The sequence below is a fragment of the Candidatus Delongbacteria bacterium genome (genome assembly GCA_041675285.1).
Taxonomy (GTDB): Bacteria; CAIWAD01; CAIWAD01; order CAIWAD01; family CAIWAD01; genus CAIWAD01.
This window is the reverse complement of sequence record JBAYTZ010000018.1, coordinates 1-57,671: the sequence shown is the minus strand read 5'-3', so window position 1 is coordinate 57,671 and position 57,671 is coordinate 1. Positions and strand designations below refer to the sequence as shown.

Here is a 57,671-nt window from a genome sequence, read left to right as displayed (position 1 = left end):
CGGGCACCCGCCAGCGCAGGGTGTCCGCGCCCAGCACGCGCTCGATCTCCAGCTGGCCGGCCAGCCACTCGCGCGGCTCCCAGTTCAGTTCCAGGCCGCCGGGCGCGGGGCGGACGTCCACGGCGGCGGGCGGTTCGGGCGTAAGGGAGATCTCCCGCCAAGCCGACCAGCGGCTCTGGCTGGGCGGACTGCCGGCCCGCCAGCGCAGGTGCAGGCGCTCCGTCGCCGGCAGGGCGAAGGCGTGCGCGGCGGCCGGGGGTCGGCGGGTGACGACGCCCGCGGCGCGCCACTCCAGCTCCCAGAGCCCGCTCCAGCCGCGCTCGTCCTCCAGCGTGGCCGTCAGCAGCGTGTCGCTGGCCGAGCTGAGGCGCAGGCCGCCCGGCGCGGGCCAGCTCAGATCCAGGCTCTGCTTCCAGAGCGGACCCTGCGGCCCGAGGGCCTGCAGGCGACAGACACCGGCCAGACCTTCCAGGGTGAGGCCGGCGGCGGGCAGCGGAGCGCGCCCCTGGCGGCCCTGGCCGTCCAGCCAGACCAGTTCGAGTTCCGGCGGCACGACGGCGTCGCGTGCGCTGATCTGCAGACTGCCGGGTCCCGTGCGGCGCACGTCCAGCCGCAGGGCCGCCGCGCCGCTCTCCCAGCGGAAGGGCAACGAGGTCCGTCCCTCATCGTCCCGGGCGGCCACCAGCAATTCATCCGTCCCGGTTGCCGTCACGCGCCAGCGTCCGGCGCCGGCATTCTCCAGCGTCGCCGTGCCCTGCAGCAGCACCAGCGGCCAGGGGCTGAGCAGTTCCAGCGCCTCGCCCGCGAAACCCGCCCACTCCGGCGCGGCCGGGGCCGCGTCCTCGACCGGACCGGCCAGGGCAGGGGCGGCGGGTTGGTCGGGACCGGCCAGGCGCAGGGGCTTGCCCAGGCCGCCCCAGTCCAGGGTCAGCGCGCTGAAGGCGCGGCCGGCGAGATCGAGTTCGAACGAGCTGCCGGCGGGCAGCCGCTGGAGATCGGTGAGCTGGCCGCCGTGCTCCAGGCGCAGGATCAGGTCGGGCAGGGGACACCCGTCCCGGCCGTCCTGCTGGACGCGCCCCACCAGCCGGCGGCCTTCTAGCCGGGCCTCCAACCGGGGCAGGGCGCGGTTCCAGATCCACTCGTCCCCGTAGTCCGGCAGACCCAGCGAGTCCAGCCGGGCCGGGCGCAGCACCAGCGACCCGCCGCGCGGCGGCGCGCCCAGCTGCAGGTCCACGGCCCCGTCCGCTCCCACCGCTCCCAGCTCCAGGAATCCGGCCGGCGTTTCCGCCTCCAGCCAGTCCCAGCCCGCGGCGCGCCCGCTCAGGCGCAGGCTGTCGCAGCCCAGCAGGGTGACGGACCACGACGGCTCCGCTCCCCGGGCGACGCAGACCCCCAGCAGCCAGGCCGCCAAGGTCGCGGGTAGGCCCGCACGCAGGTTCATGGACGGTCCGGCTTGCGCAGGTACAGCGTGTCCACCACCTGGCTCTCCAGGATCAACAGGTCGCGCAGCACCTTGTCCACCACGTAGGTCGTGTCCTCGCGCACGATCTGCACCACGTCCAGCACGCGCCGTCCGCCCGCGCCGCCCGGGCGCGCGAACAGGCTGTCGCCCGGATAGTCCCAGACCCGCATCAGCAGACCGTCCTCGCGCACGTCCAGGGCCAGCTCGAAGCGTGAGATGCCCAGATTGCGCCGGGTGGCCCCGAGCAGGTCGGCCAGCAGGACGGCGGTGGGCTGAGCCAGCTGGCGCAGCTCCTCCGGCTGCACGTCGGCCGGGGCGTGGATCTCGTGGTGCGCGGCGAAGGACCAGCCGGCCAGGGTCTCGCGCAGCTCGCGATCCAGGGGGCGCAGCAGATGGCCCTGTCCGCCGGGCAGCAGGCGCAGCAGGTCGCCCTCGCCGAAACCATCGCCGCCCAGGTCCACCAGTTCCACGGCCTCCGCGGCGCGCGCGTCCAGGCCCAGCAGCTGCTGGCTGAGCAGGCGCTCGATCAGCACGGGATCCTCCACCCGGGCACGCAGCACCATCTGCGCCTCCACCCGGGGTCCGCTGCCGGCCTGCCCGTCGCCGGGAGCGGAGCCGCCCGTGGCAGGCAGCAGGGCGCCCAGCGCCGCCAAAGTCCAGAGCGGGCGGCTCATGGCGTGCCTCCGCCGGCCTTCTTCAGCGCCGCGCGCGCCTCCTCGGCGCGGCCCAGCCGCCGATACACGTCGGCCTGCAACTGGTAGAGCTCGGCGCGATCCGCGCCGTCGCAGGGTCCGCGCGAGCAGGCGGCCTCGGCGCGCTGCAGCCAGGGCAGCGCGGCCTCGGGCCGGTTGAGCAGCAGGCCGGCCAGCCGCAGGCAGAGCGCCGTCTCCCAGCGTCCCGGCGCGGCCAGACTCTCCTCAAGCAGGGCCCAGGCGCGCTGGGGATCCTCCTCTTCCAGCTCGGCCGCCAAGGATAGGGTCATCCGACCCCGGGTGTCCAGGGCCTCCACGCGCAGGCTGTCGTCCCGCACGCCCTCGGTCAAGAGGCCGCGCACGCGCTCCAGCCCCGCCTCCTTCATGCCCAGCTGGTCGAATTCCAGCTCGCCCAGGGCCAGCAGGTTGCGGGTCTTCTCCTGCGGGTCGGCGCTCTCCGCCACCGCCTGCTGGAGCAGTTCGCGGGCCTCGATCTCGCGGCCCTGCTCGATGAGTTTCCAGGCCTTGTCGATGCGCAGAGCCTGGCCCAGCCGCCCGCCGCCGCGTTGCAGCCAGCGCTTGAGCTGGGTCAGCTCCTTCTGGTCGGACGCGTCCGCCAGGGGCTCCCACTCGCCCATGGCCTGGCGGAACTCGGCCTCGTTCTGCTGTTCCATGGCCAGCGAGACCCGCTCGCGCAGAAGGAGCACCAGGTCCTGGCGCCGCCGTCCCACCGGGCGCTCCTCGCTGCCGCCCTCGTCCTCAAAGGCAAAGGCCCGCAGCGCGCGGCAGGCCTTCTGGTAGCGCTCCAGCGCGGCCGGACCGCGGCCGGCGGCGCGCAGCAGGTCCGCCAGATCCCAGTGGGCGTAGTAGTTGGAGGCGTCCAGGGCCAGGCGCTTCTGGGTCAGCTCGATGGCCCGGTCGCGGAAGTTCAGGCTGGTGTAGAGACGCGCCAGATCCTCCAGCACGCCGCCAATGGCCGCCAGGACGGAGTCGTCCCAGGGGTTGGCCCGCAGCGCGTCCTCCAGCAGGCCCAGGGACTTGCGGTAGCCCTCCGCGGCTTGACGGCGCAGGCTCTCCTTGACGGCGCCCAGCTCGCGCGCCGACATGTCGCCCGGGTACTTGTTGTTGGTCAGGCTGAGCGTGCTCTGCATCTGGCGCAGCGCCTTGTCGTAGAGGTCGTACCAGGCCGTGGAGTCCGTCGCGCCCGCGCGGCGCAGCGAGTCCAGCCGCCAGACCACCCAGGCTTGGTCCTGGGTGCGCTTCCGCAGCTCGGCGGCCTCGTTCAGGCGGGCCCGGGCCTCCGCGCGCCGCTTGGCGCTCACGCGGGGCACCTGGCCCTTGCCCTCCTCCAGGATCTGATCCACGCGGCGTGTCACGGCCGCGCCCGACTCCTGCGCCCAGGTCGCTCCCGGCAGCGCCAGCAGCATGAGGAGCAGGGCGGAAGCCGGGAGACTCCAGCGGACCCCGCGACCGGCACCGTTCATTCCAGATCCTCCAATGCCTTGAGCAAATCCTCGCGCAGGCCCGCGGCCTCGCCCGCCCCGCTGCGCTGGGACTGCACCACCAGTCCGCCCCGGGCGCGGGAGACCTCGCCGCGCTGGAAGGACTGGGCCTGCAGGTCCGCGCCCGCCAGCACCAATAGCCGCAACTCGTCGCCGCGCCGCAGCAGCACGCGCAGCAGGCCGCCCTGCTCGGACACCCAGACCAGCCAGGGCTGACCGCCCAGATTGAGCGTGCCGCCGGGCAGGCTGGCGGCCGTCACGCCCATGAAGCGCGCCAGCACGGGGTCCAGCTCCTGGGGCGGCAGGGAGAGCAGCTCGCCCCGCGGACCGCGCGCCGAACCCGCCCCGGCGCCTCCGCCACGCCGGGCCAGCGGCTCCGTGCGCAGATTCATGTTTGCGGATCCGCGGTTCAGTCCCGAGCCGCCCACCTCATCGCCGCCGTCCAACAGTCGTCCACGGCCGGGCATGACCGGACGGGCGCCGCCGCGGGCGGGCAGGTCGGGCAGTCCGCGCCCCTGCCGCTCGGGCACCGCCGTCAGCGCGCCCGGATCCCGGGGTGCGCTTCGCAGGGCCGCGCGGTCCGGCACCGACAGTGGCCGGGGAGCGCTGCGGCCGATTTGGCGCACCGTCCGCTCGCGCACCCGCGCCTTGAGCAGCCGGTCGCGCACGGGCGTGGGCACGATGGTGCGCACCCAGTTCAGCATCACCTCGGTGGGCGCCGGACCCTGACGGGGCCGATCCACCGAGAGCTGGGCCAGCAGCAGCCAGAGCAGGGCCATCACCAGCAGGCTGGTGGACCAGCCGATCAGCCGGTACTGGCGCTCGCGCAGATCCAGGGTTGTCATGGCCGCGCCTCCGCCCCGGCGGCCGGCGCGCCCGTCTCCGGCAGGAAGCGCACGTCGCGCGGGATCTCGCACAGGTCGCAGGCGTCCACGGCGTCCACGGCGGTCTGCAGCGGCACGCGCGGCCAGGAGCGGACGTCCGCCCCGGCCAACTGGTGCTCGGACTTCAGTCGGGTCAGCACGGCGCGCAGGGTGTCGGCGCCGCTGACGCGCCCCAGGGGCAGATTCAGGCCCGTGGTGCTGGACAGCTCCAGCAGGAAGCTCCCGGCCTCCGTGGCCGTGATCTCCAGCCGGCGTTGCGCCTCGTCCCGGGCCAGCGTGTCCAGCACGGCGGCCAGCCCCGCGGGCAGCGGCAGCACGGCGCGGTCATCCAGGTCGGCCACCGAGAGGAAGCCGATCAGGATGATCAGGGTCACGTCGATCAGGCGTGTGATGTAGCCGCGCATCAGTGTCACGGACGAATCTCCTCGGCGCGGCGGATGATCTCCAGGCTCAGGCCCAGATCCAGCTCGCCGCACAATTCCTGCAGCAGGGCCACTTCCGAGGACGGCCGGCCGCGGTCGGCGCGCAGGCGCACCTGGGTGGCTCCGGCGGCCTGCTCGCCCGCCAGCCAGTCGCGCAGCTCGGTCGCGTCGGCCACCTGGTGCCGCTCGGGGCCGCAGACGAATGCCCCGGCCTCGTTCAGGCTGACCACGGCCAGGTTCTGGAACTCGGCCTGCAGCCGGGGCATGTGGCCGGCCTCGGGCAGTTGCACGGAGACCGAGCTGTCGAAGTGGCTGATCGAGATGAAGCCGAACAGCAGGATCAGCACGATGTCGATGAGTCGCAGCACGGGTTCAGGCTCCTACGACCGCTGGGAATCCAGGGCCCCCGCCTCCAGCATGGCCTGCCGGATCTCGGTGAGCTTCTGGTATTGCCGGTCCAGACTCTTGTCGAAATGGTTGCGTACCAGGGTCAGCACGAAGTTGAGGATCAGGCTGACCACCAGGCCCACCAGGGTGGTGATCAGCGCCAGGCCCATGCCGTGGAGCACCTTGTCCTTGTCCAGCGTGCCGCCGAAAAAGGTCTGGAACATGCCCAGCACGGTTCCCAACAGGCCCAGCGCGCCGGCGCTCTCGGACAGGAAGTTCAGCCAGTTCTGATAGGGCTTGAACCAGTCCTGGCGCACGGTGAGGTGGCGCTCGATCTGCGCGCTCATGGACTCCGGGTTGCGCGTGGCGCGGAACTGGGTGAGCATGTCCACGGCCGCCTGAGACAGGCTGCCCGTCTCCATGCCCTGGATGGCCTTCAGGGCGTCGTCGGCGCTGCGGCCGCGGGGTTTCCAGTCCTGCAAGGCGTTCTCGCGCGACTGGTCCAGGCGGATCATCAGGAAGCGCGAGATGCTGAGGGCTACGCCCGCGGCCAGCGTCAGGTAGATGGGCCACATGATCCAGCCGCCCATGGCCAGGATCTCCAGCACGGGCAGGGTGGCGGCGTCGCCGGCCCCGCCCTCCGCGGCAAGCGCCGGCAGGACGGAACACAGCGTCAGGATGATCGCCGCATGGGGCGCCCGGAAGGCGCGGATTCGCTGCTGCATGGTCAGGGACCTCGTCTGCGTTGGGACTGCGCTATTCATGTTCGTCCAGATGGATGTGGATGCGGTCCACGCCCGCCGGGAGCGCCGCTCCCGGTGCCTGCTCACTCAAGTGCACGTGTCTCACGCGGAGCTGGACGGGCAGCACGAGGGTGCGGTCCGCCAGCAGGCGTCCGCGACTGTCGGCCACCGTGACGTGCAGCCGGGCCTCGCCGGGCTCCAGCGTGCCGGGATCCAGCGCCAGCTGCAGCCGGCGGGGCGGAGCGTCCCGACCCTCGCGCACCACGCGCGCCTGGCCAGGGAGCTCGGCCTCCAGCCGCCACGAGCGCGCCAGCCGGGCCAGCTCTTCGGGCAGCTCCAGCCCCAGGGCCAGCGTGTCGGGCAGCGTGAGACGTCCATTCTCGGGCAGCCGGGGCAGCGGCTGCTCCTCCAGTTCGGCCCCCAGGAGATTGGCCAGGTCGTCCAGCCGCTCCACCCGGTCGCCCACGTGGATCACGGGCCGCACGCCCTCGTCCCAGGCCAGCGTCTCCAGCCAGCCCGAGAGCTGCCACCAGGCCGCTGACCAGGTGCCGTTCACCACGCCGGACTGGTCCGGAGTCAGGGCCTTGCCGGGGTTCAAGGTCAGGCCGGAGGCCGCCAGGGCCGCGGGATCCGCCCCCGCCTGGGCCAGGCGCTCCAGCAGCGCGGGCTCCACGTGCACGTGCAGTTCCACCACCTCCAGCTGCGGCACGGGGCTGCGCAGCAGCAGGGGCGCGCGCTCCGGCCGCCAGCGACGCCGCAGCGCCTCCAGCCAGGGGGCGCCCTCGCGGGGTTCGTCGCCGGGCAACAGGGCGGGCTGGCCGCGCCAGGGTCCGCCGGGAATCAGCGCGCCGCCCAGGCTGTAGGTCCACTCCAGCCGGTGGCTGCCGTCAGAGCGCTCCGCCAGGTCTCCCAGCGGCACGGTCCAGCGATAGGCCAGCTCGTGGTCCGGCAGCGGCTGGGTGGCGAACTCCAGCGCCAGCCCGTCCTGGCGCAGGTCGCCGTAGACGGAGAGGGTCTCCATTGCTCGCCATTCGGCCTGCAGACTGGGTCGTTGTTCGCTCCCCAGATCCTGCAGCGCGCCGCCGCCCACGGTCTGGTTGGCCAGGTTGTCCACGGTCAGGCCCAGGCTCAAGCTGGGACTCTGCCAGGCCAGGCCGAGGTAGCCCCGCACGGGGGCCTTGGGGGCCGACGAGACCAGGGAGAGGCTGGGCCGGTTGAGGCGCTTGAGACCCAAGCCCACGTAGAGGTCCGTGCGCGGCGCCCAGAACAGCCCGGCGCCCAGCAGGGGCTGCAGACGGTCCAGGCCGTCGCGGAAGACGGGATCCTGCAGCGCGTCGGCGCCCAGGCGCTCGCGGTTCCAGCCGAAGCGCCGCACGCCGGCCTCCAGGCCCAGCGAGAGGTTGCTGCGCAGCCGCACGGCCCAGTCCAGGCTGAGCTCGTTCTCGCTGAGCAGGTCTGTGTCACGCAGGTCGCCCAGTAGCACCAGGTTGACCCGCGGCACAGCCAGCTGGAAGCCGCCCTGGCCGATGGCCGCGGCGCCGCCCGCCAGTCCCGCGTTGAGCAGCTGCCAGTCCGCCGAGAAGGCCAGCGGACGCCAGGCCGCCAGGGCCGGATTGATCCGCATGGCGTCCGTCCGCCCCAGCAGGGCCGGGTTACCGGTGAAGGTCATTTCCGCGCGGGCCGCCAGACCGATGGTGAGAACCAGCGCCAGCCGGGTGAGTCGGGTTTTCATCGCACCACCCCCAGCTGGCCGCGGGCCAGCACGTGCTCGCCGTCCAGCATCACCCAGGCGTAGACGCCGGGCAGCAGATCGCGGCCCGCCAGGCGCCCGTCCCAGTTCCAGGCGTGTTCGGCGGCGCCCAGGCTGTGGGCCGCCACCCGCCGGCCGCCGGCGTCGAAGATCTCGACCCGGTAATGGCGCGCCGCGGGCCGCGCGCTGAACACGAAGCGCAGCTCGTCGTTGACGCCGTCGCCATTGGGCGAGAAGGCCCGCTGCTCCGGACCCAGGGGCTCGCGGGTCAGCTGGACGCAGTCCGACAGCTGATTGTCGGCCTCGTCCTCGGCGGGATTGCCGGGCAAGAGGCGCAGGGTCCAGCAGCTCTGCGTCCCGTCCAGGGGCATCACCAGGGTCAGGCTGGTGTCCAACGTGGCCGCGGCGCCCAGGTCCAGCCAGGGCCAGTCCAGTCGCGCGGCCTCTTGCAGGTCCTGCTCCAGCCGCAGCACCAGGCTGCCCACATAGCCGCTGGCGGAGAAGATCCGCACCGGCAGGGAGAGCGTGTCGCCCCAGTGGGCTTCGGCGGGCGGCGCGGCCCGCAGGTTGAGCTGAAGTTGCTGGGGCGACTGCAGGACGTCCAGCCCGCGCTGCACGTGCAGAGAGCCGCTGCCCGGCGGCAGGTCGGACACGTCCAGGCGCCAGTGCACTCGGCCACCCAGGCGAAGGGAGTCGCCCACCTCCGGCCGATAGGCCAGATCCAGGCGGCGGGTCGCGCCGGCCAACGGCAACAGGGCCAGGGTGTCGGCGAAGAGTGGATGGTGGCTGAGCAGGAGCTCGCCCGCCAGCCCATCGCCGTCCACTTCCGCCACTTCCCAGCTGAGCAGGGTCTCCACGCCCTCGGGCAGGTCCGTGCCCTCCGCGGGCGCCAGCAGCAGGCGCGGGTCGTCCTCCACGGGCTGGATGGCCACGCGCAATGTGTCACGGCGGGCGGCCTGGCCCTCCTCCTGCAGTTGGAAGAGCAGACTCAGGCCCGGCACTTGGCGCAGGTTGACGTCCGGTGCGGGGCTCAGTCGGAAAAGCAGGCCGTCCAGGGCCTCCACTTCCAGCACCTCGTCCGGCGCCAGCTCCCCGGTGCCGAACACGCCCAGCAGCTCGGACTGCATGCCCGCCGGATCCTCGCCCGGGCTGAGCAGCCAGTCCGCCAGGTCCAACACCAGTTCGCGGTCCTCGGTCAGGCTGAGCGTGTCCCGGCGGCTGGTGAAGCGCAGGCGGCCGGCCAGCACGGCCGTGAAGCCCTGCTCCCCGACCTGGTCCGCCAGCCGCGCGTCCCAAAAGAGTTGACCGTTGAACAAGGCGGAGTCTCCCGGCGCGATGGCCCGCTCGTAGCGCCAGCTGCCGTTCCCGCTGAAAGGCGTGCTCTCCACCAGCTCCTGGTGGGCCGCGTCGCGGTAGAGCGTGAAGGCGTTCAGCAGCGGGTCGCCGTCCACCTCGCCCCACTGGAAGTCCAGCCGCAGGGTGCGGCCCTCGCGCACCGTGAGCAGCGAGTCCGGCCCGCCCAGGAAGAAGGGCGCGTCGTCCACCGGCCGGATCACGAAGAGCAGTGTGTCACGCGTGTGGTTGCCAGACGGGTCGGCCAGCTCCAGGTCCAGCCCCAGCTGCGGGTGGAGGGCGCTATTGACGTTCAGGCCCGGCGTCACGTGCAGGCGCAGGCCGTCCAGCTCGTCCAGCCGCATGAGGCTGTCCGCCGGCTGGTTGCCCGTGCCGGTCAGGCCGTGCAGGGTGAAGCTCAGTTCCGAGAGCGTGTTATCGGGATCCTCGATCAGCGGCGCCAGATCCAGCCAGGCGGCCAGGTCCTCCGGCATCTCCGGCAGGTCCGCCGTGAAGCGGGGCGGCCAGGGACAGGTGAGCAGGCCCAGCACGGGCAGCTGCAGCAGGCTGTCCGCGCCCGCGGCGTTGGTGCGCAGGGTTAGCAGGGCGCCCTGGCGCCAGGGCCAGGGTCCGTCCATGGGCGGGCAGAAGGAGAGCCGCAGCTGGGCGCTGTCGCCCGGGGCCAGCGCGGCCTGGGGCCACTCCAACAGGCAGAAGCTCTCCGGCACGCTCAGGCTGTCGTCGGGATGGGAGGCCAGGAAGGCGTCGCGCACCAGCAGATCGGCCTCGCCCCCGTTGCGCAGCCAGACCCCGCCGGTGGGACAGCTCTCCTCGCACTGGGCGTGCCCGCCGCAGTCGGAGCCCAGCTCCAGGCTGTCCAGCGCGAACTGCGGTGTGGCCAGGCCCGCCTGCAAGCAGAGGTCGAGGACGGCCTGGCCGCTCTGGCCCACGCAGCCCGGGAAACTCCACCAGACGTTGAACTGGCCGCTGGTCCAGCAGCTGTCCAGCGCCACGGCAGGGTGCGCGCGCAGCTCCAGCACCAGGCTGTCGCCCGGCGCCAGGTCCCGGGGCGCCACGTCGTCCCAGGAGAAGGGGAAGTCCGGATCCGCCGGCGGCGGCGAGACGTCCAGGCGCATCAGGCCGGCCAGCCCGCGGTGGCGCAGCGTGAGCGGCACGCGCAGCGTGTCCCCCACCGCCACGCGGCTCCAGGCCAGGGACGCGGGCAGGTCCAGGCGGTCCGCCCCGACGGGCTCGTCCAGGTGGGCCAGCAGGCGGCCGTCCTGGAAGAGCACCAGCAGGTCGTGGTCGCCGTCGCTGTTGATGTCGATGGCGCGCAGGCGGCGCGGCACGTCGGGCAGGTCGGCGTAGAGCGTGTCCGTCAGGCCCGTGCGGGGATCGAAAGTAAAGCGCACGGTGGAGAAGCCGGCGAAGACCACGCGGCCGTCGGGCAGCGACTCCACGTCGCGCAGCGGCTCCGGGAAATCCCAGGCCGTGATCTCCGCCTGCTGAGTCTGTGGATCGATGTTGGAGACCACCACCACGCGGCCGTCGCCGTTCCAGGCGATCAGGTCGGGCAGGCCGGCGGGATCGCCGTCGCTCCAGGCCTCCAGGCGCTCCAGGTTCTGCACCAGATCCGGCGGCGCCGTCCAGACTTCATCGAGCGTGCTGCCGTTCCAGACCAGGCAGTGCAGCGGCTCCGGCGCGGCGTCCAGCACCAGCACGAAGTCCTCGAAGGCCCCGGGGGCCAGCCGCGTGCCCTGGATTACCAGCAGGTCCAGGGGCTGGCCCAGGCCGCTGAACAGGACGCGCGTGGAGTCGGGCTCGATCTGCGAGCAGGTCGCGTCGGCGGGAAAGAGCACCAGGTCGCCGCCGCGCGTGCCCACCAGCAGATCCTGGCAGAGATGGTCGCCCACCAGACGGATGGGCTCGGCCAGCAGCGGCGAGCCGGCGAAGGTGCCGTCCTCCAGCAGGAGCTGGGTGAAGACGGGTGAATTGTCCGGCCCGGTGCGGGCCAGCACGCGCAGGCCCTCGTCCTGGCCGCCCGTGTGCATCAGCAGGCCCTCGCCCGGGTGCAGCTCGCCCACGGCGCTGGTGCCCAGGCTTAAGGAACGCAGCTCGCGTTGCAACGAGAAGTCCGGCAGCGCCATGCCGCCCAGTCCGGAGATCTGCGGCGTGGAGGCGCAGGTGTCCACGCGGAAGAAGACCATCTGCTCGCGGCGCGCCACCACCAGGTCGTTCAGCCGGTTGCGGTCCAGGTCCAATGGCAGGACGTCCAGCGCCTCGCTGGCCGCGCCCTGTAGCTGCAGGGACCAGGAGGGACGAACGCCCAGCCACTCGCAGCTGTCGCAGAGGAAGGGCCAGCGGAAGTGGGCGGCCTGGAGCGTGGCGCCCGGGATGGTGGGGTCGGTCATCATCTCCAGCCGGATGGCGCCGCCCGGAACCCAGTTCTCGTCGGGGATCAGGACCACCCGCTGGTAGGGCGCGTTGCCCACGCCCGCGGCGAACCAGTACATGCGGCCGCGCCGCTCGTCGCGGATTTCGATCAGGTCGTCCAGGCGGTTGAGCTCCGCCTGGGTCATGGAAGGGCTGAATTCCAGCGTGATGTACTGGCCGGGGCTTAAGCGCGAGCCCGGGGCCGGCGTGACGCCGGTGACGAGGCCGTGGGCCGTCCCGGCCAGCCCGCAGGCCAGCCCCAGCCCGATGATCACCCGCCCTGTGCCGCTCACGAAGTCTCCCTTGCTCTGCCCGCCGGACATGCGCCGCGCCGGACCCGCCTCCCGATTTGGGCTGGCGCAGGTCCGGCAAAGCTGATTCCCCCTGGGAGTCTGTCGGGCTTGGACCTTGGATGGGATTCGCGCCGCAGGCGCGCGTGCTCCAGTCGAGGCCGGCTCTTCGGAAATTTCGCAGCGCATACTGGGGGTATGTGCAAGAAAGCTCCGAAAAATCCGGGCCGGGTGGGGCGATGAAGCCCGCCAAGTGGCCAAGTCCGACAGACTCCCGATTCCGGCGATCCCCCTCATTATCTGCATCTGCGGGGCTGGAATTGAGCCCGTTCTACAAGTCCCCCGCTCCGTCGGCCACGCTGCGGAAGTTACCGGCGCGCCGGGTGAGGCCCCGGGTGTCCAGGGCTTCAAGGTATGGAACCATGAAGCGCCGGCTGGCACTCAAGCGCGCGCCCGCCTGACTGACGGTGAAGCCCTCGGGCTGCTTGCGGCCCAGGGCCCGCAGCTCGGCCAGCGCCGCCAGATGCCGCGCGCGGGTCAGGAAGATCTGATCAGTGGCCTGCTCCACGCGGCCCTCCTGCAACGCCAGGGCCAGCAGGCGTTTGACTTCGGGCACGCCGCAGGCCAGAGCCTGGGCGAAATCCTCCAGCCGCGGCGCGCCGTAGCCCTGGCCCTCCAGCCAGTCCACCAGGGCATCCGTGCGTCGACGCAGCTCGGGCGAGAGGCGCGGCTCGTGGCCGGCCAGGCTGGCGCAGCGATTCTCGAGTTTGATCAGACCCTTTCCGCCCAGTTCCGCCAGCAGCGCGTCCAGCAGGGGCTGGGCGTGCGCCTGCCAGCCGGGCCGCGAGAACAGGTCCGCCCGCAACTGGGCCACAGGCTGCCCGGGCAGTTCCGGCGTGGCCTCGTGCAGCCGGCGCAGGCGCTCCAGCAGCCGCTCCCCCGCCTCCTGCCAGCGCGTGCTCAGCATCCAGTGCACGCGGCTGCCCCACTCGCAGCGCCGCACGCGCCCCTGGACGACCATGCGCTCCAGCTCCGGGCGCAGCTCGTCGGGCTCCGCGCCGGTGCGGGCGCGCAGCTCGCTCTCCTGCCAGAGCGGCTGCCAGGGATCGTCCAGCAGGCTCTCGAGCTGCTCGTCGAAACTGCCGTCGGTCAGGCGCTCCAGCCGGTCCACCACCTGCCCGGCGGAGGGCCGGTGCCGGCGCGGATTGGGATCCGCCACCACGCCGCCGCCGATGGTGGTCTGGGGCGAATAGCGGCGGATCACGAAGCGGTCGCCCAGCAGGGCGGCGGTCTCCTCCTCCAGCAGCAGCTGGGCGAAGCCCTCCTCGCCGGGTTCCAGGGCCTTGCGGCCCAGCAGCAGCACGCGGCCGATCAACTCCGCCGTGCCCAGGTGCACGCGCACGCGGTCGCGATGTTTGAGGCGGAGCTCGCCGGGCAGCACGCGCAGGCGCACGTCCAGCAGGCTGGTGGGTGTGAGCAGGCCGGGGGCCGCCACCCAGGAGCCGCGGCCCAGCTCCGTGCGGGCCAGGCCCTGCAGGTTGAGCGCCGCGCGGTCGCCCTGGCGGACCTGCTCCACGGCCTTGCCGTGCACCTGCAGACCGCGCACCCGGGCCTTCAGTCCGCCGGGCTGGATCTCCACCTCGTCGCCGCTCTTCAGGAAGCCCGCCAGCACCGTGCCGGTGAGCACCGTGCCGTGGCCCTTGACGTTGAAGACGCGGTCCACCACCTCGCGGAAGGCGCCCCGGCCCTCCCGGGGCGGCAGGGCGTGCAGGGCCGCGTCCAGCGCGCTGCGCAGCTCGTCGATGCCTCGCAGGGAGAGCGAATCCACCACGTGCACGGGCGCGTCCTCGAGGAAGGTGCCGCGCAGGAAGGTCTGCAGCTCGTCCTGGACCAGGGCCAGCCAGTCGGGTTCGGCCATCTCGGCCTTGGTGATCACCACCAGCCCGTGTTCCAGCCCCAGCAGGCCCAGGATGTCCATGTGCTCGCGGGTCTGGGGCATGATTCCGTCGTCGGCGGCCACCACCAGCAGGACGAAATCGATGGTGGCCACACCGCTGACCATGTTCTTGATGAAGCGCTCGTGCCCCGGCACGTCGATGATCGTCACGTCCTCGCCCAGGAAGGCGAAGCCCAGGTCGATGGTGATCTGGCGCTCGCGCTCCTCGCGCAGGGTGTCGGTGTCCATGCCGGTCAGGGCGCGCACCAGGCTGGTCTTGCCGTGGTCGATGTGGCCGGCGGTGCCGATGACGATGTGGGACATCAGAGGCCGCGCTCCTGCTTGATCTGGTCCCAGGCGCCCTGGATGGACTTGAACTTCTCCTCGGAGAAGCGCCGCAGGTCCTCGCCCAGGTGGGCCACGCGATCCGGGTGGAACTTCTTGGCCAGCGCGCGCCAGGCTTTCTTGAGTTCTTCGTCGCTGGCGCTCCGGGCGACTCCCAGCACCTCGTAGGGATCCGGCGCGGCCTGGGCCGGCGCGCTGGCTTGACCCGCCGCCCCGAACAGCGTGCGCAGGTCGGCCTCGCGGATGCCCAGGCGCTGGGCGATCTCGCGCACGGTGCGGGTCTCGGCGGGGTTGAGGATGCCGTCGGCGCGGGCCACGGCCACCAGCAACTGCAGCAGTTCCAGGCGTTCGGGATAGCCCAGGTGCATGCCGATCTGCGCGCAGAGCGGACCCACGTCCACCTGCTGCTCCAGCAGCTGCTTGAGCACCTGCATCAGGTCGGCCGCGTCGTGCGGGAAGGTGCGCTGGACGAAGTCGCGAACCTGCTGCACCTCGGCGCTGCGCACGGTGCCGTCGGCCTTGATGACGTGGGCGCAGAGCGCCAGCAGGGCCAGCACGAAGTTGCCCGCCGGGTTGGCGCTGAAGCGCGGGTCGCTGCGCGTCCAGCCCCGGTGCCGGTAGTAGTCCTCGGGGATCTCGCGGGTCTCGCCACGCTGGTCGAAGGCGTTGCCGATGATGCCGCCCAACAGGGCGCCCAGGGGTCCGAACACGGCCCACCCCAGCCCGCCGCCGACTAGTTTTCCCATCCAGGCCATCAGAATCCTCGCGCTGGGAGGCGCAGCGCAGCGCCTCTTTTCATTCCGCACTTTTCAGCGGTCGTTTTGACCTTCGCTCAGGCTCCCCTTCCCCCTGCAGGGGGAAGGTCGGGATGGGGGTTCACCGCATCCCTGTCACCTGCCGGGTGCCTTGATTTCCACCTTTCTGCTTGCGCCAGAAAGGTGGAGCCAAAGAGGCGCTTTTTCTCACCCGCCAGAGTCAGCCCGCCTCCCGGCGGGCTTCCGCTGGCGGCAGCGGCTCCTTCCTGTCTCCAGGTAGTTGGTTCGCGCTTCGCGCTTCACCCATTTTCTGGTTCAGCCCTTCCGGGCTTCACCTCACTCATCCAACTCGTCATCCCCCGGCTTGACCGGGGGATCCCATCACCTCACTTGCATCCTGGAAACTGCCGGGTTGCCTTGATTTCCACCTTTCTGCTGGCGCCAGAAAGGTGGAGCCAAAGAAGCGCTCTTTCTCAGCGGCCAGAGTCAGGCCACCTCGCGGTGGCCTTCCGCTGGCCGGCGGTTGGACTTCCTGTGTCCATGTAGTTGGTTCCGCCTGACGGCGTCACCACCTGGTTCTGGTTCAGCCCTGCGGGCTTCACCTCAAGCATCCCTGACACCTTTGCCTGTGCGACCCCTTCCCCTGCGAAGTGGGGAAGGGATGGGATGGGGGGGAAGAAACCTAAGGTCAAGCGCCTCTGGCAGCCCAGCTAGAACTCTGTGCCTGTGTGCCTCAGTGGTAATGAGCCACAAGCGGCCCTCCCCTCATGTGACACAAATCATCTTCGAGACTTCGTGACTTCGTGTTCAAATGGACTCTCGGTCGATCCAGCTCACAACCCAGGCTGAGTCCAATAAAAACTCTGTGTCTCTGTGGTGATTCATATCAATCCCAGCGCCCGGCGCACGGCGGCAGCCAGCTCGGGGATCTCCTCCTCGGCCACGGCCTTGACATCCAGCAGCAGTTCCTGCGCCCGGACCTGGCCCACCACGGCGGGCGTGCCGCGGCGCAGACGGTCGTGCAGGCGGTGGGCGCCGCCCCGGAGGGGCCGCAGGGCCACGGCCGCGCTGGGCAGATCCTGGCCGGGCAGCGCGCCGGATCCCGTCCGTCCGGTGCTGTCTGATTCCCTCAATTCCAGCCCCGCCGCCTCGGCCGCACGCTCCCAGCCGGCCGCCACCGCGGGGGCGCCCAGTTCGCGCAGCAGGGCTTCGAACAGCCCGCCCGCCCGCCGGCGCACGGCGTCCCGCCCCTCGTTGCAGGCGGCCCAGACCGGCAGGTCGGCTGGCCGCTCGCCGCCGGGGGCCAGATAGAGTTCCAGCACGGCCTCCAGCGCCGCCAGCGTCAGTTTGTCGCAGCGGAAGGCCCGCATCATGGGATGCGCGGCCAGTTTGCGGATCAGCTCCGCGCGCCCCAGCAGCAGGCCCGCCTGGGGCCCGCCCAGCAGCTTGTCGCCGCTGAAGCAGACCAGATCCGCCCCCGCGGCCAGGGAGGCGGTCACCAGCGGCTCCGGCTCCGGCACGCCGGGAAAGTCCACCAGGGCGCCGGATCCTAGGTCGTCCAGCAAGAGCAGGCCCCGGGCGTGGGCCAGTTGCGCCAGCTCCTCCAGCGTGGGCTCGGCCGTGAAGCCGCTCACCCGGAAGTTGCTGGGATGCACGCGCAAGAGGGCCGCCGTGCGCGGCCCGATGACCTGGGCGTAGTCCTCGCAGTGCGTGCGGTTGGTGCAGCCCACCTCCACCAGCCGCGCGCCGCTCTGGCGGATCACCTCGGGAATGCGGAAGCCGCCGCCGATCTCCACCTGCTGCCCGCGGGAGACGATCACCTCGCGCCGGGCGCAGAGGGCGCGCAGCATCAGGTGCACGGCCGCGGCGTTGTTGTTCACGGCCAGGGCGGCCTCCGCCCCGGTGAGCAGGCGCAGCAGCCGGGCCACCCGCTCCTCGCGCCGGCCGCGCTTGCCGTCCTCCAGCTGGAACTCCAGGTCCACCGCGCCGGTCAGGATCTCCTGCACGCGCGCGCGGGCCGCCTGCGGCAGCACGGCGCGCCCCAGGCCCGTGTGCAGCACCACGCCGCTGGCGTTGATCACGCGCCGCATGCGGCCGTCCAGCAGGCGCGCCGCCCGCCGGGCCGCCCCGGCCGCCAGTTCGGCCGCAGAGCCCGCCTGGCCGCGGGTCCCGGCCAGCAGCTCCGCGCGCCAGGTCTCCAGTTCCTCGCGGGCCAGGATCGCCAGCGTCTCGCGGCGCAGGCGGTCCTCCCAGGCCTGCAGCGCCGGCTCGCGCAGCAGGCGGTCCACTGCCGGCAGGCCGGAGAGCAGACGGCGGGTGTCCGCCCCGCCGTCCGGTGTCGTGTGCTGTGGGTTCACCATGTCATCCCGGGTCTGGCCGCCGGGCCCCCTAGAACTTGCTGGCCAGCGTGAGCTTGACCCCGTCGAAGGGCGCCACGATCCGGCAATTGCCGTTGCTGCAAACCTGTCCGCCACGCAAGCGGCCGGCGAACACGGTCAGCGTGTGGTTCACGGCAGCCGGGAAGTGGAAGTCCGTCCGCAGCTCGCCGGAACCCATCCAGTCCTGGCGGGACGTGCTGTGCTCGTCGTAGTCCGCCGTCAGGTTGAGGGACCAGGCCGGTGAGGGAAAGAGCTCGGTCCAGAGCAGCAGGCCCGTGCTGCGCTCGTCCAGCGTGAGTTCCTCCTTGCCCAGCAGCTCCGCTGCGATCTCCAGCGAACGCACCAGCGGCGCGGGGGTCAGCAGCGCGACGCTCACGCCCGTGCGCCGGAACCAGGAGGCGGTGCTCAGGGGCTCCTGTCCGTCAGGCAGCCAGCCGTTGGTCTCCTCGGTGTAGGCCACTCCCAACTCCAGGTGCCGCTCGGGACTGAACTCCATCAACCAGCCCGCCGTGTACTCCTGGTAGCCGTTCTGGGCCTCTTCGAGGACAGGCAACAGGTTGCCGTCGATGTGCGAGGCCCAGGCCGCGCTGGCGCGCAGGGTGTGTCCGCCTTCCCAGGAGCGTGAGACGTCCACCTGCAAACCCGTCTCGTCCTCGTTGGCGAACACGCGGTGCGTGCTGCGGGCGATCAGCCGGGTGGGGATCTCGCGCTGCACAGTGGGCGCGCTGTTGAGGTAGAGGGTCTGGCGCGCGAAACGGTAGTACTTGTATTCCGTCAGGACGGTCCAGCCCAGCAGCGGCGCGCTGGCCGTGGCGTAGGTGGCCAGGCCGCCGGCGCCCGCGTTGCGCGCTTCCGTGTCCAGCTGGTGCTGATCCACGTGATTGAGTGAGAACTCGGCCGGTCCCACGCGGAGCGTGGCGTAGGCCTCGCGGCTCACCAGGTCCAGGGTGGGCGCCACGCCGATGCGAATGTCGTCGTTCTGCGGGATGCCCGTGGCGCGCACCAGGCTGCCACCCAGGCTGCCCCAGCCGCGCGTCCACTCCACGTTGCCGCCGGCCAGCTTGCCCACGTAGTCCGTGTTTCCCCAGAGACCTTTCAGCGTCCAATCTCCGCGCAGGGCCTCCACCAGCACGCCGTCCCCGCCGTTGTCCCAGCTGGCGGGCAGCTCTTCGCGCGCGTTGCCGATCAGGCGCGGATTGACCAGCGCCTCGTCGCGGTAGAGGGAGAGCGCCAGACCGTTGCCGAAGGTGGTCCAGAAGTCGCCCAGCTGCACGTTGACGGGGCCGTTCCATTCCAGGCTGCGGCGGATCAGGGCCAGCTGGCGGATTTCCGCGTCGCCCGTGCGGGGCGGGGAGTCGGGAAACTCCGTCGGCCAGGCGGCCAGACTGGCCAGGTTGAGCCGGAAGGCCCCGCCGCTCAGGTCCAGGTCGAGGGTCTCCTCGAAGTAGCGGCGATCCGTCTCCTGGAGGGTGATTTCGTCCAGCGCCGTGCCCGTGCCGTAGCGCAGCGTGTTCAGGCCGGAGACGTTGAGATCCGCGGCGCCCAGGGGGGCGAGCAGGCCCGCAACGAGAATCAGCCCCAGTGCGCGGCGCATCAATGCTTGGCACCGGTCTGGGCGGCCTTGAGCAGCCGGTCCACTTCCTGCTTGAGGACCTTCTCGTCGCCGGGCTTGTAGCCGCTGTGGGAGTAGAGGATTTCACCCTTGCTGCCCACCAGCAGCGTGTAGGGCGGGTTGCCGCCCTTGAGTTTCTTCATGGTCTGGCCGTTGGGATCCATCAGCACAGGCATGTTCCAGCCCTTGCTGGTGACGTAGGGCTTGACCTGCTTCTGGCTGCGCGGACTGTCCACGGTGATCAGCACCAGTTGCAGCTTCTGGTCCTGGAACTCCTTCACCAGCTCCACCAGATGGGGGATCTCCTTCTTGCAGGGTTCGCAGTAGGTGGCCCAGAAGGAAATCAGCACGGGACCCTGGGCGCAGAGCGCGGCCAGGTCCACGGTCTTGCCGTTCAGGTCGCGCAGGCGGAAGGCGGCCGTCTCGGCAGCCCCGGCGCTTCCGGCGGTCAGCAGCAGGCCCAGCAGAGTCAGCAGAAGCGAAGCACGGCGCAGCATGGCAACCTCACTTGATCAGGGTCAGGGGGGCGCTGAGGGAGGAATCCTCCGTCCGCACGCAATAGGTGTAGCGGCCGCTGGGCAGCCCGCTGCCGTCGAACAGCGCCTCGTGGCGGCCCGCGGGCAGCGAGCCCAGCAGCGGCGTGCCCACCAGCCGGCCGTTCAGGTCGTAGACGTCCACGCGCACCGCACCCGCCCGCTCCAGGTGGAAGGGGATGTGGGCCAGGGGATTGAAGGGATTCGGCCAGGCCGCCTGCAGTTCCAGATCGGTAGGCCACTCCGCTAGGCCCGAGTCCTGCTCCACGGTAACGTTCAGCACCTGATGGACGACGGTCTCCGGACAGAACTCCCGGGTCAGGGTCAGCTCCAGTTCGGCCGAACCGAAGATGATGGCGTAGAATTCCACGTCGTAGAGCGAGCCGTCCTCGCTGTAGAGCGTGTCGTGGATGCTGAACTCGGTCTCCCAGGGCTGGATGGGCCGGCACTGGGCGTGGGGATCGGTGGCCGGATCCTCGCACCACTGGTAGCGCCAGTCCCCGATGGCCGGGCCGCTGTTCTTGACCAGGTGGACGAAGAGCAGTTCGTCCAGGATGTTGGGATTGTAGGCCTCGTAGTAGAACTTCCGCGAGACGGGATTCGCCAGGGAGATCTCCGGCACCTGGATGGTGTAGGAGAGCGTGTCCGGCACCGTCAGGTCCATGCACTGGGCCTGGGCCGGACGGGAGGCGGCCAGCCAGATGCCCAGCGCCGCCAGCCAGATGAATCTCATGGGTCCTTCCTTTCCAATTGGCCCTACTCGGGCAGCAGCTCCAGCAACAGGCTCTCCAGGGCTTCCTCGCTCAGTCCGCCGCGCACCGAGTGGATGCGCCCGTCGGGCAGGATGAGGAAGTTGGTGGGGAAGGCGCCCACCTGCGCCATCTGCGCCACCGGCGGGCTGCCCGTGTCCCGCAGGAAAATGAAGTCGAAGTCGGGGAAGAGCGCCGCGTCGTCGGAGGGATAGGGATCCATCGCCACCACGCGGAAGCCCCGGTCGTAGTACTCGTCCAGCAGGTTCTGGAAGCCGGGCATCTCCAGCTGGCAGTTGACGCAGGTGATGTACCAGAAGGTCATCAGCACCGTGCGGCCGCGCAGCTGGCGCAGGCTGTACTCGCCGATGGGCGCGGTCTGGCCCGGCACCACCTGCTCCAGGGTGAAGTCCGGGAAGAGCTGGTCCGCCAGGTAGCCTTCCGGGTTGGCGATCCACTCGAACCCGGCGTCCTCGCCGCAGAAGCCGTCCAGGGTGAAGAAGGCCGGGTTGGGCCGGAAGCCCTGCCGCCAGGCGCTGACGAAGAAGTCCTGGGCGGGAGCATTCAACCAGTCCCAGTACGGACCCACCGACTGGCCGTTCACCACGAGGTCCGCGTCCGGGGCAATGGCGTCGGCGCTGGTCAGGATGGCGGGCAGATCCAGCAGCAGGTCCTCGGTCGGGGCGTCGAGGAAGCTGAAGGTCCGGCTGCCGCGCGTGCAGGTCTCGTTGCGGGATTCCAGCAGGTGCGAGGTCCCGGCGCTGAAGTGCACGGTGGCCGGCGAATCCTGGGGCCAGCGCACGCCGTCCAGCCAGAGCGGCATGCCGGTGAGTTCGTCGCCATCGGAGAGGGTGCGCACCATCACGGAGAGGGTGGAATCCGTCCGCGCCGTCAGCCGCAGCACGTGGGTCTGGCGCGGCGCGGCGCTGCTGAGCGAGAAGTGCAGGGGTTCCGCGTCGAACCAGAGGTCGGCATCCGTGGGCGTGAAACTGAGGGTCAGCGCGCTGTCCAGCGGCAGGCCCGTCACCACCACCAGCGAGTCCGTGCCGGAGTAGGGGATGCTGGGCGGGTTGTGCCCGGCGATGTCCAGGGTGCCGGAGACGGCCTCGTGGGCGTCCGCCAGGTTCTCCGCCCGGAAAACCAGGGTGCCCGTCTCGTGGTGCTCGTCCACTTCCTCGATGGCGCAACCCGACCAGAGCAGGGCCACGCAGCAGAGCAGAATGGGAATGGCTTTCATGGGGGGAAAGTAAGGAAGGCCTCGGGGGCCGGCAAGGAACGCGGGGCGGGCACGGCCCGTCCGGGTTTGGGTGCGGCTGAGTGCGGTCTGCATGGGGCCTCCTTCCGATCGAGATTCCCCCAGCAAATCGCGCACCTGTTTTCGACGCGCCGCCGCGCCTTGACTTCGCCCTGGATGACCGGGCGGATTCGTTCGCCTCTGAGACCCGTTGTCAAGGAAGCGCACCAGCTGTGAGCCCTTTCGATACATGACAAGGGGCGGCGCCGACCCACGTCGACCCGCCCCAGGAAGGTCCAACTGCGGTTGGGCTTAGTTGCTCAGTTCGCCAGTCACGGGATTCAGCAGCCAGGCCGCGTTCCCGTAGCTCAGGTTGCCGCCGTCCTCGCCGAACACGACGGTGAAGTCGCGGTGGATGGCCCGGCCGTTGCGCACGGCGTCGTAAACCACGTGCAGGGTGCCGGCCACGGGAACCCGGCGCTCGGCGCGCCGCAGGATCAGCAGGTCCGTGCCCTCCACCTGCAGCGTGTACTCGTAGCTCACGTCGACGACCTCGCCGTTGGGGCGCACGCGATGGATCACGCTTTCGCCCTCCTCCGCGTGCGTGCCGTTCACCAGCGAGCCGGGCTCCGCGTCATGCAGGCTGCTCAAAGCCCAGACGCCGCTGCCGCTCTTGGCGCCCTCCCGGCGCTGGTTCCAGCTGCTGCCGGCGAAGGTCCGGGTGAAATCCAGGCTGCGGATCGTGCTATCGCCACGCTGGACCACGCACTCGCCCAGTTCGTCCATGAAGTGCAGGGTGCGGGTCTGGCTCCAGCTGAAGCCCGCGTGCTCGGACTCGCCGGCGCGAGCCCGGCTGATGGTCCAGAGACAGGCGCTGGAGTCGAACACGGCCTCGTCCAAGTCGCGGTCCTTGCCGCCCAGGAGGCTGCCGGCGGCGTCCGCGCTGCCTTCCACGTCGCTGTCCAGGGTGGATTCGAGGGATTCCAGCAGGCCGCCGGATTGCAGGGCCACGGACTCGCCCACGATCACGGCCGCGTCCTCGGTCTGCTCGGACAGGGTCAGGTCTTCGGTGCTGTTGACGTTGTTGTCGTCGTCCCCGCAGCCCAGGGCCAGGGTCAGCAGGGCGAGGGGAATCCAGGCTTGTCGCATGATGTCCTCCAGTTGTGTTGCCGGCTGAAACGGCAACGGCGGGGCATTATTTCCCCGCCATCGAAGATGGCCTGTCGCAAGCGCCAGCGCTGTCCATCGGAATCGGGTCGCGGCCCGGCGTGGCCAGGAGCTTCAGCCGGCCACGAATCAGCCGGCCAGTTCCTCTTCACGGCCGCGCGGCACCTCGCTGGCAAAGCCCAGGGTGTCCGCCACCAGCCGCATGTGTTCCAGCAGATCCTCTTCGCGCGGGGCGTCGGGGTTGCGGAACACCTTTTCGATGCGATGGATCTCGTCCACCAGCAGGTTGCGCAGAAAGCGCGCGCCGTCGGGGGTCAGGCGCAACAGGCTGTAGCGCCGGTCGCTGCCCTCGTGCCGGCTGATCAGGCCACGCTCCACCAGCTCCTGGACCAGGGGGCTGATGCGACCCTTCTGCAGCCCCGTGCACTCGGTGAGGGTGCTGACGCAGGTGAAGGGAGAATAGCTGGTGAGGATGAGAATCTTGAGCGCCGTGGCCGGCAGGTTCTCCTGCTTGGCCAGCGCGGTGATCCGGGAGGTGACGCCGCAGGTCAGTTTCAGGACCTGTTCCAGCATGCTCCATTCGCGGTTTTCCATGGACGGCCTCAATGCGACTGCGTTTTCATAATGATCACCAATGAGTCGCAGACTCGCAAGCATTACTGTTAAAGTATAGATTTTGTTTTCCTATTCCATGTTAGGCTATCTCATTCATTATCAATCTGTTGCTGTGAATTAGTGCGGATGGGATGGGCTCAGGAAGCGAATCGTCAAGAAAAAGCTGTTAGCACCTGGAAGGGGCCAGTGGCCGCCGGGCGGGGGCAGCCATCGGCCATGAAAAAGCCCCCGGCCGCAAGGCCGGGGGCTTCGTAGCTCAAAGAGGGTCTGGCTTACTTGACCAGGACCATCTTCTGGGTCTGGCTCTGGCCGTTGAACTGCAGGGTGTAGAAGTACACGCCCGTGCTCAGCTGGCTGCCGTCGAAGGTCACCTGATGGTCGCCGCGGGCGCTCAGGCCGTTGACGAGGGTGGCCACTTCGCGGCCGGCGGTGTCGTAGACCTTCAGGCTGGCGAAACCGGACTCAGGCAGCGTGAAGCTGATGGTGGTCGCCGGGTTGAAGGGGTTCGGCACGTTCTGGGACAGGGCGAAGCTGACCGGCTGGTCGCCAGCTTCCACCGGCGGGCAGAGGTCTTCGTACCAGATGCTGACGTGCACCAGGTCACAGCAAGCGGCCGGGGCGTCGATCACGAAGGTGGTCTGGTCCGTGCCGGCGTTGTTGTAGTTGGAGGGATAGAGACCCGTGGAGGCGTCCAGGGCGAAGTAACCCAACAGGGCGCCGTTCTGGGCCACGCCCACCAGAGGCGTGCAGGTGTCGGTGTAGGCCGGGGTGACGCGCATCTGCATGGCGTAGCAACCGGTCAGGGGCTGGTAGACGTTGAACCAATATTCGCCGCCGTCCAGGTCCAGGATGCAATGACCGTTGCTGAAGCAGCCGGGGCCGGCCGCGATCATGCTGCAATAGTCGCACAGGCTGACCGCGGTGGTGAAGGCATTGGCCTCACCCACGAAGGAGCTGAAGTTGGTCTCGTCGATCACGACGTCGGGCGTGGTGACCGCATTGGTCTCCCAGCAGCAGACGGCGCAGTCCAGGGTCAGCAGGTACGGGCCCGGGGCGCTCCACTCGGTGTTGACTTCCACGATATAGAAGCCGGGGGTCATGCAGCTCAGCAGCAGCTGGCTGTCGTAGCCCGTGCCGCTGTCGTCGTCTTCGGCGATCAGCACGGTGCAGTCTTCGTTGTAGACGCGGATGTAGGGATCCAGGCCATAACCGAAGGGCGCGCGGCCGTTGGTGTCGTTGCCGTAGACGTTCAGGGTCATGGTGGTCATGGGGGCGGTCACGGTGAACCAGAAGTAGTCGTGATCGTCGTTGTCGGCGATCTCGCCGCAATAGACCTGGCCGCAGTCGATGGAGTGGGCGTAGTCGCCGCAACCGAACTCATTGGCCTCGTTGTAGGGCAGCGAGTTGGGCGGGCAGGCGAAGGGCGTGAACTCGCAGCAGGTGAAGTCGATGGTGACGTCGCCCGTGCCGCTGGAGTAGTCCGTGACGTAGATGTAGTAGCCCTGGCCCGCGACGAAATTGAAGTCCGTGCAGTTCAGGTAGGTCTTCCACCCCTGGGTGCTGTCGCCGTCGCGATAGAAGGCCTGGGTGAGGGCGCCGCAGGTGCCGGTGTAGATGTAGAGGTCGGAGTCGATGGTCGTGGTCGCGAAGCGAGTCTCCATCGTCAGGCCCAAGCCGGTGCCCACGTAGTAGAACCACTCGCCGCCGCCGGCGGGAATGGTGTACGTGTTGGGACCGAAGTCGCAGTCGATGACCGTGGCGTCTTCGCAGGTCAGCGAGCGGCTCATGTCCAGACCCGGCATCGGGCGCTTGGCCGCGTCCATCTGCTGGGCATCGGTGACCGTCGCGGCCATGCCGGCGCTCGCCAGCAGGCCCAACAGGCTCACACTACACAATAGGTTGCGCTTCATCGGGTGCTCCTTCTTAACAGGTTGTCGAGGTTGATAGCAGTTTTAGGCTCTCCGAAGACGGCAATCCTTGTGCCAAACCTGTTAGGAACCGAAGAGGATTGACTGGCTTGGACTTCGATCTGGGCTGTCCAGTATGCAGTTGTGCCATTCCGTTCAAGCCGCCGGAAATCGAACAGAGCGTGCGGCCACCCAAACCGCTCCCACAAAATGTTCCGGGCCGGTCCGAATGGTATCTTGTGGACAGACGAACAAGCATCCGGCTGGGGAAACCCGCCGCCCATCAAGAGGTTCGCATGTCCATCCAAGCCGCCAAGCGCACCCATCATATCCGCTACGCCGTGCGGGACATCATCCTGATCGCCGACGAGGCCCGCCGCCGGGGCCGCGATCTGCTCTATTTGAACATCGGCGACCCCAATCCCTACCAGTTCCGCACACCCGAGCACATCCTCGAGGCGACGATCAAGGCCATGCGGGACAACCTGAACGGCTACAGCCCCAGTTCAGGCATCCCGGAAGCCGTGGCCGCCATCCGGCGCGACGCCGAGCGCCGCGGGCTCAAGAACATCCAGGACGTGTTCATTGGAACCGGGGCCTCGGAAACCATCGAGATCGCGCTCTCCGCCCTGGTGGACCGCGGGGACAACGTGCTGCTGCCGTTCCCGGGCTATCCGCTCTACACGGCGCTGACCGCCAAGCTGGAATGCGAGGGCCGGCCGTATTTCCTGGACGAGGCCAACGGCTGGCAGCCGGATCTGGCGGACATGGCCGCGCGCATCGACGAACACACCCGGGCCATCGTGCTGATCAACCCCAACAATCCCACCGGCGGCGTCTGGAGCCGAGAGACCCTGCTGCAGATCATCGAGCTATGCCGCCAGCACAATCTGGTGCTGCTCTCCGACGAGATCTACGACCGGCTGATCTACAACGGTCAGGAACACGTGCCCACGGCGTCTCTAGCCGACGACATCTGCATCCTCACCTTCAACGGCCTCTCCAAGAACTGGGTGGCGCCGGGCTTCCGGCTGGGCTGGTGCATCGTATCCGGGCCGGACAAGCTGATCGAGGATTACCTGGAGGCCATGCTCAAGCTGACCCGGGCCCGCCTCTGCGCCAACCACCCGGAGCAGCACGCCATCCGCGTGGCGCTGGAGGGCGACCAAAGCCACATCCAGTCGATGAATGAAATTCTCAAGCGCCGGGCCGAACTGGCCGGCCGCATGCTGAACCAGGTGGAGGGGATGTCGCTGGTCCCCCCCAGCGGAGCGTTTTACGCCTATCCCTCCCTTTACGTTGAAGGGGACGACAGCGACTTCGTCCGCCAACTGATCCTCGACACCGGCGTGGTGGTGGTGCCGGGCTCCGGTTTCGGTCAGCGGCCCGGGACCAGCCACTTCCGCCTGGTCACCCTGCCGGATGACGAGACGCTGCGCAAGGCCTTCGAACGCATTGGCGACTTCGTCACGGCCTGGCGCGCACGCTGAACGCCGCGGCCACGCGACACCTCAGGCGCCCCGGCTCCAAGCTGAGGCGCTTTGTCTTTCCTGGACTTGGCCGCCCCATTCACGAGCCCGAGTTGTTCAATTCTGAGCAGAGCCGTCGGGAGTTGAACAGCCCAGCGGGATTGACGCGAGGTCCAGAATAGGCAAGGGCTTGGCTCTCAACAGGGTCACAAACTGACGTTGACTGGCACGGCTCTTGCGCAGATTTATCCCCGAGGGCTGGGTCCTTCAGAAAAGAATGGTTCCGGGTGCTGAATGGAAAAGATTTTCGAAGTCCACAGCTTCGATCTGGGTAATTCGCCCGCCGTTAGGCAGATGGCGCGTCGGGTTGCCTTTCATTCCAATCTCCTCATTTCCTCACCCGTATTTCTGATTTTGCTATTGGTTCTCTGTCTGTTCGGCATGTAACCGGAACCAAGCCGCTATCTTTTTCTGAAGGGCCCGTCCTCGTTGTAAAATCAGAAATGATTCGTTTCCGCATATCCATTTTTTCGCCCTGGCGTCAACACCAGGGCTGATGTGCGTATGGGACTGAGGCTTTTTCCTGACCAAACAAGCATTAGCCGTTCAGGGGCCGATTCTTGTTCAAGCTGTTCGAAACCGGGCGTGCGTAGCGGCCGAGCACCGGGAGTCAGTGGATCCACTTGCCTGATCAGGGGTTACGCGGCAAGTTGGGGATGCTGATACGAGCAGGGAGCAAGATAGGCGACCGATCCTGGACAGCGAGCAAAATCAGAACACGTTCGGGCTTGCTTGAGCGTGCGAGGAAGTGCTTGTTAGTCTTATCGTTACAAGAAGCCCATTCGACTCGAACTCTTGGCACGTGGGTTGCTCAGAGTTCCAGCGAATGGGTTTCTTGTTGAGAAGGGTTTTCGACGGATACCCCCTACGGAAGGCAACACCCCCATGTTGTTTTCTGCTCGAACACCCCCTTCTCGACACCACCGTTTGATTTTGCTAATTCACCGTCCGTCGGTGACCCGCCGCTATCAACAAGGAATCCTTCAGGAACGGGGCCTCCCAGGCCCCGTTTTCCGTTTCCCTCAAGCCACATGAACCACGAAGTGCGGGAAGAAGAACGAAGCGCACGAAGACTTGGAAGATGGATTGGGGAGAACTGTCCGTGAGAGCGGGGCTTGATTCCAAGCCAGTGGGAAGCTGGTTCCTCTCTTCTTCCCTACTCCTCTTCCCGCTCTTCGTTCGCCTTTGTGTCCTTCGTGGTGAACGTGGCCCCGACGCAGAAACCAAGCCCACCACGAAGTGCGGGAAGAAGAACGAAGCGCACGAAGCTCTTGGGAGATGGGTTTGGGCGTCAGGGTGAGGAGGGCGACGCTCGTGTCCAAGCCAGTGGGCAGCTTGTTCTCTTCACTTCTCTTCTAATCCTGCGTTCCTCTTCCCGCACCTTGTTGGCCTTCGTGCCCTTCGGGGTGAACGTGGCCTCGACGTAGAAATCACGGCCTGGCGGGCGGGGCGCTCGACTCCTCCAGGGCGCGGAAGTAGTCGCGGATCAGTTCCTGCATCTCCGGGCGGTAGCCCCCCTGCAGGGCGCGCTGCAGGTCGCGCTCCAGGGCCCGCTCGCGCTGCAGCTCCACCGGCGGCGGGGCCGCGGCGCGCAGGGGCTGGGCGCTGCGGCTCTCGCGCTTCTTCTCTTCATCCTGGCGGCGCACGCTGCGCTGGGCGTCCAACAACCGGCTGACAATCCGTTCCTGGAGCTTCTGCGTGCGCTCGGTGTAGGTGTGGGCGGCCAGATCCTTCTCCACTTCCTTCATGTCGGCGGCGGTCTGTCCCAGGTCGCCCAGCTGGGGCTTGCCCTTGTCCCCCAGCTTCTCTTGCATGGATTCCAGGCTCTCGCGGATGCTGCCCTGCTCGCCCTTGGCCTCGCCGAAGGAGATGGACATGGGCTTGTTGGATTGGCCGGGCTTCATGCTCATCAAGTTGTTGCACTGCCCGTTGAGGCACTGCTGACGGCTGGCGGCCTGGGCCATCTTCTCCATCATCTCCTGCAGGCCGCTGGAGGAGCTGGAGCTGGCCATCTGGCGCTCGGCCTCCTTGAGTAGCAGGATGGTCAGGTTGACCCGGGCCATGGCGTCCGGCGAGAGGGAGCCCAGCCGGCCGGTCTGGCGCTCGTGGAAGCCCGCCAGCATCTCGTCCAGGCTGCGGTCGGCCAGACCCAGCTCCGTCAGGGCGCCGGTGGGGATGTGCAGGCTCTTGCGGGTCAGTTCGTAGACGCCCCGGGCGGCGGCGCGCACGCCCAGTTGGTTCTCCAGGGTCTCCTCGGCCAGCCCGGGCAGCTGGGCGCTGCGGCTGTTCAGCCCGCTCAACCTCTCGCTGATCGTCTCCTGGCGCTGGCTGATCACCAGCAGTTCCTGGCAGAGGCGCTCGATCTCCTTGCCCAGCTCGGCCATGGACTGCTGACGCGACTGCTGCAGGGCCTGCTGGAGCTGCTCGGCCAACTCGTTCAGGTCCTGGTCCATGCTTTCCTGACTCTCCGAAGAGGGTGACTGGCCGCCTTCCAACTGCTGCTGCATCTCGCCCAGTCGCGGGGGGATCTTCTTGCCCTTCAATTGCTGACGCGCCTGATCGATGGATTCGTGCGGGAAGGTGGAGCGCTCGCCGAACTCGTCCTGCAGGGATTCCAGCTCCTGGGCCAGCTGCTCGGCGTCCTCCCGGCGGGCCGCCTCCTCGGCGCTCTTGGACTGGGGCTTCTCCCCCTGCCGCAGGGATTCCTGCAGCTGGCGCTGCTGCTCCAGCAGGGCCTCCGCCCGCCGGGCCAGCTCCTCCAGCCGCTGCTCGAGTTTCATCTGTTCCAGCACGGCCAGGAAGCGGTCCAGCTGCTGCTCCATCTTGCGCAGCACCTCCTCCATGTCCGCCTGGGGCCGTTGGGCGGGCTGAGGGCCGGGATTCTGCAGAGCCTGTTCGGCGGCCTTGCGCAGCTTCTCCAGCAGCTCGGGACTCATCACCTCGTTCAGCAGGTTCTTCAACTGCTCGAGCTTGTTGCGCAGCTCTTCCGAGAGCAGATTGCGCGAGTCCAGCTTCTGCTGGGTGGCGTCCAGTTTGGCGGCCAGCTCGCCGGCGCGCTGGGCCACCTGCTCCTGCTCGCGCACGACCTCCTTCAGGCGCTGCTGGCGCTCCCAGGTCAGCTCCGGATCCCGCCGCAACTCCTCCTTCAGCTCCTCCAGGCGCTTGGTGTTCTCCCGGGCCTGCTGCAGCACCTCCGCCGCCTCCTGCTCGATGTCCTGCTCGTCCTGGCGGGTCTCGGCGAACAGCTCCTCCAGCCCGGGCATGCGGAAGCGATAGAGCGGGCTGCGCACGACCTTGGGCCCGTTCCAGCCGTCGTTGTCCCAGAGTTCGAAGAAAAAGACCAGCTCGTCGTCGGGCAACAGCTGCAGAGCGGCGAGATCCCAGCGCTCCTCCAGCGCGGCGCGGCGCAGTGCGGGCGCGTCCGCCGCCGCCCCGCCGTCCTGGAGCGCGTTCAGCGCCAGGGTGCGCCGGCCCCAGTCGCGCGGAATGGAGTCCAGCGTGGCGGGATCCGGCGGGGGCGTCAGTTCGCGCAGGTTGCGCGAGAGCACTTTCCAGGCCAGACGCAGCGGGCCGAAGCCGTAGTCGTCCTCGGCCAGCAGGGCCAAATCCAGGGCCAGGCTGGGATCCAGCCGGCCCTCCGTCTCCCGCGGGGCCAGCACGCGCAGCCGCGGCGGCTGGTCGGGCAGGGCCTCGAGCACGTGGACCAGGGGCTGGGGATTCGGCAGACCCTGGTCGTCCTCCAGGCGCAGGGACCAGCGCAGGGAGCGGGTCACGCTCCAGGCGCCGCGGGCGCCGCCGCGCTCCAGGGCCAGGGAGTGGCGGACCGGCGCGCGGGTGGAGTCCGTCCGCTCCTCCTGCAGCCAGACGCGGCGCAGACCGTCCTGCGACCAGGCCGCCAGTTCCAGGCGGCTGCCCACCGGGGCGCTGAAATCCGCCGCGTCGCCGGGCAGGTCGCGGACGGGCAGGCCCGTGTAGGCGGGCGGGTGCAGGCGCAGGCCCAGGCTGTCCAACCGGGGCGGGCGCAGCCAGACGACCTCAATCGGCGCACTCTCCAGCCGGCGCACTTGGCCCAGCTGCTCCTCCAGCGCGGAGGCGCGCAGCGTCCAGGAGCCGCGCGGCGCCAGCCCGGCCAGGGTGGCGCGACCCAGCCGCAGGGGCAGGCGCCAGACGGCATCCTCCCCGCGGGCGGAGCCGGCCTCCAGCCCAACAGCCTGCAGCTCGATCTCGGAGGGCAGGGCCGCGCCTTGGGCCTCCACGCGCAGGTCCAGGCTCTGGCCTTCCAGCACGCGGCCCGGCTGGGTGGAATCCGGCCAGGCCACGCTGATCTTCAGGGAGAAGAGCGGCGCGCCGCGGAAATCCCGGGCGGGATCCCAGAGCCGCGCAGCCGCCAGCCGGGCGGACTCGCCCCCCAGCAGGAACAGCGCCAGGGCCAGCAGCCAGGCCCCCGCGCCCCAGGCCAGGGCCCGTCGGCGTGGCGCCACGGGCAGCACGCTGCGGGGGTCGAGGGATTCCAGCCGCGGCAGCACCAGATCCAGGCTGGCCGCCACCAGACCCGGGTCGGAGCGGCCCGGGGAGCGGCGCTCCTCCTCCATCACCTGCAGGCCGTTGAGCAGGCGGTCGCGGATCTCGTCGTCACCGCGCCCCAGCAGCAGGGCTGTCTCGCGCTCGCCGGGGAGGGCCGCACGCCAGAAGAGGCCGCGCAGGATCAGTCCCAGCGCGCCGAGACCCCAGAGAGCGAGGCTGAGCAGGAGGCCGGCGCGCAGGCCGGCGCGGCCGGAGGCGGCGTGGTCGCCCAGGTGCTCGGCCAGCACGAAGCCCCAGGCCAGCCAGGGCGGCAGCAGGCTCCACCAGAGCAGGCCCGTCTGGGCGCGCAGGCCGCGAATCCGTTGCCGGGTCCGCTGCACGTGTCCCCAAGCCAGTCCGTAGCCGTCCATGACGCTGCCCTTCCTCCCCGGATCAGCGACCCGGGGTCCCTAGTGGACTGATTCCCGTGATCTGTCAGATGCTGTTTGCTGCTTCTGAGAGAAGTGAGTTGGTTCCATCTTTGACGCAAACCCTACGGGAAGTGCCCACGCCGCCCATTGCTGCGTTGCAGCCCCTTGGCGTAGCCCCGCTACGCCTGCGGCGCTGCGCCTTGCACTGGACGGTGTGGACGCATCATCATCCGACATCTCACGAGAATCAGTCCACTTGTCCGGCCCGAGGCAACCGGTCGGGGCCGGCGCCCAGGGCGTGCACGATCAGGTTGGTGCCCATCTCAAGCGCCTTGCGACGCAGCTCCGGCGGATCCTGGTGCACGTCGGGATCCTCCCAGCCGTCCCCCAGGTCGCACTCCCAGTCGTAGAAGACGGCCAGCCGGCCGTCGATGAAGATCCCCCAGCCCCGCGGCGGCTTGCCGTCGTGTTCGTGGATCTTCGGCAAGCCCTGCGGAAACGGAAACCACGCGTGATACAGCGGGTGGTCGAAGGGCACCTCCACCAGCTCGTATTCGGGCAGCACGCGCTTGATCTCGCGGCGGAAGTGGGCGTCCAGGCCGTAGTTGTCGTCGGCGTGCAGGAAGCCCCCGCCCAGCAGCCAGGCCCGCAGGCGCTCGGCCTGGGCCGGGCTGAAGGAGAGGCGCCCGTGGCCCGTCAGATAGAGGTAGGAACACGAGAAGAGCTCGGGATCCTCCGGCTCCACCACCCGCTCCTTCTCCTCCATGGGCAGGCCCGTCTGCTCGCGCACGAAGCGCAGCAGGTTGGGCAGGCTGCTGGGATTGGCGTACCAGTCCCCGCCGCCGTCGTACTTCAGGCGCGCCAGCGGAATCGTCCCCTGGGCCGGCGCGGACACCGTGATCAGCAGCGCCAGGACCAGCGCGGCCAGCATCCGCGCGCCACGTGGCGCGCTCACTCTCAATCCACCACCTGGATGTAGACCCGCTCCCGCAACTGGGTGGCCCACTCCTTCAGCAGCCGCTGCTTCTTGAAGTTCAGCGCCATGATCTCCAGCTGGCTCCAGTCGGCGTCCAGGTTGGGCTGGCGGGCCGGGCGGCGCTCCTGCAGACGGACGATCTGCACGCCCTCCTTGCCCTCCACCTCCCCGCGCAGGGGCCGGCTCAGCTCGTTCTCCTTCAGGTCCCGCACGCGCGAGCGCAGCAGGGGCTGCAACTGCTCCAGCTCGAGCCAGCCCAGGTCGCCGCCGTTCTGGCGCGTCAGGGCATGATCCGTGTAGCGCGTGGCCAGCTGGGCGAAATCCGCCCCGCCCTGGAGCGCGCTGTAGAGCGAGTCCGCGCGGTCGTAGATCAGCTGCCGGTCCTCCGCCGTGGGCTCCAGCTTGATCAGGATATGGCTGGTCTCGATGTACTCGCCCTCCCGGGCGTCCAGCCGAATCAGGTGCCAGCCGTACTCCGAGCGCACGGGCGGCGCCAGCTCGCCGGGATTGAGCCGGTAGGCGGCCTCTTCATAGGGGCGCACGAGGTTGCCGCGCTTGGTGCGGCCGATGGAGCCCGCCGCGGCCGCGCTGCCCGGATCCTGGCTGAAGGCGGCGGCCAGCTCGCCCAGGCGGGCGGGATCGGCGCTCAGCAGGGCGTGCAGGCTGTCGGCCAGGGCGCGGGCACGGGCCTCGCTGGCCGGCGAGGTCTTCCAGGTCAGGAAGATGTGGGAGAGGCGGACGGATTCGCCCACCTGGGGCAGGCTGTCCTGCCAGGCGCTGAAGAACTCCTCCACTTCCTGGCGGGTCACTTCCACCTTGCCCAGCTTGCGACGCTGGGCCTCCTCCACGTAGATCCGCTCGCGCATGCCGCTTTCCAGCGTGTGACGAATGGCCTTGGCGGGCTGGCCCATCATCTCCTCCAGCCGGCGCTCGCTGCCCACCTGGCGCAGGATCTCGTCCATCCGGTCCTGGACGCGGCGCTCCACGTCCTTGTCCGTGACCACGATGTTGGTGTCCTGGCGGGCCACGGCGTAGAGGACCTTGTTGTCGATCATCGCCTGGACCAGGTCGAACTTGACTTCCTCGAGCCGCTCGCCGCCCAAGGTGGCCGGATCCAGCTTGTTCTCCATCAGGTAGCGCTGCAGTTCCTGGCCCACCTCGCTCTCGAGGATCACGGCCTCGTCCACCACCACCAGCACGCGGTCAAGGGTCTCCTGGGCGGCCAGGGGCCGCAGGAACAGACAGGCCAGCAGACAGGCCGGCAGGATGCGCATCCAGCTCATGATTCTCCCGTGGTTCACCGGCCCAGGCCGGGTTCGGTTCGGCGGCACAACCTAACAAAGCAGGGCTGGGGAGGGACGGGCGCGGGGATTTGCGGCGATCCAGCGCCGATCTCTACTTTGCGCCCTGCCTGCGGCGCGTGACCGCACCGATTCAGCAAGGGGACCACTGCATGAGCCCTTCGACGCCGCAGGAGTTCTTCATGGACCGGGAGGTCCTGGTCACCGGCGGCGCCGGGGCCATCGGCTCCAATCTGGTGGCCGCCTTGCTGGCCCGCCAGGCCGGGCGCGTCAGCGTGCTGGATGACCTGAGTTCCGCGGTTCCCTGGAATCTGCCCGTGGATCCGCGCGTGAATTTCATCCGCGGCAGCATCTGCGACCCCGCCGCCCGGGAGCTGGCCTTCAACGCCCGGCCGACGGTCGTGTTCCACCTGGCGGCCTTTTTTGCCAACCAGAACTCAGTGGACCATCCCGAGGACGACCTGGAGGTCAACGGCCGGGGCTGCCTGGCCCTGTTGCGCGACTGCCAGCGCCTGGGCGTGGAGCGGGTGGTCTACGCCTCCACCAGCGCCATCGACGACGGTCTCGAAGCCGGCACCGCGCCGGGTCGGGTGGAATTGCTGCTCAAGACACCCTACCAGATCACCAAGGCCCTGGGCGAGTTCTACGGCTACTACTTCCACCGCGAGCAGGGGCTCTCGTTCAGCACGGTGCGGATCTTCAACAGCTACGGCCCCGGCGAACTGCCCGGCCCCTACCGCAACGTGATCCCGAACTTCATTCACCGCGCCCTGCGCGGGCTGCCGTTGCCCGTGATCGGGGACGGCTCCAGCAGCCGCGACTACACCTACGTGGGCGACATCGTGGCCGGTTTCCTCGCCGCCGCCGCGCGACCCGACCTGGCCGGGCGCTGCCTGCGCTTGTCCAGCGGGGTCAGCACCTCGGCCCTGGAACTGGCCCAGACCATCAACCGCCTGACCGGCAACCCGGCCGGCATCTCCCAGATGCCCGTCCGCTCCTGGGAGACCCTGCACCGCCACTTCGTGCCGGGCAGCCCGGAGCTGCCCGAGTGGCGGGCCACGGTGGATCTGGAAACGGGCCTGTCAAAAACCGTGAATTGGTTCCGCAGTCATCAGGATCGCATCGACGCAGCCCTGGGGGCCTGAGAGGTGAATCCCGTGGAGCGGCCCCGCATCCTGCTCATCTCGTACTTCTTCTATCCGTTCAATGGGTGTGGGAGCGCCATCCGCGCCATCAAGCTGGCCAAGTACCTGCGCCGCGAGGGTTGGGACGTACACGTCCTGTGCGGGGGCTGGGAGTCCGAGGCGGGCGATCCGTCCTATGCGCCGGATGTGCAGGGCTTGCACCTGCACGTGGCCAACCCGCATCCCGCGCCGCCCACGGTGGAAGACAACACCGCCCGGCCCGGCCACCTGCGCCTGGCGGGCCGGCTGCTGCGCAGCATCCTGCCCTTCCCGGACAACCGCTTCCGCTACCTTCCGCGCATGGCCGCGGAGGCCCGCCGGCTGATCCACGAACACGATCTGCAGATTGTCCTGGTCACCCTGCCGCCCAGCTCCACAGGTCTGCTAATCCCAATGCTGCGTAGACATTTTCCCAAGCTGCCAATGGTGCTGGAGTTTCGCGACATGTGGGCGCTGGACCCCATCGCCACGCCCAAACACTCATGGTTTCGCTGGTGCCAGAAGCGGCTGGAGCGCTGGACGCTCAACCAGTGCGACCTGGTGGTGAGTTGCACGCCGGGGATGACGGCCTGGGTGAAGCGGCAGTTGCGCCGACCGGAGCGGGGCCGGACCATTCTCTCGGGCTACGACGAGGATGACTTCGCTTTCGAACCACTGCCGCGGGAACCGGACCGCTGCCTGATCTCCTACGCAGGCAGCACAGGGGGTGTGGCCGGCCCGCGCACGCTGGAGTACATCGACGGCGCCCTGTCGCGCGTGTTCGCCGCCCAGCCCGGGCTGCGCCGGGAGCTGGTGGTGGAGATCATCGGCCACTGCGACGCCGGCACCCTGCGGCAGATCGCCGGCTTCGCCAACCGGGAGAGCTTCCGCCTGCTGGGCTTCCTACCGCACGATCGCTCTTTGCAGGAATTGAGCCGCGCCGACATCCTCCTGCTCAACCTGTTCGATGCGCCGGGCATCGAGATCGTCTATCCGGGCAAGACCTGGGAATACATGCGGCTGGGGCAGCCCTTGTGGGTCGCCTCGCCGCCGGGCATCCTCAAGGAACTGGTGACCCGGACGCACAGGCTGGGCGAGTGGGCAGAGTTCACAGATCCGGAGGGGATCGCCGCGGCGCTGCTGCGCCTGCTGGAGAAGCGTCACGATTGCGCCGCCCACTACGAGATCGGACCCGGGCACTATGCGCAATACTCATGCGAGCGGCTGTTCCACGAATACGCGGAAGTCCTGCGGAGCCTGATCGTGGACCGCCGACCGTGACCCACATCGTGCATGTGGGCTGCTGGCCACCTCCCTTGGGCGGCGTTTCCGTGCATGTGATGCGCCTGACCTTCCATCAGGCGGGCCAGGGCAACCACGTGCGCGTGTACAACGAGTCCCCGGACTCGGCCGAACCGAGCGAGTTGATTCTGCCCCGTATGTCCTGGGGTCGCTTATGCCTGCATCTCCTGTGTCACCCCCCCGACGTGTTACACGTGCACAGTACCAACTTGAAGTTCCGCGCCCTGCTCTGGCTCTTCCAGCTGCGCGGCTGCCTCGTTGTCGCGACTCTGCATACCGCCGAACCCCATGAGCAGTTCGGACCCGTGGGATCCTGGCTCGCCCGTCTGGTGATCTGGAACCTGCGCCGGGTTCAAGCGCTGGTCCTGGTGGGCAAAGGCGCGAGAGAGGCGTTGCTGCCCCAGTTGGGCTGCAGGCCCAACCAGCATCTGATCCATCCCTGGGTCACGCCGCCTCCCGGTACCGGCCAGGCAAGCCTGCCAGCAGAGGTGAGGTCCTTCGTCGCCAGGGGCGGACCGTTGCTTGTCGCAAACGGCGCCGTGCGTCTAAGACCAGTAGGCGATCTTTACGGCTTCGACCAGCTGCTGGCCGCCATGCGCCTGCTGGTGGAACGAGGTTCGCCCGCAAAGCTGCTACTCTACATCACTTCCATCAGCAGCCAGACCCCCGAGGAGAGGGCCCACTACATCAAGTTGAAAAGGGAGTGCGAGGACCCGACCCTTCGCGAGCGGGTGCTTTGGCATGAATCACTGCATGATGAGTTCGTCCCGGCCATCGCGGCCTCCGACCTCGTTCTGAGGACCACCCGGTTCGAGAGCTTCGGCCTGACCGTGGTGGAGGCCCTTGCCCTGGGTAAACCCGTGCTCGCCAGCGACGCCGCGCCGCGCCAACCGGGGGCGCTGCTGTATCACAGTGGGGATGTCGTTGACCTGGCGGATAAAATCCAAGCCGTGTTAGAGGGCCGCCTGCGGCCTCCGGCGAATGTACCGCCATGTCCTGGATCAGAGTCCGAGCTGGACCAGCTCTACCTGCGCCTCCTGTCAGGCAGCGGCAAGCTTCTTGGCAAATCAGCCTGACCCATCCAGCGCCCGGCGTCTCAACGGGCGGGCGGCACGCCGATCTCCACCTCGAGCAGCGGGGTCAGATCCACCTTCCAGACCGCCTCCTGGCGCAGCGTCTCCAGGCGCGACTGCAGCCGTTTCCAGCGCAGATCCTGCAGCATGGCGGCCCGCACCAGCTCTTCGTGCTGGTCGGGGTCGGGCACCCAGCCCACCGGGCGCACTTCCTCCAGCTGATAGACCATCCAGCCTTCCGGGCCGCGCAGCACGGGCGAGGCCTGGTGGAGCTTCAGTCCCAGGAGGATCGCGGCGTGGGCCAGGGGCAACTCGCCGCGGGTCACGAACTCCGTCCGGCCGCTGCCCAGCCGCTGGTCCTCCAGCCGCTTGCGGGTGAGCTGGTCGCGCTGGATCACGGGAATCAATCGCGCCAGCGCCAGGCTGTCCGCCCCCGCCACCCAGGAGAAGCGGAGCTGCCGTTCGGGCAGGGCCAGCAGATCCTGATTGGCGCGCGCCCAGGTCTTCAACTCGAGGGTGGAAATGCGCAGGGACTCGGCCAGACTCTGCTCCTCCAGCAGGCCGCGCAGGTAGCGCAGGCGCAGGCGCTTCAGCTCCTCCCGGACTCCGCCCAGCGTATCCAGGCCCTGCCGGACCGCCGCTTGATAGAGGATTTGGTCCTCCACCCAGCCTTCCAACCAGTGCTGGACCTCCTCGCGGCTGAGGCTGTCGGGCTGCGCGTCCAGCCAGGCCCGCAGCCGCGCCACGGTGAAAATGCTGTCGTCGGCCTGGGCCACGGCCCGTTCCAGATCCGGCCGGGCTCGCCGTCGGTGGGTGTCCCAGCGCCCGAGCAGGGCCAGCAGGGCCAGGAGCAGCAGCACGCCCAGCGCCACCCAGCCGCGCTTTCCCCACAACGCCCGCGACAACCGTGCGCCGCCTGTCATGCGTCCTCCATCTTGCGCCAGGTGTATGGTCGTCAACCTATGGATCGCCGGTGTTTGGCCCCTGCATGCAGTTCGGCCAGGACCTGCAAGGTCATCGACCAACAAGGGGATTCACAGTGGCCGGTCCTGCACCAATGGGTCAGGTGACCCGTCGCTAGGGCAGCGCGCCAGCTCTAGGTGCTTTTCGGTGCCAGGCGGGTTCCTTCAAGACCTTCTCTGTCCCAGCATTTCCCGCACCTCCCGGATCAGATCCCCAATGGATTCTCGCGCTTCTGCCGGCCCGATAAGCAGATCCCGCGCCCAGTGGCTGCCCGTCAACTGCTGGTAACGCCAAAGCAGATAGAGTTTGCCCGCGGCAAAGGACAGGCTGGTGCCCACCGCAGCGCCCATGTTCCCCCAGCGCGGGATCAACAGTCCATTGAACAGCACATTCGCCACCAACGTGATCTGGTGGGTGTGCACAGTGTAAATGCTGCGGTCCACGGTGGAGAAGTACAACATCAGCATGCCGGCATTGCCGCGCAACGTAATGGTTCCTAGCACCAGAACGGTGAGCACGCCCCAGGCGGCTGTGAAATCCGGCCCGTACAGCCAGAGCACGGGCCAGCCGAACAGGATCAAAAGGGCGGACAGCAGCAGGTAGACCAAGAAGCTGCGACGGTAAGTGGAGTTGGTGGCCGTTATGGCGGCAGCGTCGTCCAGCCCCGCCACGCGGGAAAAAAAAGCAGTCTGGATGCTGCGCTGGATCTCCATCAGCCGTGTGATGGTGAGCAAACAAATGGTATAGAGGCCAAGATCCGCCAGCGAGATCCGCGGGCTGCGCGGAATGAACCAGGCCAGCATCAGCGCATCCACGCGGACGCTGAGCTGGCTGAACTGGTTTGCCGACCACTGGGTCAAACTATAGCGCAACAGGTTGGGTAACTCGCGCCAGACCGGGGCAACTGGGCGGTGCTCCAGCCGCGTCAGCAGATAGAAGAAGACGAGCAGGCGGGCGGCCCCGTATAGGATGAAATAGGGCGCAGCAGTGGCAGCTCCAACGTAGGTAAGAACCAAGGTGGCCAGGAGCATAACCCCGGCGAACAATACTTCGGCCAGGTTGTACTCCCGCAAGCGCTGCCGGGCGATGAACAGATTGAGCAGGAGCTCGGTGAACGCGTTGCCCACAACGAAGAGTGCCAGGATGGCCAGATTGCCGCCTTCCAACGCAACGGCATAATCGGTGAGCCACGTGGTAGCCAGCCAAGAGAAGAGGCCCAACCCCACGACAGTGGCCACCAACAATACGGGCAAGGCCAAACCGGCGAACCGCTCCTCGCGCCACCCTTGCCGACCGACAAAAAACACAGCGCCCATGCCCAGCCCTAAGTCCACCATCCCGGCCAACAGGCCGCCCAGCATCAATAAAAGTCCAAGCACGCCCTGTTCGCTGACACCGATGGTGCGCGCGATCAGGATCCCCGCGGCCATCGTGACCAAACGGGTGGCGAGACGTGTGCCTAGTATGGACAGGGTGGCTCGCAGCATGACGTCAGCGGCGGGTGGGATTCCAGGTGCTGCCCTGGATCCCGCCCAACCATTTGACGAAGCCCGCGGACACAGCGGCATTCATGTAGAGGAAATGACCTAGTGCCGAAACCAAGCCACCACCTCGACCGCGACGGTTGAGGACCAAACCGATGATTCCAAGGACGTAGAGGGCCAAGTGAGGCACCAGGAGGGCCAGCAATCGGCCGTGCGCGGCCAGTAGCAGGTGTGCGGCCAGGGCGGTTGCCATCAGGTGCGGAGTAAACCAGCGGGGGAGCTTGTGCAACCAGTAAAACAGACTCTTCCAGCCCTCCAAGGGGTTCAATAGCCACAGATTCCAGCCGAAGCACTGATAATTGCCAGCCCCGATGCGCACGCGCCGGCCGAACTCCTGGTCAGGGTCGGCGCCAATGTACTCCACCGCGCGGGCTTCGCTGTCTTGGACGACGGCCAGACCCTGCCGCAGGACGCCCATGGCCGTCAGCAGATCGTCATTGGAAAGTGCGTTTTCCGGCAAGGTGCGCCAGCAGGCAGCGCGCAGACTGTAGAGTCCGCCGTGCGCGCCCATCACCGCACCCATCCGGCCCTCAGCCTCTTTGAGCACCACTTCGAAGTCCCGGTACCAGGTCTCGGCCTGGAACCTCTCGCGTTCACGTTGCACGCGGCGTTCGTAGCCGGAGACCAGTCCTATTCGTGGATCGGCGTACCAGCGGGCGAAGGAGCGCAAGGCTCCGGCGTCGAACATCACGTTGGCGTCGGTCATGACCACGATCTCGCCCTTGGCCAGCGGGACAACGCGATTGAGAATCTGCGTCTTGCCCAATCTCTCGGCGAAGTCGAGGCGACTCACACGCTGTCCGGCGTACTCGTCAATGATAGCCGCGGTGGCATCCTCCGACTGGTCCGAGACTACCAACACGTCTACTTTGTCCGGCGGATAGTCCAGCGCCAAGCAGTTGTCCAGTTTGTCACGAATGACGCGCTCTTCGTTACGGGCCGCGATGACCACAGTGAAGGTGGGCTCGCAGTCGGGGTCGGCGTGCCAGGGCACGGGCAGCCGGCGCATCCAAAGGGCCAGCAGCAGGATGCCCGGATAAGCGGCCGCCAACCCGGTCACGCAAAGCCAGAATAGCGCCAAGGCGAGGCATTCCAGAGGACTCATTGCCCGGCCTCCCGGACTTGGGTGCGGCCCAGTCCCTCCGTCCAGACTGTGAGCAGGGCCATGATCATCCAAAAGGCCAGTGGCTGGTTGGAACCGTTCAGCACGGCATCCAAAGCGCCACAGGCCAGCATGGCCAATGCACCAAAGAATAGCCCGCGGAACAGCTCCACGTCCGCCCTGTCCAGCCGATCGCGCAATGCGCGGTATGTGCGCCAGTTCCGCCGTAGTAACAGACCTATCAACGCTAAGTAAAAAAGCGCGAGCGGTATGCCCACTTGGACCATTTTCTCCAGCACGATATTGTGTGAATGGCCGAGAAGAAACTCATCGAAGATGAACAGGCTGCTCGCATAGGAGATGAATTGGCCGAATCCGATGCCCAACAAGGGATGCAACATCAAGATTTTAATCGATAGACCCCAGACGACAATGCGTAGCAAGGTGGAGGCATCGATCAGCCCGGCTTCGCCTTCGATGGAGGCCATACGACTGACGATGCCGCCACCGGTCTGGATCATTGCCAGGGTGAGGACGGCCAACAAGGCCGGCAAGGCCCAGCGTTGGCCCCGGGCAAAGGGCAGGGCTAAAAGCAGGGCAACGGCGAACGGGGCCCGAGAGCCCGTGAAGAAGATCGCTGCCAAGGCCAGCAACGCGGTCGCCAGCCCGAGCACTCGGCTGCGGCCAGACGCAAACATTCCCAGCCCAATGGGCACGAACATGACCAGATCGTACGCCGTCCCCGTAGGCATGCGCTCCACCCAACCCACAGCCCGGGTGTTGGGATGAAGCAGGCCGTCCACCACCACGGTGACGCTGGCCGCCAGGATCGCCACCAGCAATAGGCGCACAAGCATGGGCACCAAGCGGGCGGAAAAGCCCGAGCGTACGATCAACACATACAAAAGTACGGGCGAATAATCATAGAGCCACTGTCCAAACGCTTCGACGGGATGTGTGGCGAAGGGCACGGGATGCAGGGCCAGCACGGCGGCAATCACCAACCCCAATTCCAGCCCAGCGATTGCCATGGCTTTCGACTTGGCCGGCTCCCATTCCTCCGCCCGTTCCAGAACCAACAGCAACAGGCCCAGAAGGACGAAGAGCACATTGAGGCGCAGATTGTGGTGAACGCAAAGTGCGGGGTAGAGGCCCAACAGCAAGGGGGCGGCCTGCCGGGCCAATATGCCTGCGAAGGCGAGCAGGACGAAGATGGGGCCAAGTAGCCAGAGCGGTTCTGTAAAAGCTAAGGAGACGCAAAGGGCCCCCAAAATGGAGAGGCCGAGCGCCCACCACCTCAACTGTGGCGAGTCTCCGGTGAGCAACAGATGCGACGTGCGAAGTTCTGGCATTATTGGCCCTGAGCTCGCCGAAGGTAGCAATCGATCGGCGGCTCGCCGTCAGTGCAGGGGGCCTCCGGCTTCACCGTGGGCCTGGGCTCATCCGTCCGTCGGCGGCCTGTCGAAGCACGGCCAAGGTCGCCCGCGCCGTGTTTTCCCAGCGAAAGCCGGCTGCGTGCTCCAGCCCGCGCGCGGACAGCTCCTGTCGCCGCGCCACATCGCCCAGCAGCTCCGCGCAGGCCCGCGCCATGGCCGGCACGTCGTCTGGATCCACCAACTGCGCACAGCCGCCCGCCACTTCAGGTAGGGAACTGCGGTTGCTTGTGACCACCGGAGTTCCGTGACGCATGGCCTCCAACACCGGGAAACCGAAGCCCTCCATGCGCGAGGGGAAGAGCAGCAAACTAGCCTGTCCATAAAGCTCCGCCAGGTTCTCCTCGGAAACGGGGCCAAGCAGGTCCACCCGGTCTCGACAGTCCAAGTCATCCAACAAACGTTGAATGCTGCCGCGGAAACTGTCCCGTCGACCTGGGATTTTCAGGCGCCACTGGCTGAATCCGGCTTCGCGCACCAGTAGGTCGAAGCAGCGGATGACGCCAGCCATGTTCTTGTAGGGCTTCGAATTGCCAATGAACAGGAGATAAGGCAAGCGCTGCTCCATCGGCAGGATGGTGGCAGGGACGGGCACGTGGTCCAAGCCCAAGGGGATGGTGTGGACGCGTCCGGCCACCTCCGGCAGGAAGGCCAGCAATTCCGCCGTGGTGGCTTGGCTGACGGAGAGCAAGGCCCGGGCCCGGCGCAGGGAAAGGGGGACAATCCAGGCGTGGGCTTGGCGCTTCACCATGTCCCCCAAGCGCCAGCGTTGTCCCTGCAGCTCCGGATGGGTGACCCAAATCAGGTCATGGACGGTCAGGACCACCGGCCCCCTGAACAGAGGCGGGGATAGGAAGAAGGGGGCGAAAAGCAGATCAGCCCCCTCGCGGTTCAAGTCCCGATGGAAATGGGTGACCGTGTAGGCGTGCACGTAGCGATATGGCAGCACCACTTCGCGAAAGTTTGAGTCGGCGGGAAAGTCGAACTGGGGGTGGGTGACGAAAACGATGTACTCGTTCCAGCTGTCAAGATGGCGCAATTGCTCAATGAGGCAGTGGGAGTAGCGCCCGATTCCATCCAGAAATGGCATGATGGCGCGACCGTCGATGGCTACCCTCATGGGGGATCTCCTGGGATTCTCACACTACGTTGCTAATATATGAATCTATCAAAGCTGCGCTGGAAGGTTGATGTCTGAATGATTGTGCCGATTTTGCTTATTGCATACGATTTTCATCCGTTCGTCGGCGGAGGCGGGTCGGTGCGAATGGTCAAGTTGGCCAAGTACCTGCATCGGGACGGCCTGCCGATCATCGTGCTCACGGGGGGCTTTGAGTCCAAGGATGCCGACCCGTCCCTCGGTTCGGAACTGGAAGGCATCACCATCTCGGTAGCCAACCCCCACCCGGTTGCGCCCAGCGTCCAGGACAAGGCGCGCCGACCCCGTTGGCTGCGGGTCGCAGGCTGGGTTTTCCGCAGCGTGATCCCATTTCCTGACAATCGTTTTCGCTATCTGCCGGCCATGCTGCGACGAGCCAAGGCGTTGATCCTAGAGCACGGGATCGACACCGTGCTAATCACCAGCCCACCAAACTCCATGTCATTACTGGTGCCACTATTGCGTCGGTGGCGACCGAACCTGAAACTAGTGCTGGATGTCCGCGACATGTGGGCGCTGGATCCACTTCAGACGCCGAACACGGCTTGGTTCCGTTGGACCCAGACGCACTTGGAGCGCTGGACAATCAACCAGGCCGACCGAGTGGTCAGCGTCACCCCCGGCTTCGACGCCTGGATCCGCCAACAATTGCGGGAGCCGGAGCGCGCCGCACTGATCACCAATGGCTATGATGAGGAGGATTTCGGCCCCGACCTGCCCCAGCCTGAGCCCGGTGGATTGGTACTGGGATACGCCGGCGCTACGGGTGGCATTAGTGGTCCCTACTCCTTTCAAGGGATCCTCGATGCGCTGGACAAGGTGCTGGATCGCCGTCCGCAGCTGGTCGGCCGCCTGGTACTCCGTATCTACGGCCACAACAACCGCGCCTTGGCGCAGCGAGTGGCGGCTATGCGCCATCCGGAAGTCGTGGAGCTCTGCGGGTTCCTGGCCCACCGACAAGTGCTGCGGGCCCTGTCCGCCTGCCACATCCTGCTCAATTACATGTTCACCATGCCCAACGGGCACTTAGTCTACCCCGGCAAGACGTTTGAGTACCTACGACTGGGCCGCCCCATCCTGCTGGCCAGCCCGCCCGGCATTCTGCGTGAACTGATACTGGAAAGCGGCCGGGGAGAAGCGGCGGATGGGGAGGATGCTGACGGCATCGCCGCGGCGCTTGAGCGCATGCTGGACCGATTGGCTCAGGGTGGGTACCCGGAGCGTCCTGACTTCCACCTGCGCTACGAGCGTGGAGCCCTGGCCCGGCGCTATGCCGGTCTCTTGCGAGAGCTGGCTGCGCTCCCGGTCAACCGACGGTAGACCGCCTCCATCTTCATCACACAGTCGTCCCAGGCGAACTCCCTCTCCACCAGTTGCCGTCCCGACCGGCCCATGCGGCGGGCCTCCGCCGGATGCTCCGCTAGCCAGACCAGGCGTTCGGCCAGCGCGTCGGCATCCCGTGGCGGCACCAGGAAACCCGTCTCGCCGTCACGCACCACATCCGGGATGCCACCGGCCCGGCTGGCCACCACTGGCACGCCACAGGCGGACGCCTCCAGGGCGCTTACACCGAAGCTTTCGCTGCGCGAGGGCATGGCGAACGCATGATAGGAGCGTAGCAGCTCCGGCAACTGCGCGTTGGGGATCCGCCCCCGGAACACCGTCACCTCGCCCAACCCCGCCTCCTGAACCAGGCGCCTTGCTTCCGCCTCGCGATTTCCCTCACCGACGATATGCAGCTCCAGGTCAGGCACCCGACGCACGGCGATGGCGACGGCGCGAATCAGGACATCGTAACCGTATACCCACTCCAAATGCTTGACGAAGCCGATGCGGAAGGGCCGGTCGGGGGGATCGGCTCCAGGGGTGAACAAGCGCGTGTCCACGCCGAAGGGGATCACCTCTACCGGCGCGTCCAACCCTACATGCGCGCGCGCCATGTATTCCAGCAAGGGATTTGTAGCCACGACGCAGTCAGCGGCGCGGATTCCCAACCGCCGGAAGCCTTCGTTAAGCAGGCTGCGAGGCATGGCCAAGTCACTGCCCCACACCGAGACCAGCAAGGGCGAAGCCTGTATCCATCCCAACACGGTCAGGGTCGGGTCCATGAAGTGAATGTGGACCAAGTCCGGCCGCAGGCGACGGATGGCGCGGCGGCAGGCCAGGATGAAGTGGAGTCGGCCAATGGATTTGGCCCAGGGCCCAGAGTCGGTGTCGATGATTGTGGTGGGAATGTCCAGTACCGGGCGACAGGGCATCAGGCAGAGGAGTTCCGGCTGGTGTCCGGCGTCGAGGGCTCCCTGCACCCAGCGGAGCACATGGGCGTTATCAGCCTTGAGCGTGATGAAGAGGATCTTCATCGCTCCGATCCAGCGACATCTGGACGGGCAGCGATTGGCTGTGGCTGAAGCTGCGGCATGCATGTTCTCCAATTGCCGGAACGTGATTCTGCGGGAACGGGCACAGCTATTCGCCGCGCATGATCAGGCGGCCCATGCGACGCAGGACGAACCCCGACGCCACGACCAGCGGCAGCGCAACACCCAGTAGCAGGGGCCAGAGCGGCGCCTCAACGGCGCCGGACAAGCCCAACCTTGCCGGCAGCCGCTGCAGTCCGGCCAATAGTAGCCAGGAGATGAGTAAGGCTGCCAGTGCGGGTAGGGCCAGCGCAATGAGGAGCGGCCGTGCGAGGGGTCCGGCACGGACCCCTTGGAAGGCCAACAGCACAGCTTCGCCCCGCCAGGCACGCCGCAGTGAGCGCAGGGCAGCCGCCAGGAGGGCAGCGGTGAGCGCGCTGATCAGCAGCAGAAGTACCAGGGCCGCACGCCCCGCCCGGCGCAGCCCGGCGCCCAACTCGCCCAACAGCTCGCGCTCCACGTGCACGCCGGACACGCCGGGCAGCGCGTCCAGGGCCGCGAGATCCCGGTCTAGCTGCGCCAGTTCGGCCGCCGGCCGGACGCGCAACAGCACGGTGGTGGGAAAGGGATTCTCGCCCAGCAACTCCACCACGTCCAGATCGAAGCCGCTGCGGAACTCGGCCGCCGCCTGGGCGGGATCGAGCAGCCCGGCCCATTCCAGCGTGCGGCTGCCCGCCAGGGTCCGCCGCACCCCATCGAGGGTGGGGGCGTCGGCCTGCTCCAGGTAGCACTCGGCGGGCACGCGGCTGGTCCAGGCCTCGCGCAGGCGGGGGCTGTTGCGCCAGGCCCAGCCCAGCGCGCCGCACAGGGTCAGGGTCAGGGTCCAGACCAGCACCAGCAGCAGGCTGCGCGAGCGCGAGCGGGCCAGCAGGCCCAGGGCCTCCGTCCACCAGATCATCGGCGCCATCCCTGGCCGTCGCCTTCCAGCCGCCCGCCCTCCAGGCGCAGCCGGCGCGTTCCCTCCGGCAGCCGGGGCCGGTCGCCGTGCAGACAGAACAGGATGGCCGTGCCGCGGGAGGACTGACGCACCAGGAAAGCCAGCAGCTCGTCCTGGTGGTCGGGGGACAGGTGGGCGAAGGGCTCGTCCAGTAGCAGGAGATCGGGCAGGCCGCAGAGGGCCAGGGCCAGCTGCGCCCAGCGGGACTGGCCTGTGGACAGGCTGCCGCAGGGCAGGTCGGCCCGGGTGAGCTGGCCCGTCTCGCCCAGGATGCGCATGGCCTCGCGCCGGCGGTCGCGCCCGCCCAGGCCGCGGGCCGCCAGGCTCAGGCGCATCAGGTCGCGCGTGCTGCGCCCGGCGGGCAGCGTGGTGGACTGATCCAGCACACCCAGGCGGCGGCGCCAGGCGGCCAGCCCGCCCGCGCTCCAGGTCAGCGGCTCCTGTTGGAAGAGCAGGGTGCCGGCCTGGGCGGGCAGACGCGCGGCCAGCAGCCGCAGCAGGGTGGATTTGCCCACGCCGGGTTCGCCGGACAGCGCAGCCAGCTCGCCGGCGTGCAGGCGCAGATCGACGGGCCCCAGCCGGAAACCGCCGGGGTACTCGAACTCCAGCCCGCGGGTCTCCAGCAGCGGCAGGCGTGGCGGCGGAGCGGGCGCGCTCAGCACGGGGTCCCCAGCGGTCGTGTGACAAAGTGCACGCGGTCGGCGTCTTCGCCACCCGGCCGCAGGCTGAACTCGGCGTAGCGCGCCAGCACGTGCAGGCCGGCCTGGCGGGCGGCCTCCTCCACCTCCGTCACCCGGTAGATGCGCTGCAGGTGGGACTCGGCCCAGCGCCGCCGGGAGGGCAGGTGGTCCAGCAGGAAGTCGTTGTGATGCAGCCGGGCCGTCCGCTCGTACCAACTGTGGCGCTCCCAGACCCACTCGCCGTTCTGCTCGCGCTCCGTGCGGTCGTTGAAGTAGGCCAGGCTGTTGCGCTCCGTGCAGATGTCGAAGACCACCAGGCCGCCCGGGGCGGAGAGGGCCGCCAGCCGGCCCAGGGCGCGCACCAGCTCGCCCGGTCCGGTCAGGTAGTTGAGCGAATCGTAGAGGCAGGTCACCAGGCGCCAGCGGGCGGGATCCGTCAGCTCGCGCAGGTCGCGCCGGGAGAGCTGGGCCCGCCGTCCCAGCCGGCGCCGGGCCGCCTCCAGCATGTTTTCCGAGAGATCCGAGCCCGCCAGGCGCAGACCCTTCTCGTGCAGGGCGTCCAGGAAGCGGCCGGTGCCGCAGGCCGCGTCGTAGGCGCTGTCCAGCGGAACCCGGGCGTGCAGGTCCCAGACACCGCGCACGAAATCCGCCCACATGGGGTAGTCCACGTGGGACATGAGCTGGTCATAGAAGGAGGCCAGCACCTCGTAAGCGCCGGCGGGTTGGACCTTCAGCACGGGGCATCTCCGTTGAGCAGGAGCAGGGCCTCCTCCAGGGCGGACAACTGGCTGCCCTCGTCCGCGCGGCCCTGGCCGGCCAGATCGAAGGCCGTTCCGTGATCGGGCGAGGTGCGGATCAGGGGCAGACCCAAGGTAGCATTCACGCCCTCCGCCCCGGCCACCAACTTGAAGACGGGCAGCCCCTGGTCGTGATACATGGCCAGGAAGCGGCCTTGCCCGCGGGCCAGGGCGCCGTCGGCGGGCAGCGGCCCCCGAACGGGCAGACCCCGGGCGCGCAGTCCGGCCACCAGCGGTCCCAGCCACTCCACCTCCTCGCGGCCCAGCGTGCCCCCGTCCCCGGCGTGCGGATTCAGCCCCAGGACCACCAGCTCCTCGCCCGGAAAGCGCCGTCCCACATAGTCCAGCGCCAGGCTGATCTTCGCCGCCACGCGTTCCGGCGTGACGGCCGCGGCCAGCCCGGCGACGGGGTCGTGGTTGCTCACCAGTCCGACGGAGAGGCGCGGGCTGGTCAGCCACATGAGCGGATCCGCCACGCCGCAGAGCCAGCCCAGGTACTCCGTGTGCCCGGGCCAGCGGAAGTCCGCCAGCTTAAGGGAGTGCTTGTTGACGGGGGCGGTGACCAGCGCCCGGCGCTCGGGCTGCTCCAGGACCAGGGAGGCGGCGCGGGCCAGGGAGGCCCAGGAGGCCAGCCCGCCCGCCCGGCTGGCGCAGCGCTCGGGCTCTGCCGTCGCAGACCAGGCCGGGGCTTCGGCCGGGCCGCCGGGACCGGCCTCCCAGCCCAGGACCAGCAGGGCGCGCGGCGCTTCCGTGGGCAGCGTATGGGCCTCGAGCAGGGGCAGATCCAACCCCAGCTGCCGGCACTGGGCCTGCACGAGGGCCAGGGGCGCCGTCAGCGCCAGCCCGGCGGGCCGCTCCGCATCCAGCCAGCGCCGGGCCGCCTTGAGCAGCACTTCGGGACCGATGCCCGCCGGATCCCCCAGACTGAGCAACAGCCAGGGCGCGCGCTCGGCGCTCACGACGCGACCGCGGCGGGGGTCCAGCCGGGTGGGGCCGATTCGTCGCCGTCCAACCCGGCCACTTCCTCCTGCAGGCGCTCCAGGCGCTCGCGCACGGCCGGGGCCTCGTCCACGGCCATCAGCTCCATCCGCAGGGCGCGGATGCCCGGATAGTCGCGCAGGTAGGCCGCGTACATTTTGCGCATTTCCATCACGGCGCGGCGCTCGCCCTTGTGGGCCAGCGCGAGGTCCAGGTGCTCGCGGAGCAGGGCCACGCGCTCCGCCAGCCCAGGTGGCGCACAGGGCGTGCCGGTGCGCAGGAATTCGCGGGTCTCGCGGAAGATCCAGGGGTAGTGGATGGCGGCCCGCCCGATCATCACGGCGTCCACGCCCGCGTGCAGGAAGAGGCGCAAGGCGTCCGGCGGGCTCTTGACGTCGCCGTTGCCGATGACTGGAATCTCCACGGCGCGCTTGACCTCGGCGATGCCGTCCCAGTCCGCCTCGCCCTCGAATTTCTGGCAGCGCGTGCGGCCGTGGATGGTGAGGGCGCGGACGCCCAGATCCTGCAGCCGCAGGGCCAGCTCCACGGCGTTGCGGCTGCCCTCGTCCCAGCCCAGGCGCATCTTCACCGTCACCGGGAGCTCCACGGCGCGGACCACGGCCCCGGCGACCTCCAGCAGCAGCTCGGGCTCCCGCATGAGTTGGGAACCCGCCCCGCCCCCGCAGACCTTGCGCGCCGGGCAGCCGAAATTGATGTCCAACAGGTCGGGTCCGTTCTCGGCGGCCCGGAGGGCGGCCAGGGCCATCCGGCCGGCGTCGCGGCCGTAGATCTGGATTCCCACCGGGCGCTCGTCCTCCGCCAGGGCGATCTTGCTGGCCGTACGGCCCGCCAGCCGCACCAGGCCTTCGCTGGAGGTGAACTCGGTGTAAACCAGATCGGCACCCAGCCGCCGGCAGATGCGGCGGAAGGGCTGGTCGCTGTAGCCTTCCATCGGCGCCAGCAACAGGGCGTTCTCCAGCTGGAGCCCGCCGATGCGCAGCGTGCGCGTGTCCAGGATGTCCGGGTGTGCGTTCATGCAGGTAGTTACGGGATTCACGGCCGGCAGCGCAAGGCGGCTAGAAAGGCGGCTAGAATGGATGGCCCAGCTCGACCCAGAGCCGCGGGCCCGGACTATCTGCCGGACCGGCGTCGGTGAGCAGGGCCACGCCGGCGGCCAGCTCGCCCAGCCAGCTGCCCAGATGCAGCGCCAGGCCCGCCTCCTGGACGAACCCGCGCCGGCGCGGCCAGTCGTCCAGGTCGTCGGTCAGACCGAGCGCCGACCAGCGCAGGGAAGCAGACCACTCCCCCGGCCAGCTCTGGCCCAGCACCATGCGCCAGCCCGCCCGCACCCCCAGCAAGCGCCGGGCCGCCAGCTCCGCCGGCGGCAGGCTGCGCAGCCAGTCGTCCCCGCCCAGTTCGAAGCGGTCGCGCCGCTCGGGGCTGTCCGTAGTCCCCGCCAGCAGGGACAGCTGGCCCGTGTGGTTGCCCAGGCTGCGCCAGGAGTCCACCGCCACCCGGGCCCGGAAGGCCGCGTCCCCGCCCTGGCCCCGCGGCACCAGCTGTTCAAAGGAGGCCTCGTGGTACTCGCCGTTACGCGGCAGGACGCGCCGGTTCCGGCTGTCCACCCGGCTGAGCAGGCCCAACCGGGCCAACTGCCGCGAGTGCTCCAGTCCGTCCTGCTCCTCTTCCTCCCATTCCAGCCCGCCGCTGAGGAACACGCTGCCGAGGCCCTGGATCTGCTGGCCCAGGCGCAGCTGGATCGCCCGGGTGGAGCGTTCCGTCATGCCCGTGCCGGAGGCGTGCGGGAAGTGGAGTTCCTCCTGGCACTGCCAGATGTTGAGGCGGGTGGTCAGCCAGGTCTTCCAGATGCGGTCGCTCTCCAGCGAGGCCCGCTGCTCCCTGCGCCAGGCGCCCAGCAGCCAGGCGGCCTCGCCGCGCAGGCTGCGGCGCAGCAGGTTCTCCCAGAGGATCTGGAAAAAGCCCTCGCCCTGGCGGGCGGAGCCGTAATGGAGGCCGGCGCGCAGCGCGGGAAAGGCCCGTTCGCTGGCGTGGAGGATCGCCACGTTGCGCCCGCGGTCGCGTTCCAGGCGCAGGTACACCTGTTCGTAGAGTCCGCTGGCGAACAGGCGGCCGATGCTGCGGTCCGCCTGGCGCACGGAGAAGACCTCGCCGGCGCGCGGCCGGAATTCCCGCAACAGCACGCCCGGCCGCAGTTTCACCAATCCGTCCACGCGCAGCGTGTCCACTTGTCCGGGCTGGAAGAAGAGCCGCAAACGGCCGTCCGCCCAGTCCATCGAATCCAGTTCGCACAGCGCGAAGCCCGCGCGACGCAGACGGATCAACAGTTGGTCCACCTGTTGGTCCAGCACGGCCCGCTGCAGGGGTTGGCCCACCCCCAGGCAGGACAGCAGGCTGTCCACCCCCAGTTCGGCCCACTGCTCCGAGCGCAGGCGCTCGCGGATGGGATCCAGCCCTGTCACGGCCACGGACTGCAGCACAGGGTTGGGGGTCAGGCGCAGGCGATGGACGCAGGGATCCGACAGACTGTCCGCCAGCTGCAGGTCCACCTCGCAGTAGCTGCCGCAGGCGGCCAATTCCCGGCGGAGCTCCAGGGCCTGGCGGCGCGTCCGGGGGCCTGTCTCCATCAGGCCCGGCAGTTCGGGGCCAGGCGACAGCAGATGTTCCAGGGAGCCGGCCGCCACCCAGGCGGAGCCGTTCCACAACTCGGTGAGCAGATCCGCCACCCAGCCGTCCGCAGCCGCTTCCCGGGGACCGGGGCAGGCCGGATGAAGCAGGCGGCGCAGGTGCTCCAGCTCTGCCAACAGGGCCTCCTCGCCGGCCTGCTGAAACTGCTCGCGGCTCCCCAGCACGTTCATGGGCGTGCGGGGCAGGTGCGGGCGCACCACCAGGTCCGCGGCGGCCAGGCTGCGCTGGTTGTTGTCCACCTGCATGATGCCGACGATCTGGTCCGCCAGCTCCCAGGCCTCCGCCAGCTGCTTCTCGTCGCGCAGCGGACTGGTCACGTCCACCACCAGCACCAGATCCGCGCCCAGCTTGCGGGCCGTCTCCACCGGGATGTTGTCGGCGATGCCCCCGTCGATGAGCAGGCGGCCATCCAGCTTGACGGGCTGGAACAGGAAGGGCACGGACATGGAAGCCCGCATGGCCTCGGCCAGGTCGCCGCCGCCCAGCTCGGCCCGCAGGCCGGAGCTCAGATCCGTGGCCACCGCCCGGTACCGGACGCGCAGGCGGTCGAAATTCCCGAAGCCCTGGATGGGCGCACGCCAAACCATTTCCGCCAGGGCCTGGCTGACGCGCTGCCCGGAGGACAAGCTGCGCACCCACTGCGGTTTCCAGCCCTGCAGGCGGATCTCCACCAGGTGGCGATCGCTCACGTCCTTGCGACCAATGGACATCAACCGGCGGTCCGGGCGATCCTGGAACAGGTCGCCCCACGAATAGCGGCCCAGCAGGGAATCGATCTCGTCGGGCGAATAGCCACAGGCGTAGAGCCCGCCCACCACGGCACCGGTGGAGCTGCCCACCAGGCAATAAATGGGGATGCCGCTGCGCTCCAGGGCGCGCAGGGCGCCGATGTGCGCCAGGCCGCGCACCCCGCCGCCGCTGAGCACCACGCCCAGCCGCGGGGCGCTCCCGGACGGAGCGCCCATGGCGAGGCCCTGCGCCCGGACCGTGCAACAGGTCAGCAACAGGAGCCCCAGCAGGATGCCCGTCCGATTCAGCATGGTGTCGTGGAATGAAAGACTCTACCCGCGACACAGCTTATGAAAAGAGCGGCAGTGGACAAGCGGGCCGGGGCGACGCCCGGGCCCGCTTCCTTCAAGGCCCGGGCTATTTGACCAACAGAAGCTTGCGCACGGACTGGCTCTCCCCGGCCTGCAGGGATAACAGGTAGCAGCCCGCCGGCTGGTCGCTCAACAGGAGCCGGCGCTCGTGCACGCCGGCCGGCAGCAGGCCGTCCTCCAGCACCCGCAGCTCGCGTCCCAGCAGATCCACCACCTGCAGGCGGACCCGCTGGGTCCGGGGCAGCAGAAAGGTGACGCGGGTCTCGGGATTGAAGGGATTGGGCCAGACGTCCAGCAAGGTGGGGCTGGCCGGCTGCCCGCCCGCCGGCGGGTCCGCCAGCACGGTGCTGCCGTCGCCAGGCTGGGGGTCGCTTTCGTCCAGCCAGGCCTGGGGACCGCCGCCCGCGCCCGAGTAACGCAGGGAATGCCCCTGTTCCACGTCGGGCAGCACGGCGTCCAGCGGCCAGATGCCGGCTTCCGCGGCCTGGCTTTCCCAGGAGTGTCCCGTGGTTCCGTACTGCATGTAGTCGCGCAGGCCTTCCAGCGTCTGCTGTTCCGTGTTCCACAGCCCCACGAAGCCGTGGGTGTTGCCCAGGCTGGCGCCCGTGAACCACAGCTCCGGCCCGGCGGGCGGCAGCTCCGCCGGGGCGTTGTTGTGCACGACCAGCACCTGGCCGGGTCCGAGGATCAAAGCGGGCAGCAGCAGGTTCGGTCCCGAACAGTCCAGCAGCCATCCGCCCAGGTCCACCGGATCCTGGCCCGTGTTGATCAACTCCACCCACTCCAGCCCCGTGTCCGTGCCGGCGGGGTCGTAGCAGACCTCGTGGATGCGAACCGCGGCTTGTGCGCTGATCCAGCCGCACGCGAGCACGCCCAACAACCATTTCATTCCTGCCTCCTTTGGGTTGAAACCGGGGCGGCGAACCGCCCCGCCTGACCTGACCTCGACATCTCCCCCCTGACGGAGGAGCGCGCGGGCCATCCATGTCCGTGTCCTTTATTGGAAATGGGATTTGTCGAAGACCGGCGCAGGGGCCGCCGGTCCGGGGCCGTTCTCCCGAACAGCGCCAACCTCGAAGACGGTGTTGGCAAGCCCTGGGCCAGAATGATCCCCTTGTCCGTCATAGACATTTCTTGAATTGTCGTCCGCCGGCCTTCTGCATTCTTGAAGTCCAGAGAGCGGATTCCAGCTCTCCAGAGGGCTGTCCAGCGGGTGGGTCAGCCCGGCGCCGGAGATCTCCCGGCAAGGGAAGTCCACGCTGCTCTTGGATCTTCAGTGGAGGAGCACTACTCTTGAGGCTTGTTTTTCACTACGGAGGTAGCTCCCCGGAACCCGCGTAGCGGGCCCGCACTGGGCGGGATTTGAGTCCGGGGCTCCGGTGAATCATTCACCAAGGAGGAGCACGATGTCTCGTTACCGTGGACCCAAGGACCGTCTGTCACGCCGCTTTGAGACCAATCTCTTCGGCGCCAAACGGAATCCGATGGACCGCAGAGGGTTCGCTCCCGGCCAGCACGGTCACAACCGGCGCGCCAAGAAGAGCGAGTACGGCATCCACCTGGACGCCAAGCAGAAGTTCCGCGCCTACTACGGGATGATCTCCGAGGCGCAGTTCCGCAAGACCTTCGAGAAAGCCCGCGGCATGCGTGCCGGCGTCACGGGCGAGGTCTTCGTGGGCCTGCTGGAGTCCCGGCTGGACGTGATGGCCATGCGCATGAGCTTCGCGCCCAACATCTTCGCCGCCCGCCAGGTGGTGACCCACGGTCACATCCTGCTCAACGGCAAGCGCTGCAACATCCCCAGCGCCCGCGTGATGCCCGGCGACGTGGTGAGCGTGCGCGAGAAGAGCCGCAAGATCCCGATGATCTTCCATCAGTTCCTCGGCAGCAAGGGCACGCCGCCCACCTACGTCGAGCTGAATCAGGACGACTTCTCCGGCAAGCTCCTGCACTTCCCCGAGAAGCACGAAGTGCCGTTCCCGGGCGAGTTCAACGAGCAGTTGGTGGTGGAGTTCTACAGCCGCTGAGCCGCGCTCGAGCTGGATTCTGTCTTGCATGGCCCGCCCCTCGGCGGGCCTTTTTTCGTCCGGCCGGTCCGGCAATGAAAACGGCCCGCGCTGGGCACGGGCCGTTGAGGTGAACAGGCTGCGCGGCAGACCAGAAGCCCGCCCGCACCATCGGCCGGGCGTCAGACCTTGAGCTTCCGCACCGTGTCGATGAGCGTGCCGTCGCGGTACTCGATCACGGCCACCACCTCCTCCTCGGTCTCGGCCCGGGTCTGGTGGCCACCGGTCAGCTCCAGCGCCTTGCGGTGCAGGTCCTCGATGCTCACCAGCGGCAGGCCCTTGCCCGCCAGCCGCTCCAGCAGGTCCTTGCGGCGCGGGTTGACCGCCACGCCGTGATCCGTCACCAGCACGTCGATGGTCTCGCCGGGCGCGGTCACCGTGTGCACGCGGGGCACCACGATGCTGTGCACCTTGCGGGTCAGCGGCGCGGTGATCAGCGTGATCTCCGCGTCCGCCGCGTCCGTGAAGCCGCCGATGCCGTGCAGGAGCCAGCCGTCGGAGTGGGTGTTCACGTTGACGTTGAAGTCGAAGTCGATCTCTGTGGCGCCCAGCACGCTGGCCTTGACCCGCGGCGCGAAGCAACCCTTGGTGTGGTCGTTGTAGCTGACGAAGGGATTGGTCGCCACGTGGCGCGGATGGTCGGCCAGCGAGCGCACGCCCGCCAGATCAAAGCTCTGGCCGTCGAGGATGTAGCCCACCAGGCCTTCGTGCAGCAGGTCCACCAGCAGCTGGGTGCTGCCGCCCCGGGCGAAGGTGGCCTTGGCGCCCTTCTCCCGTAGATGGCGTCCCACGAATTCGATGAACTTCAGACTCATGCCCCCGGCGCCGGCCTGGAAGCTGAAATCGGGTTCATCCAGCAGGCCGGACTCGCGCACCACGCGGGCCGCCAGCTCGGCGATCATCACGCGCTCGGGCTCCTCGGCCACGCGCGTGGTTCCGCTGACGATTTGCGCCGGGTCGCCGATGGCCTCCACCTGCACCACGCGGTCCACGTTGCCGCCCTCGATCATCCAGGGGTAGACGGGGAAGGGCTCCAGGTTGTCGGTGATCACCGTGACCCAGTCCGCGTAGAGGCTGTCCGCCAGCGCGAAGCCCAGCGGGCCGCAGGCGCTGCGGCCGCGATCCCCGGTGGCGTTGCCGTGGGGATCCGCCGTGGGCGCCGAGATGAAGGCCGCGTCCACGTGCAGGTCGCCGTCCTGGATGGCCCGGTAGCGGCCGCCGTGGCTGCGCAGGATGGCGGTCTTCGAGAAGCCGCCCAGGCTGCAGAGCTTGCCCACAGGACCGTTCATGGAACCTTCGATGTGGCTGACCACGCCGCTGCGGATGTGCTCGCAGAGCGGCTCGTGACAGGGGAAGAGGGCGCTGGGCGCCACGACCATGTCCCGCAGACCCATCCGGGCGATGATCTCCATGACCTGGTTGAGGATGAAATCCCCGTTGCGCAGGTGATGATGGAAGGACACCACCGAACCGTTGCGCAGGCCGGCCGCGGCCACCGCCGCTTCCAGGTTGGGCAGCAACTTGTCGCGGTAGTCCGCGCCGTGCCGGATGGGCGGCCCGGCTTTGCGACCCGTGGGCGGGGTCTGTCCGCAGCCCGCGAAGGCCTTGACGGGTCGGCCGTTGACTTCCGTGGGGACCATGCGACCCACGGCATTCCGGATGTATTCCATGACGATCTCCAAGCTGAAAACTGGTGGACCAATATAGCAGGCCCTGCGATCCGGAACCGGCTCAATTGGCCCAGGTTGGGGGCCTGCACACGTCCTGACCACGGCCAAATACAGCCAAGTGCTTGATCATCATTCATAAAGATCTGGCCCGAACCTTGCCCCATTCCTCCTGTATCATTGGGAGGATTCCGCATGTCGCGTCTGTTCACTGGGTGTTGCCGAAGCGTTCCGTGCCTGCTGCTTGCCCTGCTGCTGCTGGCGGCGACCGTTACCCCGGCCCTGGCCCTGGAAGCCAACCAAATCCGCGTCCTGCGCAGCGATGGCACACCCGTGACGGCCGCCGACGGTGTGAGCGCAGCAGGCTACCTGGGTGCCAGCCACCGTTGCAGCGGGACCTTCCTGGGCGAGGGCATTTTCGAGTTCCCAGCCGCCACGCCCATCGACAACGCCCGAATCACGCGGCACTACCTGAGCTCGCCGGGCTTCCCCCTGGCCACTGAGATCGCGCTGGTGGAGTTCCGCGTGGAGGTGCGGGCCAGCGGGGCGCAGGGCGGCGCGCCGGTCTCGGTCAACCACGGACTCTCGCTCTATCAGGCGAGCAGCCACAAGGCCTACTTCCCCGCGCCGACGGCGCCGGGCGTGTATCACATCGACGTGGTCCCCGGCCAGAGCGTGCGCGCCAGCGTCACCAAGGACTACCTGAGCGCCTTCAC

General features: G+C 68.5%; 43 protein-coding genes (1 of these 43 running past the window's edge). 7 read left to right on the top strand and 36 right to left on the bottom strand.

The features are described from left to right. The 19 genes from WC326_14435 to WC326_14345 all read right to left on the bottom strand — a co-directional run. Positions 1 to 1,441: the 5' portion of a hypothetical protein gene (locus WC326_14435; GenBank protein MFA7332264.1), read on the bottom strand. The gene continues 566 nt to the left of window position 1, outside the view; the window shows 1,441 of its 2,007 coding nt (coding positions 1–1,441); it begins with the start codon at positions 1,439 to 1,441; the stop codon falls past the left edge of the window. Further along, on the bottom strand, positions 1,438 to 2,136 hold the full coding sequence (locus WC326_14430; GenBank protein ID MFA7332263.1) for a hypothetical protein: 699 nt from the start codon (positions 2,134 to 2,136) through the stop codon (positions 1,438 to 1,440). Before WC326_14430 ends, WC326_14435 begins: the two co-directional genes overlap by 4 nt. Beyond that, complete coding sequence (locus WC326_14425; GenBank protein ID MFA7332262.1) at positions 2,133 to 3,638, bottom strand: hypothetical protein; 1,506 nt, start codon at positions 3,636 to 3,638, stop codon at positions 2,133 to 2,135. The genes WC326_14430 and WC326_14425 overlap by 4 nt, the downstream gene beginning before the upstream one ends. Further along, positions 3,635 to 4,501, bottom strand: a complete 867-nt coding sequence (locus tag WC326_14420) for a hypothetical protein (GenBank protein MFA7332261.1) — start codon at positions 4,499 to 4,501, stop codon at positions 3,635 to 3,637. Before WC326_14420 ends, WC326_14425 begins: the two co-directional genes overlap by 4 nt. Beyond that, positions 4,498 to 4,953, bottom strand: a complete 456-nt coding sequence (locus WC326_14415) for a hypothetical protein (protein MFA7332260.1) — start codon at positions 4,951 to 4,953, stop codon at positions 4,498 to 4,500. The genes WC326_14420 and WC326_14415 overlap by 4 nt, the downstream gene beginning before the upstream one ends. Beyond that, positions 4,950 to 5,330 carry a biopolymer transporter ExbD gene (locus WC326_14410; protein MFA7332259.1) on the bottom strand — a complete coding sequence of 127 codons (381 nt, stop codon included), beginning with the start codon at positions 5,328 to 5,330 and terminating at the stop codon, positions 4,950 to 4,952. Before WC326_14410 ends, WC326_14415 begins: the two co-directional genes overlap by 4 nt. A gap of 12 nt (positions 5,331 to 5,342) precedes the next feature. Next, a complete protein-coding gene (locus WC326_14405; GenBank protein MFA7332258.1) occupies positions 5,343 to 6,074 on the bottom strand; it encodes a MotA/TolQ/ExbB proton channel family protein in 732 nt (243 codons plus the stop codon). A 31-nt stretch (positions 6,075 to 6,105) separates the two neighbouring features. Beyond that, positions 6,106 to 7,824, bottom strand: coding sequence for a hypothetical protein (locus WC326_14400; GenBank protein ID MFA7332257.1), 1,719 nt, complete (start codon positions 7,822 to 7,824; stop codon positions 6,106 to 6,108). After that, the gene (locus WC326_14395; protein MFA7332256.1) at positions 7,821 to 11,900 is read right to left on the bottom strand and encodes a hypothetical protein; all 4,080 of its coding nucleotides are present in this window, start codon (positions 11,898 to 11,900) and stop codon (positions 7,821 to 7,823) included. Before WC326_14395 ends, WC326_14400 begins: the two co-directional genes overlap by 4 nt. A gap of 328 nt (positions 11,901 to 12,228) precedes the next feature. Beyond that, the gene (selB, locus tag WC326_14390; GenBank protein ID MFA7332255.1) at positions 12,229 to 14,157 is read right to left on the bottom strand and encodes a selenocysteine-specific translation elongation factor; all 1,929 of its coding nucleotides are present in this window, start codon (positions 14,155 to 14,157) and stop codon (positions 12,229 to 12,231) included. Further along, positions 14,157 to 14,924, bottom strand: coding sequence for a TerB family tellurite resistance protein (locus tag WC326_14385; GenBank protein MFA7332254.1), 768 nt, complete (start codon positions 14,922 to 14,924; stop codon positions 14,157 to 14,159). The genes selB and WC326_14385 overlap by 1 nt, the downstream gene beginning before the upstream one ends. A gap of 890 nt (positions 14,925 to 15,814) precedes the next feature. Further along, positions 15,815 to 17,290 (bottom strand): L-seryl-tRNA(Sec) selenium transferase, encoded by a 1,476-nt coding sequence (gene selA / locus WC326_14380; protein MFA7332253.1) that lies wholly within the window; start codon positions 17,288 to 17,290, stop codon positions 15,815 to 15,817. 31 nt (positions 17,291 to 17,321) lie between these two features. Continuing rightward, a complete protein-coding gene (locus tag WC326_14375) occupies positions 17,322 to 18,905 on the bottom strand; it encodes a hypothetical protein (GenBank protein ID MFA7332252.1) in 1,584 nt (527 codons plus the stop codon). After that, positions 18,905 to 19,420, bottom strand: a complete 516-nt coding sequence (locus WC326_14370) for a TlpA disulfide reductase family protein (GenBank protein ID MFA7332251.1) — start codon at positions 19,418 to 19,420, stop codon at positions 18,905 to 18,907. The genes WC326_14375 and WC326_14370 overlap by 1 nt, the downstream gene beginning before the upstream one ends. A 7-nt stretch (positions 19,421 to 19,427) precedes the next feature. Then, on the bottom strand, positions 19,428 to 20,189 hold the full coding sequence (locus tag WC326_14365) for a hypothetical protein (protein MFA7332250.1): 762 nt from the start codon (positions 20,187 to 20,189) through the stop codon (positions 19,428 to 19,430). A gap of 23 nt (positions 20,190 to 20,212) precedes the next feature. Next, positions 20,213 to 21,535 carry a redoxin domain-containing protein gene (locus tag WC326_14360; GenBank protein ID MFA7332249.1) on the bottom strand — a complete coding sequence of 441 codons (1,323 nt, stop codon included), beginning with the start codon at positions 21,533 to 21,535 and terminating at the stop codon, positions 20,213 to 20,215. A 216-nt stretch (positions 21,536 to 21,751) separates the two neighbouring features. Next, positions 21,752 to 22,588, bottom strand: a complete 837-nt coding sequence (locus WC326_14355) for a hypothetical protein (GenBank protein MFA7332248.1) — start codon at positions 22,586 to 22,588, stop codon at positions 21,752 to 21,754. Between the two features lie 147 nt (positions 22,589 to 22,735). Continuing rightward, positions 22,736 to 23,200, bottom strand: a complete 465-nt coding sequence (locus tag WC326_14350) for a MarR family winged helix-turn-helix transcriptional regulator (GenBank protein ID MFA7332247.1) — start codon at positions 23,198 to 23,200, stop codon at positions 22,736 to 22,738. Positions 23,201 to 23,493: 293 nt separating this feature from the next. Then, positions 23,494 to 25,131, bottom strand: coding sequence for a DVUA0089 family protein (locus WC326_14345; protein ID MFA7332246.1), 1,638 nt, complete (start codon positions 25,129 to 25,131; stop codon positions 23,494 to 23,496). Between the two features lie 293 nt (positions 25,132 to 25,424). Here WC326_14345 and WC326_14340 point away from each other — a divergent pair, with 293 nt between their 5' ends. Continuing rightward, a complete protein-coding gene (locus WC326_14340; protein MFA7332245.1) occupies positions 25,425 to 26,618 on the top strand; it encodes an aminotransferase class I/II-fold pyridoxal phosphate-dependent enzyme in 1,194 nt (397 codons plus the stop codon). 1,469 nt (positions 26,619 to 28,087) lie between these two features. On the opposite strand, the gene WC326_14335 is transcribed toward WC326_14340, so the two are convergent. The 3 genes from WC326_14335 to WC326_14325 all read right to left on the bottom strand — a co-directional run bounded on the left by WC326_14335 (position 28,088) and on the right by WC326_14325 (position 33,850). After that, positions 28,088 to 31,591: a DUF4175 family protein gene (locus tag WC326_14335; protein ID MFA7332244.1), complete on the bottom strand. Its 3,504-nt coding sequence runs from the start codon at positions 31,589 to 31,591 to the stop codon at positions 28,088 to 28,090. A gap of 247 nt (positions 31,592 to 31,838) precedes the next feature. Beyond that, positions 31,839 to 32,546: a DUF4159 domain-containing protein gene (locus WC326_14330; GenBank protein MFA7332243.1), complete on the bottom strand. Its 708-nt coding sequence runs from the start codon at positions 32,544 to 32,546 to the stop codon at positions 31,839 to 31,841. A gap of 2 nt (positions 32,547 to 32,548) precedes the next feature. After that, positions 32,549 to 33,850 carry a peptidylprolyl isomerase gene (locus WC326_14325; protein MFA7332242.1) on the bottom strand — a complete coding sequence of 434 codons (1,302 nt, stop codon included), beginning with the start codon at positions 33,848 to 33,850 and terminating at the stop codon, positions 32,549 to 32,551. 200 nt (positions 33,851 to 34,050) lie between these two features. Between WC326_14325 and WC326_14320 the strand changes: the two genes are divergently transcribed. From WC326_14320 to WC326_14310, 3 genes are read left to right on the top strand one after another with little or no spacing between them, the layout of a single operon-like run. Further along, positions 34,051 to 35,013 (top strand): NAD-dependent epimerase/dehydratase family protein, encoded by a 963-nt coding sequence (locus WC326_14320; GenBank protein ID MFA7332241.1) that lies wholly within the window; start codon positions 34,051 to 34,053, stop codon positions 35,011 to 35,013. A 12-nt stretch (positions 35,014 to 35,025) separates the two neighbouring features. Beyond that, positions 35,026 to 36,312 (top strand): glycosyltransferase, encoded by a 1,287-nt coding sequence (locus WC326_14315; protein ID MFA7332240.1) that lies wholly within the window; start codon positions 35,026 to 35,028, stop codon positions 36,310 to 36,312. Continuing rightward, the gene (locus WC326_14310) at positions 36,309 to 37,409 is read left to right on the top strand and encodes a glycosyltransferase family 4 protein (protein ID MFA7332239.1); all 1,101 of its coding nucleotides are present in this window, start codon (positions 36,309 to 36,311) and stop codon (positions 37,407 to 37,409) included. The genes WC326_14315 and WC326_14310 overlap by 4 nt, the downstream gene beginning before the upstream one ends. 20 nt (positions 37,410 to 37,429) lie before the next feature. Here WC326_14310 and WC326_14305 read toward each other — a convergent pair whose 3' ends face one another. From WC326_14305 to WC326_14285, 5 genes are all read right to left on the bottom strand, one after another. Next, positions 37,430 to 38,329, bottom strand: a complete 900-nt coding sequence (locus WC326_14305) for a peptidylprolyl isomerase (GenBank protein MFA7332238.1) — start codon at positions 38,327 to 38,329, stop codon at positions 37,430 to 37,432. A 204-nt stretch (positions 38,330 to 38,533) separates the two neighbouring features. Then, positions 38,534 to 39,856, bottom strand: coding sequence for a polysaccharide biosynthesis C-terminal domain-containing protein (locus WC326_14300; GenBank protein ID MFA7332237.1), 1,323 nt, complete (start codon positions 39,854 to 39,856; stop codon positions 38,534 to 38,536). 4 nt (positions 39,857 to 39,860) lie between these two features. Continuing rightward, entirely contained in the window at positions 39,861 to 41,018 is a 1,158-nt protein-coding gene (locus tag WC326_14295; GenBank protein ID MFA7332236.1) for a glycosyltransferase family 2 protein, read from the bottom strand. After that, positions 41,015 to 42,367, bottom strand: coding sequence for an O-antigen ligase family protein (locus WC326_14290; GenBank protein ID MFA7332235.1), 1,353 nt, complete (start codon positions 42,365 to 42,367; stop codon positions 41,015 to 41,017). Before WC326_14290 ends, WC326_14295 begins: the two co-directional genes overlap by 4 nt. Positions 42,368 to 42,437: 70 nt before the next feature. Beyond that, positions 42,438 to 43,568, bottom strand: coding sequence for a glycosyltransferase family 1 protein (locus WC326_14285; protein MFA7332234.1), 1,131 nt, complete (start codon positions 43,566 to 43,568; stop codon positions 42,438 to 42,440). Positions 43,569 to 43,646: 78 nt separating this feature from the next. Between WC326_14285 and WC326_14280 the strand changes: the two genes are divergently transcribed. Further along, positions 43,647 to 44,927 (top strand): glycosyltransferase family 4 protein, encoded by a 1,281-nt coding sequence (locus WC326_14280; protein ID MFA7332233.1) that lies wholly within the window; start codon positions 43,647 to 43,649, stop codon positions 44,925 to 44,927. Here WC326_14280 and WC326_14275 read toward each other — a convergent pair. The 8 genes from WC326_14275 to WC326_14240 form a co-directional block, all read right to left on the bottom strand. After that, entirely contained in the window at positions 44,876 to 45,967 is a 1,092-nt protein-coding gene (locus WC326_14275) for a glycosyltransferase (GenBank protein MFA7332232.1), read from the bottom strand. The two genes, WC326_14280 and WC326_14275, sit on opposite strands and share 52 nt — an antisense overlap. A gap of 106 nt (positions 45,968 to 46,073) precedes the next feature. Further along, positions 46,074 to 46,922, bottom strand: coding sequence for a hypothetical protein (locus tag WC326_14270; GenBank protein ID MFA7332231.1), 849 nt, complete (start codon positions 46,920 to 46,922; stop codon positions 46,074 to 46,076). Then, on the bottom strand, positions 46,919 to 47,623 hold the full coding sequence (locus WC326_14265; GenBank protein ID MFA7332230.1) for an ABC transporter ATP-binding protein: 705 nt from the start codon (positions 47,621 to 47,623) through the stop codon (positions 46,919 to 46,921). The genes WC326_14270 and WC326_14265 overlap by 4 nt, the downstream gene beginning before the upstream one ends. Next, complete coding sequence (locus WC326_14260; protein MFA7332229.1) at positions 47,617 to 48,378, bottom strand: methyltransferase domain-containing protein; 762 nt, start codon at positions 48,376 to 48,378, stop codon at positions 47,617 to 47,619. The genes WC326_14265 and WC326_14260 overlap by 7 nt, the downstream gene beginning before the upstream one ends. Further along, entirely contained in the window at positions 48,372 to 49,397 is a 1,026-nt protein-coding gene (locus WC326_14255) for a 4-hydroxythreonine-4-phosphate dehydrogenase PdxA (protein ID MFA7332228.1), read from the bottom strand. The genes WC326_14260 and WC326_14255 overlap by 7 nt, the downstream gene beginning before the upstream one ends. Beyond that, positions 49,394 to 50,452: a tRNA dihydrouridine synthase DusB gene (dusB, locus tag WC326_14250; protein MFA7332227.1), complete on the bottom strand. Its 1,059-nt coding sequence runs from the start codon at positions 50,450 to 50,452 to the stop codon at positions 49,394 to 49,396. Before dusB ends, WC326_14255 begins: the two co-directional genes overlap by 4 nt. Positions 50,453 to 50,504: 52 nt before the next feature. Next, positions 50,505 to 53,162, bottom strand: coding sequence for a patatin-like phospholipase family protein (locus WC326_14245; protein MFA7332226.1), 2,658 nt, complete (start codon positions 53,160 to 53,162; stop codon positions 50,505 to 50,507). Between the two features lie 106 nt (positions 53,163 to 53,268). Further along, positions 53,269 to 54,111 (bottom strand): lamin tail domain-containing protein, encoded by an 843-nt coding sequence (locus WC326_14240; GenBank protein ID MFA7332225.1) that lies wholly within the window; start codon positions 54,109 to 54,111, stop codon positions 53,269 to 53,271. 517 nt (positions 54,112 to 54,628) lie between these two features. Between WC326_14240 and rpsD the strand changes: the two genes are divergently transcribed. Continuing rightward, entirely contained in the window at positions 54,629 to 55,249 is a 621-nt protein-coding gene (rpsD, locus tag WC326_14235; GenBank protein MFA7332224.1) for a 30S ribosomal protein S4, read from the top strand. A 161-nt stretch (positions 55,250 to 55,410) separates the two neighbouring features. On the opposite strand, the gene citF is transcribed toward rpsD, so the two are convergent. After that, a complete protein-coding gene (gene citF, locus WC326_14230) occupies positions 55,411 to 56,958 on the bottom strand; it encodes a citrate lyase subunit alpha (protein MFA7332223.1) in 1,548 nt (515 codons plus the stop codon). A gap of 192 nt (positions 56,959 to 57,150) precedes the next feature. On the opposite strand from citF, the gene WC326_14225 reads away from it, so the two are divergent. Then, positions 57,151 to 57,671: hypothetical protein (locus WC326_14225; protein MFA7332222.1), on the top strand; the 521-nt coding region annotated here is incomplete at its 3' end.

Bases quoted from the DNA above. Each gene is read 5' to 3' on its own strand.
- WC326_14430 (MFA7332263.1), bottom strand. From the start codon at position 2,136: ATGAGCCGCCCGCTCTGGACTTTGGCGGCGCTGGGCGCCCTGCTGCCT.
- WC326_14425 (MFA7332262.1), bottom strand. From the start codon at position 3,638: ATGAACGGTGCCGGTCGCGGGGTCCGCTGGAGTCTCCCGGCTTCCGCC.
- WC326_14420 (MFA7332261.1), bottom strand. From the start codon at position 4,501: ATGACAACCCTGGATCTGCGCGAGCGCCAGTACCGGCTGATCGGCTGG.
- WC326_14405 (MFA7332258.1), bottom strand. From the start codon at position 6,074: ATGCAGCAGCGAATCCGCGCCTTCCGGGCGCCCCATGCGGCGATCATC.
- WC326_14400 (MFA7332257.1), bottom strand. From the start codon at position 7,824: ATGAAAACCCGACTCACCCGGCTGGCGCTGGTTCTCACCATCGGTCTG.
- selB (MFA7332255.1), bottom strand. From the start codon at position 14,157: ATGTCCCACATCGTCATCGGCACCGCCGGCCACATCGACCACGGCAAG.
- WC326_14385 (MFA7332254.1), bottom strand. From the start codon at position 14,924: ATGGGAAAACTAGTCGGCGGCGGGCTGGGGTGGGCCGTGTTCGGACCC.
- WC326_14375 (MFA7332252.1), bottom strand. From the start codon at position 18,905: ATGCGCCGCGCACTGGGGCTGATTCTCGTTGCGGGCCTGCTCGCCCCC.
- WC326_14370 (MFA7332251.1), bottom strand. From the start codon at position 19,420: ATGCTGCGCCGTGCTTCGCTTCTGCTGACTCTGCTGGGCCTGCTGCTG.
- WC326_14365 (MFA7332250.1), bottom strand. From the start codon at position 20,189: ATGAGATTCATCTGGCTGGCGGCGCTGGGCATCTGGCTGGCCGCCTCC.
- WC326_14360 (MFA7332249.1), bottom strand. From the start codon at position 21,535: ATGCAGACCGCACTCAGCCGCACCCAAACCCGGACGGGCCGTGCCCGC.
- WC326_14355 (MFA7332248.1), bottom strand. From the start codon at position 22,588: ATGCGACAAGCCTGGATTCCCCTCGCCCTGCTGACCCTGGCCCTGGGC.
- WC326_14350 (MFA7332247.1), bottom strand. From the start codon at position 23,200: ATGGAAAACCGCGAATGGAGCATGCTGGAACAGGTCCTGAAACTGACC.
- WC326_14345 (MFA7332246.1), bottom strand. From the start codon at position 25,131: ATGAAGCGCAACCTATTGTGTAGTGTGAGCCTGTTGGGCCTGCTGGCG.
- WC326_14340 (MFA7332245.1), top strand. From the start codon at position 25,425: ATGTCCATCCAAGCCGCCAAGCGCACCCATCATATCCGCTACGCCGTG.
- WC326_14335 (MFA7332244.1), bottom strand. From the start codon at position 31,591: ATGGACGGCTACGGACTGGCTTGGGGACACGTGCAGCGGACCCGGCAA.
- WC326_14325 (MFA7332242.1), bottom strand. From the start codon at position 33,850: ATGAGCTGGATGCGCATCCTGCCGGCCTGTCTGCTGGCCTGTCTGTTC.
- WC326_14320 (MFA7332241.1), top strand. From the start codon at position 34,051: ATGGACCGGGAGGTCCTGGTCACCGGCGGCGCCGGGGCCATCGGCTCC.
- WC326_14305 (MFA7332238.1), bottom strand. From the start codon at position 38,329: ATGACAGGCGGCGCACGGTTGTCGCGGGCGTTGTGGGGAAAGCGCGGC.
- WC326_14300 (MFA7332237.1), bottom strand. From the start codon at position 39,856: ATGCTGCGAGCCACCCTGTCCATACTAGGCACACGTCTCGCCACCCGT.
- WC326_14295 (MFA7332236.1), bottom strand. From the start codon at position 41,018: ATGAGTCCTCTGGAATGCCTCGCCTTGGCGCTATTCTGGCTTTGCGTG.
- WC326_14290 (MFA7332235.1), bottom strand. From the start codon at position 42,367: ATGCCAGAACTTCGCACGTCGCATCTGTTGCTCACCGGAGACTCGCCA.
- WC326_14285 (MFA7332234.1), bottom strand. From the start codon at position 43,568: ATGAGGGTAGCCATCGACGGTCGCGCCATCATGCCATTTCTGGATGGA.
- WC326_14280 (MFA7332233.1), top strand. From the start codon at position 43,647: ATGATTGTGCCGATTTTGCTTATTGCATACGATTTTCATCCGTTCGTC.
- WC326_14275 (MFA7332232.1), bottom strand. From the start codon at position 45,967: ATGAAGATCCTCTTCATCACGCTCAAGGCTGATAACGCCCATGTGCTC.
- WC326_14270 (MFA7332231.1), bottom strand. From the start codon at position 46,922: ATGATCTGGTGGACGGAGGCCCTGGGCCTGCTGGCCCGCTCGCGCTCG.
- dusB (MFA7332227.1), bottom strand. From the start codon at position 50,452: ATGAACGCACACCCGGACATCCTGGACACGCGCACGCTGCGCATCGGC.
- WC326_14245 (MFA7332226.1), bottom strand. From the start codon at position 53,162: ATGCTGAATCGGACGGGCATCCTGCTGGGGCTCCTGTTGCTGACCTGT.
- WC326_14240 (MFA7332225.1), bottom strand. From the start codon at position 54,111: ATGAAATGGTTGTTGGGCGTGCTCGCGTGCGGCTGGATCAGCGCACAA.
- rpsD (MFA7332224.1), top strand. From the start codon at position 54,629: ATGTCTCGTTACCGTGGACCCAAGGACCGTCTGTCACGCCGCTTTGAG.
- citF (MFA7332223.1), bottom strand. From the start codon at position 56,958: ATGGAATACATCCGGAATGCCGTGGGTCGCATGGTCCCCACGGAAGTC.